The sequence below is a fragment of the Bifidobacterium sp. ESL1118 genome, from assembly GCF_058505595.1.
The window spans coordinates 690,547-748,217 of sequence record NZ_CP196371.1; the positions used below are offsets into that span (position 1 = coordinate 690,547).

A 57,671-nucleotide genomic window follows, 5' to 3' on the forward strand; every position below is an offset into this window, starting at 1 on the left:
AGGTGCCGCTGCTGACGTTGCCCAAGACGCAGTTCCTGCTGATGAGCGCCACACTGGGCAATGTGGATGCCATCGCAGACAAGCTTGAAGATATGACCGGCACAGATGTGGATGTCATCGACGACGCACCGAGGCCGGTTCCGTTGAGCTGGAAATATACGGACAAGCAGCTTGCGGGAACTGTGGAGCTGCTCTTTGATCAGGGGGATACGCCGATTTATGTGGTGCACTTCTCCCAGGATGCCGCACTCGAAACGGCCCAGGCGCTCGCCAGCTCGGGGGTCTCCAGCAAAGAGCAACGCAAGGCCATCACAGAGGCAATGAAAGGTACGAGGTTCACCACAGCGTTCGGCAAGATACTGCGGCGCCTGCTCTCCAATGGCGTTGGCATTCATCACGCCGGCATGTTGCCACGCTACCGCAGGCTTGTGGAGCAACTGGCTCAGCAGGGGCTCCTGCCGGTGATCTGTGGAACGGATACACTCGGCGTGGGCATCAACGTGCCGATTCACACTGTGTTACTGACCGCTTTGACTAAATTCGACGGTGTGAAGATGCGCAAGCTGCGTGCCCGTGAGTTCCATCAGATCGCAGGGCGTGCCGGCCGCATGGGTTTCGACACCGAAGGGCTTGTGGTCGCGGAGGCACCGGAGTATGAGATAGAGAATGCAGCGGCCATCGCCAAGGCCAATGGAGACCCTAAGAAGCTGAAGAAAATCAAGCGCAAAAAGCCACAGGAAGGCTTCGTCTCCTGGGGGAAGCCGACATTCGAACAGCTTATCGACGACGAGCCGGAAACCCTTCAGCCGCATATGGAAGTCACTCATGCCATGGTCTTGAATGAGGTGGCGCAAGGAGGGGATGCCAAGGCCCGTCTCGACAAGCTCATTGATGACTCCTCGCAGACCCCCACGCAGAAGGAACGGTTGCACGAGCGTGCCAGCGAGCTGTTCCAAACCATGCTCGATTCCAACTTCATCGAGGCTGAGGGCAATGGGCGTGGTGGTCGGGACTACTTCCTTTCTGTGGAGGTGCCCGACAATTTTGCACTCGACCAGCCGCTTTCACCCTTCCTGCTTGCGGCGCTCGAACTGCTTGACCCCGAGTCGGAAACCTATGCGCTGGATGTCATCTCCATGGTGGAGGCCACGCTCGATGACCCCAGGCAGGTCTTGAAGGCGCAGCAACGGCAGGCCAGGGACAAGGCGATGGCCGAGATGAAGGCAGATGGCCTCGATTACGACGAGCGCATGGATAAGCTTGCCGAGGTCACGTGGCCCAAGCCGTTGGAAGAGTTGCTTGATGCCGCTTTTGAGCAATACTGCAAGGATGTGCCTTGGGCCGGCGATTTTGAGCTCAGCCCCAAATCCGTGGTTCGAGACATGGTGGAGACTGCCAGCGATTTCAACGGCTACATCTCGCGCTACGGCATTGCGCGTTCGGAGGGGACGCTGCTGCGCTATCTTTCCGATGCGTACCGGGCGTTGGCGCGAACGGTGCCGGTGGAGAAGCGCAATGACCAGCTGGAGGACATCGTCTCCTGGCTGCGCGTGGTGGTGCGCTCCGTGGATTCAAGCCTGGTGGACGAGTGGGAAGGCACGGGCGATGCCGCTGCCGATGCTGGCGCTGCCACGCTCGCTGCGCCTCATGTGGATCAGGTGGTGGAGGACAGACGTGGGCTTATTGTGCTCATTCGAAATGCCATGTTCCGGCGTGTGCAACTTATGGATCTTGACCGCCCTGAAGACCTAGGCGCGCTTGATAAGGACTGTGGCATGGGCCCGCGTCAGTGGGACAATGCGCTCGATGCCTATTATAAGAGCCATGAATATGTCGGCATCGACCAAAAGGCCCGCAGCTCGGACCTGTTCATGCTCGACGATTCGCTGGAGCGCAAGGAACACACTTGGAAGGTTCGTCAGATCATCGACGATTCGGATGGTGACCACGACTGGGCGATTGCAGGCACTGTTGATCTTGATGCCACCCAGGAAGGCGGCGAGGTGGTCTTTGTGGACTACCGCGTGGGTCCGCAGGAGGAGTTCGTCTGATGGGAAGGGCCGGCGGAGTGAGTCACATTCCGCGACTGGATTGTGCGCTTCTGGCGGTGGATGCCGCGTAAGTGGGTATGTTTCGGTCAGAAACCATGCGCTATGTGGCTGAATCGTACCCGTTTGGTGGGGGATGCCGCGTAAGTGGGTATGTTTCGGGCAAGAGCTGTTTGGGTTAGGTGGCCGATGACCGAAGTGTGCCCGATTGAGCGTGAATCTCACGCTCTGGGTACGATTCAGTCGGTAAGCAAGCGTTTTGAGTCTGGATTGTACCCGTTTAGAGGTGGATTTTGCGTAGTGGGTACAGTTCGGTCAAGGAGTTTGCGGCAGAGTAGAATAAAAGTATGACTGATGACCTTTTCAGCGCCTCAGACGTGCCTGATGATGTGACCCGCCCCTTGGCGGTTCGCATGAGGCCCCGAAGCCTTGACGAGGTGGTGGGCCAGAACCAGGTGCTTGGAGCGGGTTCCCCTCTGCGCCGTTTGGCCAATCCTGCTTCGAAGGGTTCACTTACTGCACCAAGCTCCATCATTCTTTTCGGCCCTCCGGGAGTTGGCAAGACCACGCTCGCCTACATTGTCGCAGGGCAGTCGGGGCGTGATTTTGAAGAGCTTTCCGCGGTCACTTCCGGAGTCAAGGATGTGCGTGATGTCCTTTCTCGTGCTCACGAACGGCTCGTGACCCAAGGCCGGGAGACAGTGCTGTTCATCGATGAGGTGCATCGCTTTTCCAAGTCCCAGCAGGATGCGTTGCTGCCGAGTGTGGAGAATAGGGATGTCACGTTCATCGGCGCCACCACTGAGAATCCCAGTTTCTCAATCATCAAGCCGTTGCTCAGCCGTTCTGTGGTGGTCAAGCTTGAAAGTCTGGAGTCTGATTCGTTGCACACGCTTATTGAACGTGCCGTTTCAAGTCAGCATGGGCTTAAGGGAGAAGTGAGAATCTCGGAGGATGCCATCAATGAAATCGTTCGCATGGGTGGTGGCGATGGCCGTAAGACGTTGACCGTGCTTGAGGCTGCAGCAGGCGCAGTCACCGGTGACAAGGCGCGTAAGAAGGGATCGCGCAAGCCGATTATCACTCCTGATGTGGTTTCCAAGGTGATGGACTCCGCCACGGTGCGCTATGACAAGGATGGCGACGACCATTACGACGTGATCAGTGCGTTCATCAAGTCGATGCGGGGCTCCGACCCCGATGCTACAGAGCATTATCTGGCGCGGATGATCCGGGCTGGGGAGGACCCACGTTTCATCGCCAGACGCATAATGATCGCCGCTGCCGAAGAGGTGGGTATGGCTGCGCCGGAGGTGTTGCAGGTGGCGGTTGCTGCAGCACAGGCTGTGGCGCTGGTCGGTATGCCGGAGGGGCGCATCATCCTTTCCGAGGCGGCCCTGGCGGTGGCCACCGCGCCCAAGTCCAACGCCAGCTACAACGCCATCAATGACGCTTTGGCTGACGTGGACAAGGGCCTTATAGGCGAGGTGCCCCGGCATCTACGCAATGCTCCAACCAAGTTGATGAAAGAGTGGGGCAATCATGACGGTTACATCTACGCCCATGACGCACCCAATGCCGTTGCCACTCAGCAGTATATGCCTGATGAATTGGTGGGTCGCGAATATTATCACCCCAATGATCGTGGCTATGAACGTCAGGTGGGAGAGCGGCTGAAGCGTGTACGTGCCATTGTGCACGCCAATGAACAGCCGAAACAGGCGAATAACGGGCAACGTAACGCAAATGAAAAGTAAAGAGGTCTTCGAACATATGGACAAGCGGCAAAAGGGTTGTGGTAATAATGATGCTGCTCAGTTCAAGCCAGAACGGTGGATATGCGGTGGAATAGGCTATGGACAGGTTGCGATGAACAAGGATTTCGAGGGAGCGTACGTATGAGAAGCAGCACGGCAAAGACGAATGATGACAAATTGATCTTAGACTGCCTGCCGATGGATGAGACGGATAAGGCACGTCTGCGTGAGGCAGCGGGGGATGTGCAGATTGTTTTTAACGATAAGTCTGAGCTTTTCGGCAGTATGCATAAGAGCATGGAAGTTCCTGAGGAATGCAAGCAGAAAGTCACTGCGGTGATCGGCAACATCGCTCCTGAAACCGTCGCAACATTGCCGCGGTTGGAATGGCTGCAAACCGTCAGCGCCGGCGTCGACAAGTACGTGGCCCCAGGCGTACTCGGCCCAAAGGTCACGCTCACCAACGCCACCGGAGCTTACGGGCAGGCTGTGGGTGAGCATATGTTCGCCATGATGTGGGCGTTGATGAACAACCTCCCGCTGTACGCGCGTCAACAGTATGAGGCGAATTGGAAGGAAGGCGGAACAGTGCTTAGCCCGCGCGGCAGGAGGGCTCTCGTGCTTGGCACTGGTGACATAGGCTCATATTTTGCCTCGCTGGCCAAGACTGTGGGCATGGGCACTGACGGTGTACGCAGGAATGCGAGCCAGCCTGCGGAACACATTGACACCATGCATGGTTTTGATGAACTGGATGAGCTGCTTCCTCAGGCCGATGTCATCGCCATCTCGTTGCCTTCATCTGCAGCCACTCATCACATCATCAATTCACAGCGGCTCGCTCTGATGAAGTCCACTGCCATTCTTCTCAACGCTGGACGTGGGGATGTAGTGGACTGCGATGCGCTCGCGAAGGCGTTGGAGGATGGAGTGATTCGTGGCGCTGGTCTCGACGTTACGGATCCCGAGCCTCTGCCAACATCCAGCACGCTGTGGAGCAGTCCACGTTGTCTCATCACACCTCACGTGGCAGGGGGAGCGCATTTGGCATCCACCACCGAACGCATCATTGACATTGCCGTGGAAAACACCCGTCATTATGTTGCAGGCGAGCCTATGCGCAATGTCAAGCGTCACTAACTCACCTCGCTAGGCCATTTTGCCGGCCGATGTGGAAGGCGGTGGGCGATATGTGACGATAAGTGCCGTTTGGCGGCAGTTTATGTCTGGTCGCTGGCGGAGTCTGACATATTATGCCGAAGAACGGCACAATATGTCAGCAAAGGAATGATAGCTGACAGTGAGTGCCGAAAAACGTCACTATTTGGCAGCGGCATGGTTAAGGCTGGCAGATAGCGGTACAGCTATAACGCTATCTGCCAGCCTTAACCATGTAACTTTCAGGCATACACTTTCTCAAGCTTGGCATCCATGTCTGCGAAATGCTCCACGCTGGGGTGGAACACAGGGTGACCGGCCGCGCTGATGAACAGAGGATGGCTCAAGGTGCTCAGGTTCTTCACAGGGTCATCCTCCAAGACCAGCAAATCCGCGGACTTGCCCACCTCGACTGAACCTGTGACGTCCGAGACGTTGAGGATTTCGGCGGTTACCTGCGTGCCGGCATGGAATGCCTCGGCAGGGGTGAACCCGGCGAAACGCACCAGAAGGTGCATCTCCAGCCAAGTGGCGTACTGCGGTACGAACGGCATGGCGGTATCGGTGCCTACACCGACCTTGATGCCGGCTTCGTGGGCTCCGCGTGCACCTTCGACCATACCCTTGACCACACTGTGCGAATTTTCCATCTGGATGTCGGTCAGTCCCAAATCGCTCTGCGGCAGTAGCTCCATGGGCAGGCCCGCCGAAAGTGTGGGCTCCAGTGCGGACCAGCCACGCAGTGAATTCGGATTGTGGAGATACAGGTCGGTGAGTTCGTCGTCCAGTGCGCAGCCGTGCTCAATGGTGTCCACGCCCGCCTTGAGTGCGCGGTACACGCCTTCACGACTCTGGGCGTGCGCTGCCACGATGAGGTTGCTGGCGTGGGCAGCCTCACAGATCACCTGCATCTGCTCGATGGTCATCTGTGGTTTGCCGGCCTCTCCGAGCACCTGTGAGTCGGTCACGCCGCCGGTGGCTGCGATCTTGATGGCACCCACACCATGGTCGAGGTTCTGCTCTACAGCCGCCTGGGACTCCTCGGGCGTGGAGCTTTCGATGGCGATGAGCGGCGCACCGTGTCCGCCGGGAATGGCCATAAGCGGTCCAGCGGGCAGTATGCGCGGGGCCACGAGTTTTCCCGCGTTCACTTGGTCCCGCATCTTGACGAGTTCGTAGCCGATGTCTCCCACGGACCGGAAGGTGGTGACGCCGGAATTCAGCAATGTCATGACGTTTTTCTTGCTATTGGCGTAGGCATAGGCTCGGCCGGGTGCGGTGTGCAGCATCTTGACGAGTTTGGCCTGACCCTCGGGGGTGGCGTTGTCGCTGCCCATTGGTTTGCCGTCGCTGAAGGTGTGGACGTGGCCATTGAGCAGACCAGGGGAGACGAACTTGCCGCTGGCGTCTAGCTTATGATAATGAGCAGGCACTTCGGCTTCGTCGCTTGGAGTGACGCCGGTGATGGTACCGGTCTCATCGACCGTGACGGTCATGTCGTTCATGGTGTGGCCGTCCTCATCGCCTGTGGCGATGGTGGCGTGCTCGATGGCGAATGGCTCGATGGTGTTTTTATGGAGAAGACTCATAGGGTAAACCTCCGGCTTTGGATTGCGGAACTCAATTATCTATATTCTAGTTCATGAGTGCGGTTTATGCGAGGTATGCAACGCCGATTGGACATGATTTCAAGACGTGCCGATGTCGTTTTGGCCCCAGACCTACATCCGCGTATGACACGAGGGGTCTGCAGTCGGCATTGTTCAGATCCAGATGACGCTGGCTCCGCGGCCCAAAAGGAACAACGCCACCAGGTACAGCGCGCAGACGGCGATGAATGCATAGTCGCGGCCCCCCACCTTCATCACGCGCCAGTGGGTGCGGGCGATGTCGGCCTCGTAGCAGCGGGCGTCGAGGGCCAACGCGAGGTTGTCGGAGTGGCGCAGGGCACCGGTGAAGACCGGCACGATGATGGCGGCCATGGCTTTGACGCGCTTGGCTGGGGTGCCCGTCTCGATGCTGCCGCCGCGGGCCGACTGGGCATCAACGATGTCGTGTGCCTCCGCCGCCAAGGTAGGTAGGAAGCGCAAAGCCAGGCTCATCACCAGTGCAATTTCCTGGGAGTGCAGCCCGAAGTGGTGCAGCGGCGAGAGCAGCGAGCCGAAGCCGTCCGTGAGCTTGGTGGGTGTGGTGGTGCGCAGCATGATGACGCCGAGCAGGAGCACCAGTGCCAAACGCACGGAGTAGAGCACCGCGTCGTACAGGCCGTTGTCGGTGATGGTGACCGGGCCAAGTCGTGCGATGACGGTGCCGGACTGGATGAAGAGCATGTTGAGCACGCCGAGCACAATGAACATGGCGATGAAGGCCTTCAAAGACCCCAAAAGCCGCACGGGGTTGATGCGCGAGGCCAGCGCCACGCCCGCGGTCATAATGGCAGCCAGCAGCAGCTGCCACGGAGTGGAGACGGTGAACCCGGTGAAGAGCAGCACCAGGAAGGCCACGATCTTGACACGGGGGTCGAGCCGTTCGATGATGGAGAAGCCGTTGTCTTTTTCGGTGGTTTGTGCCTCGTCAATCGGCTGTGTGGCCGAAGTCTTGGAATGCTTGCTTTCGCCGTTTCCATCAAGCCTGATGATGCGTGCGCCGACCAGCTTTGCCTGGGCTGGATCGTGGGTGACCAGCACGATGGTGGTGCCACGCCGGTGCAGTGTCTCGATCAATGCATTGATGCGCCCGGCCGCTTTGAGGTCGAGCCCGGCGTTCGGCTCATCCATGATGAGCACCGGTGGATTGACCGCAATGATTCCTGCGATGGCCGCCAAGCGTTGCTGCCCGCCAGAGAGCGAAAACGGGGAGCGGTCGGCCAGCGAGTCGATGCCGAGCAGTTCCAGTGCCTGCATCGCCGCGGCGATGGCCTTATCGTCGCCCAGTCCTTGGTTCTTTGGTCCGTAGGCCACGTCCTCAAGTACGGTGTCGGCGAAGAGCTGGCGTTCTGGTTGCTGCATGACGAGGCCGACCGTGCCGCGCAGCCTGCGCTTGCCCTTACGATCGAGATGTCCCAAGTCGAGCCCGTCGATGGTGATCGAGCCCTCGCTTGGCTTGCTCAGCGCCGTGAGCAGACGGGTCAGCGTGGTCTTGCCGCTTCCGTTGCGCCCCATGATGGCCACTGTCTCACCGCGGCTCACACTCATCGAGAAATCGTGGAGTATGTCCGTGGGGTTTTTGGCGTAGCGCATCGACACATGGCTGACGTTGATGATGGGGGAGGTGCTGGAAGATCTGCTTGAAAGGTCACTGGTGTCTTCGGCGGTTGCGCTGCCAGTCTCTTGGGTCTTGGCAAATGAGACCGTTTTGAAAGATGTGTCAGTTTTGGTTGAGGCGACGGCATCGGCATTGGACTGTGCCGCCCTGCCCGCCTGCGTTGCCTCGTCTGCGCTGGCCGCAAGGTTAAGCACTGGTGTCTGGGCCAAATCCTGGTTGTCCTGGGCAGTCCGCTCGGCAGAGGCCTCTCGCTCGCGTCCGGCGATTGCCTCTTGCGCACTCACGGTGTGAATGCTGCCATGGTCCAGCACCAGCACGCGGTCGGCTCTACGCAGCTCCTCCGTCTTGTGTGTGATGTGGAGGATGGCGGTGCCGCGCCGCTGCAGACCATCGAGGATGCGCAGCACATCGGCCTGGGCCTGTTCGTCGAGCATGGCCGTGGGCTCGTCAAGCACGATGAGCTTGGGGTCCATCGCCAGTGTGCCGGCCAACGCGATGCGTTGCTGCTGGCCGCCGGAAAGCCTCGTGGGATCGGCCTGCATGAACGAACCCATTTCGACGGCGTCGAGGGCCGCATGCACACGCTTGCCGATTTCTGCGTGGTTCAACCCAAGGTTCTCCGGCCCGAAAGCGGTATCATCCTCGGTGACGGTGGTGATGAGCTGGTCGGCAGGGTTCTGGAAGACGATGCCGATGCCGCGCCGTGCCTTGCGGTATCGGTCGGCGTGCGGTGAGCCATCTTCGAACACTGTCTGCCCCAGCAAGGTTATGGTGCCGGAGTCGGGGGCCGAAAGGCCGGCGACCAGCCTGGCGAGCGTGGATTTACCTGCGCCGTTCGGGCCGATCAGGCAGATGCGCTCGCCTTCGTGGATGTCGAGGTCGATGCCGTCCAGCACCCACGTCTCGCCGCTGTCATGGCTAAAGCGCACATTGCGTAGGCTGGCGAGGATGTTTCCTCGTTTCGATGTGTCGCTCAAACGGCCTCCTTAGCGGTTGAGGAAGTTGGAGATCGGCTTGTAGATGAGGAACGTCACCACGCCGTTGATGGCGAACTTGATGAGGTTGAACGGCAGCAGCGCCACCGGGATGAGCTTCACCACACCGGAGACCGGCATGCCGGTGTAAATGGGTGTGATGAGCAGGTTGAGCACGATGGCCGCCACGACGGCCAGTACGGCGCCAATGACGATGGCCACGGCCGCGGTCTTACGGGTGCGGTGGTGCTTGTAGATGAGTGCCGAGGGCACGGAGAACGACAAAGCCACGAGAATGTTGACCAGCGCACCCCAAGGGTTGCCGAAGAGGTGAGGGATGAATCCGAGGATGCTCACGATGGCCGCTGCCGCAGGTCCGAAGGCGAAGCCCGCCACCATGTCGACAATGCCCGCCGGGTCGTATTTGAGCCAGTCGTTACCGGGGATGATCGCGACTGAAAGGAAGCTGACGGCCATGGCCAGTGCCACGAAGAGGGCATAAATGGCGATGCGCTGGGTGGACCAGCGACCAGAGTCGCCCACGCCAGTGGAGTGCGAGGATTGCGTCTTGTCGCGCCGGGGCTGCGTTGGTGCCGACGAATTGGCTGAATTCTTAGAATGACCCGAATTTTGGGTATGTGAAATTTCGCTCATGAGAGCCTCGTTTCTTTCATCCGGACTATACCGTTGGCCCCGGTTTCCCACCGGATCAGCCACTTGCGTGGCGCGCGGGCTTACGAATGCTGCTGTTATGAAGTCAGCGGCTTCGTTCACCGCCAGTAAGGGATTACACCTTCCCTGAAACTTGCATATCAACCTATACACTATCGCCAGGTCATTGGGAAGCAGGGTGTGCCGAAAGCTGATGGAAGCCAATGAGTTTGGCTATCCGGTGAGTTACAATGACGACGTTTATCTTTGGTATCAATAGGATATCTTTCTAGAACAGACCACAAGAAGGGCGACGATGATTGAGACAGCACAGGCTTTCGGCATCGACATTGGGGGTTCCGGCATCAAGGCGGCGCCAGTAGATTTGGAGAAGGGCGAGTTTGCGGAACCGCGCTTCAAAATATTGACTCCCGAGAATTCCACCCCTGAAGCTGTGGCGGAAGTGGTTCGTCAGCAGGTGGAACACTTTGATGTGCCTGAAGGCGCTCCGATTGGCATTGCGTTCCCTGCTCCCGTCAAGCCTGGTAAGAAAATCGAATTCATGGCGAACCTCGATCAGTCCTGGGTTGGTATGGACCCCACCGAGGTTTTTTCCGAGGCGTGTGGCCGTCCAGTGACGGTGGTCAACGACGCGGATGCGGCCGGCTTGGCCGAGCAGCAATTCGGAGCTGCCAAAGGTCAGAACGGTCTGGTCATCGCCACGACTCTCGGTACCGGAATCGGCACTGCACTCATCTACAATGGCGTGCTCATTCCCAACACCGAGCTTGGGCATATCGAGCTGCGCAAGGGCAAGGGAGACGCAGAAAAGTATGCATCCTCCGGTGTGCGCGACAAGCAGAGTCTTGGATATAAGAAGTGGGCCAAACGCTTGACGAAATACTACAGCCTCATGGAGCTGTATTTCAGCCCCGACCTCTTTGTGGTCGGCGGCGGTGTGAGCCGGATGAGCGATAAGTTCCTTCCGTTCATTGACATCAAGACACCTTTGGTTCCGGCATCGTTGCGCAATGAGGCTGGCATCATCGGAGCCGCCTACTATGCCACGGCGAAGCTGGTCTGAGGAAGTTAGACTCAGGCTGTGTCAGTTCATTTTTCCACTCGAACCTCCGCCGATGGGCTCAATCCCATCGCTCAAGCGGAGGCTCGTTGCGTATCAGCAGGTGTCAATCTCGGCAAGCTGAACGACTCCAACCCTACGGCGCAAGGCCTTGGACCGGCGCTGGTGCCCGGCACATACGACGCACAACCACGCGGTCCGCTGGAGTATCGTGCTCAGCTTGCGAATTTCCTGTCAGCTCGCAGCATCAGTGAGTCGGGCAGCGGTTCAAAGGTTGATCCGGAGAATCTGTATTTGCTCAGTTCGACCTCGGAAGCTTATTCATGGCTGTTCAAACTACTGTGTGATGCCGGTGATGCCGTGCTCGCGCCCAAACCGGGATACCCGCTTATCGAGTCCATAGGCCGTCTGGAGAACGTGGAGACACTGGAGTATCAGCTCGATTTCGATGGTTCCTGGTTTATTCCAGTGGCGAGCATCGAGGAAATGCTGAACAGCGAGCGTGGTGCGCGTGTCAGAGCGCTGGTGGCCATCAACCCCAACAACCCCACGGGGTCGTACGTGAAGCCTCAGGAGCGTGAATCGTTGGTGCGTCTTTGCAAGCAGCACAACATCGCCATCATCGCCGATGAGGTCTTCTTTGACTACAGTCTGGAGCCATTTGAGGGAAACCGCAGATTTGCCGGGGAAAATAGGGTGCTCACGTTCGCCTTGGATGGGTTCTCGAAGTTGCTTGCCGCCCCTCACGCCAAAGTCGGTTGGATCCAGGTTTCCGGGCCTGAGGACGACGTGTCCGAGGCGAAGCGGCGTTTGGATGTAATTGCAGACGATTACCTGCCCATGAGCAACATCATCCTTGATGCCCTGCCTGGCCTATTGGGCTGCGCCACCGATCAGCTTGCCAAGGTGAGGCAGCGCACCCGTGGCAACCTTGCACGGTTACGCGAGCTTCTCGATCCTGCACACGGCTCTGGTCTGGTCTCATTGCTGCGGCCTGAAGGCGGATGGAACGTGCTGCTCCATTTTCCGTCTTCCGTCGATGAGAACGCGCTGGTGCTTCATCTCATCGAACACGACCATTTGACGGGCCAGCCCGGCTATTATTTCGACATGACCAGCAATGGATTTTTGGCGCTTTCGCTGCTGCCGGAGCCACAGGTGTTTGAGCACAATGTGAAAGCCGTGATTCGAGCCGTGGACGATATGGTTGCCGAAGGCTGAACGGTTGCACGGCAGCACGGCTCCCTACAGCAGCGTGAACCAGGACTGCACGCTGTGGTACAGCATCTGGTTGTTGCGTTGCAAGGCATCGTCCCTACCAGCCACAAAGGCTGAGAGCAGCGTGATGACGATGCTGAAGATGAGCAGCAGCGCGAAGATCAGGCGCACGGTTTCGACCCGCACTGCGAACCATCGATGCGGTTTGAGTGCGCGTTCGCTTCGCCATTGCGCAGTAGCGTCCTCACCGAGAAAAGCGAGCATGGGCTCCATGGCGGCCAATGCAAACAGCCACCCGGCATCGGTCATGTACCTCCACGCCAGACCGCCACGGGTCGTGTCCACCAACAGCATGACGAATCCCAAAATCAGGCAACCGACGAGTGTGGCAAAGCATGGTGCATCCTTCATGCGCTTTCGCATGCAAGGCAGGACAAGGCTCACCAGCAGCAAGGGGCATAGGCAGAAGATTCCGCCTACCATGAGCTCGGTGTAGCTCCAGTGCGGTAGTGGAGTGGGGTTGAGGGTCAGGAACGGGAATTGTGTGGTGAAGCGAATAGGCAGGAACAGATAGTATCCTAAGGTCGCAGGCCAGTTGCCTATTGGGTTATGCATGGTGTGCATATCGGACACCGTGATCTGATATTGGTCGCCGAAATTGAATGGGGAGCCAAACCGTGCCACGTTGTACAAACACAATGGCAGAACTACAATCACAGCCGGCAGGATTATGGATGCGAGGGCAGTGGCTCCCCCGTGAGTGTAATGAATGGTTGTTCTGTTGTCACCGTTTGATATGGTGTTGCTCCAAACCTTCAACTTTACCCTGCATTGTTTTCCAAGTGCACGGATTTGTGGCCAGAACAAGGGCATCCCAAGTAATGCCACCAATGCGAACGGAGGCCGGCAGCCAAGATTGGCGGCGATGCACAGGGAGCCGGCTGCCAGGTCGGGCCAGAACAGCGGTGGAGCCGAACCTATGCGGACGTTGTGTCTCTTCGCTTTCCCGGTGGCCCCAAACCAGAACCATAGGCCCATCGAGCTGAGTAGCAGTGATGCGGCGAACGGTACAGAGTAGAAGTTCATCCGGAATCCCAAGTACCCAATGTTCGAGCCAAGGTGCAGTAGGGCAACGGCCATTGACGTTGCTGCGATGGAGGCGTGGGGAGCTATGTGCTTGACGGCTCTTACCACCAGCAGTGTCGAGAATATGAGGAAACATCCCAAAAGGAATGCCACAGCGGCAGCCGAGGGCAGCATCATGCCCCCAGGCACCAGAACACGTGTGACGACTCGGAAAGGTGCATATAATAACGCAGCTGGGATGACGCCGAAATAGGAATACCAGTGACCTTTGAAAAAGGCATAATCCCAATAAATCGGTGTTTCCCCCTGACTCATCAAACGTTCTCGTGTGGCTGGGTCGTAAGGATTGGCTGCCTTCGCCAGGCCATCAGGCACGTCGAGGTCAAGCCAGGTGTGTCCTTGGAGGAGCGAATCCGCCAAATGACCGTATTGGTCGAAATCATAGGTGTAGTTTCCGATGTCGTGGAACCGTAGCCTAGGGGTGATCAGTATGGATTTGATGATGGTGTACGATGCAATTGCGATAATCAGCATTGCATAGCACAAAAATACCGAGCGTTGGCGAAGGCTCCCGGTGTTCAGCTTGATGTTCCAAAGCCGGGAATGCGGTCTCCATGCTTCCACAAGCAGGGCGAAGGCAACCATGAGAGCCACCCGGCTCCAAACGAGTTCGAAGGGCACCTTGATGTTGCTTCGTACGGCGATGCAATTGACGATGCTGCCTTTCGCCTCCGAAATCCAGATTCTCACAGCAGTGCCGCGCCTCGCGCGGATATAGAGCGAACGTGGCACGTCGGCCGACACGGAAACTGTTCTTGAAACCCCGCCATCGACATCGGCACGAATGTGAAACGAGTTCATGACTGTGGATTTGCCGCTGCGGTGAGCGCTGCCCCGGATGTTGGGGTTGGTGTCGATGCGCAAGAACGGGGAACTGCCGTCAGCTTGGACATCTATATATGCTTTGGAGGGATCGGTGACCGACAGCAAGCCGTCCGTCTGACGTTTGAGCCCCGCGCCCATCGGATTGAAATACGACGATGTATCGGTGCTTCCCGAGAACGATTCCCAAAACGGCATGTTGAACACGATGCATTCCAAGGACGCGATCAACGCAATCCAGAACGCACAGTGTTGCAAGGCTGTGCGTACTGTTGGCTGAAGATTCGTTCGGAAGGTCACGCCATTATTCTATAAGAGGCAATGTCGTAATGAATTGAAAGAATGTCGGGTATGGCTAGATTCATGTCGAAGCGGCGAAAACTCACTCAAGACCAGCGGAATTCAACGTTCCGCGGCAAGACGTTGCCGGCTTGGGCCAGCAGTGCTCGACTGGATGCGGCGGGGCCTCAATTCCAGGAATTCGTGAACCATGCCACGGTGCTCTCCCCGCTGGTCAAGCGCCATGTGTTCTCGGGCTTTCCCGCCGAAATGGGAAGCCTGCGACTCGGATGGGCCCAATTGCCCTCGCTGCATGGCAACGGCTTTGCGATAGGGCTGTTCCTGGATTCTTCAAGGTTTTATCAACTGGCGTTGGCCGATTGGCGAGGTCGTGTCTTTTTAGGGGGCATGCCGTCGATGGACGTACAAGGCATGACACCGGTGATGATGTTGAATGCTGAAGGCAAAGTCACCTTGCAGGATTATTCAAGAATCGTGGATGGCGATGATCTCAGGCTGTTTCGTCTTCGTCATTCGCAAAGGACCGAAGTGGTGCAGGGGGCAGTTGTCGGCCACAGCTCCGAGGGGGCGTTGGTCTGGCTGGCGTCGTGGCTGAAATTCAAGGACAGATACTCTCTGGAGCAGATGCGGGTCGATTTGCCGCGCTCCATGCGGGTGGATCTTGAATATCGCGATGCCTTGGCCACGGCATTCTTTTCCACATGTCTGATTCCTGGTTTTGAAGGCGTCACGTCTGGGTTTGGGGCTGGAGGAATCTTCCACAGATTAGGCACCCAGGCTCCTATTGCGGCCATTCGGCGTAGTGTGCAGGACGGATTGGACGCCAAGGCCAATGCATTGAGGGTTTCCGGGCTTGAGGAATATTTTGCCGATCTTATGCGCCAGACCGGTGTTCTTTCGGTGTCTCCAGGGCTCGAGGCCGTGCACGGTGCGGAACCGTTGCATTTGTATACGTCCAGCTATTCCGGCAATTATTTCTTCACTTGGGATGATTCGCTCAGCGTTTCCGCGGCGTTGGAGGCGCTCCGCATTGAAGGCAACCTCAACCGTTTTGCCGCTGTGAGCTCTTGGCTTGAACGAAATGGCAAGGTTGGACGGCTCCCCATTGAAGATACGGTCACCTGTTCGCAGGCAGCCCGTATTGATGCCGCCCTGATTGAGAATCCTGCATTGGCGGCGTTTAAGGGTGAAGGTGAAAGCGCTTCCAATCTTCAAGAGCCAAGCAGCGTATCGATTGAGCGATTGATGCGTGTTGCCGGCCATGAACGTGAAACCTCACGGGCTCAGATTCACTATGATTCCGGTAACGGCACGGGAGAGTGGCAATATCGCCAGACGCTTTCCAGACTGTTGCGCCAGGTTCGCCTGCCGTTCCGCTCCGACACCGAGTTCCGTTCCAACCTTGCCAGCGGGGATGTTGCGATTTCCTTCACTACCGCCGGTGCGGGTATGATGCCGGCGCAGCGGTATGACGCTGTGACTCATTCATGGGTTGAACAAGACAAGGTGAGCCGTGCCTCCATGGGCGTTCGCTATGATTTGAGAGTGGGGCTGATGTTGGCGGCTCTGTGCTTTGGTGCGGACGAGAACGTGAATCGTGTCTCGCTGCGCATCGAGACGTTGGGCCTTGAACATGCCGTGGCTGAACAGGACAATGCGGTGGCGAAGTTCATGACTCAGGCGATACGGGCCTTCGAGCAGCTGAACAATGTTGGTGGCACTGTCAGGAAAAGCAAAGCCGATCCCAAGGATGGCGACATTCATGGCGATCCGACGCAGTTGACATCCACCGGCGAGATGCGTTCGGAACATGTGGAGCGTCCTTCTGAGCCGTCTCCTTCAGAGGGTGGGGACCGTGCCGGTTCCGATGATTCCAGTGAGTCCGAAAACGCTGGGGAACACAGTCGGGCCGACCGCCAGGGCGATGGCAGCCTTGAGGAACGATTCGATGACCTGATGAAGAATGCCAACATTGATGAGACGACATTCCGCTTCGAGCCAGGTACGCCAGACAGTCATACTGCCCCCGGCGATGAATCTCGCTTCAAACAGACCTCGGCGACTCACGACGGAGCCGACGACGATTCGGATTCCCGACGCTTTTCCGCTGAAGAGCAGTATGCGGATACTCGTGAAGGCCAAGATGGATCAGGGCCGAAGAACCCTGGTTCCGATGAATTCGCTGAATCTGAGGCCAGCGAAGGTACCGGTGTCGATGCTGATGCGTTGGATGCCGGGCAAAACGAGGATTCTGGTCCCTCGGCGCAGACATTGGTCGGTGTCACATTCGAGCGCGATGCGTTTATCAGTCGTTTGCGCGAATTCGGTTTGAACGACCCTATCGCAACATATCAGTTGTTCGGCGGCATTCTGCATATTGATGAATTGGAGGGATTGAAACCCGTTTCCGTAGGATTCACCTTGCATGACAAGCAGTTTTCGCCATCCACCTCGCAATCGGAGCCTGAACTTGACGATATGGAGATCGGCAAGCCGGCCTCGCAGATACTGGGAACCGACAATGTCAGCGGACTCTCCATCCAACGTGCGGACCTTCTGCAAAGGGTTGAGTCCGATTTTCATCGTTTGGCGCAGGATCAGAGCATGCCCAGTGTCGCCAAGGCGCAGAATGCAATGCGCATTGTCGATCAGGTGGGCGATCCAGAGCTGCGCGATCTGGCTCCCAGCGTCAGCAGTGCCTTGATCGACGGTGTGGATACTCCGGATCTGCACTTCACCATTGCACAGCAGCTTGACGAACAGCGCAACCGTTCCCGCCAGCTTCTATTCTCAGGGGCCGTTGACGAGGCTATAGATACGTTGGAAAAGGCTGTGGCAAGTCTGGATACCAAGTATGCATCCATTCCCGGAGTTCCGAGGTATTTCAACTCATACGCGGAACGTGTCATCTACAATCAGCTGTTCGCTACCTCTGACGAATGCACCGTGCTCATTCCCGACAACCTGTTTTACGCCCACCTGGAGCTCGCCGACCTTCTGGCACAGGTACGAGGTGCCAAGGCGGCTCTGCCTCACTTGAACCAAATGGTGGCCTATGCCCCCGCTTATCCGCTTTCGCATATGCGGCTTGCGGTGCAGCTGGCCCGTGAGGAAGATTGGAATTCCGCCAGGGCCGCCTGCCTGAATGCGCTTCGCGTGAGCCTGGACGGAGACGATGCGGCGTATGCCTACTATCGGCTGGCGTATGCCGAGTGGATGAACGACAGGTTCGATGTGGCGGCCGCCTGCTACATCATGAGTGAGCACGTCAGCAGTTCGGGCATAGCTTCGCTCGATGCCGAGCTGCATGAGCTCATGGCCAGGGCGCATTCACAGTGCATTCCTGTGCCCACCTCTGTTGAGGAGGCTCAGAAGGTGCTCACTACGCATGATATGCCGGTGTGGCCCACCGCCGAGGTGACTTCCATCATCAGCCAGGCCACCCAGGTGTGTGTCGATAATGGATTGTTCGTGCCGGCCCGCACACTTGCTGTGGCCATGACTCGTATGACCGATACCGGTGAGATGGGCATGGACATGGCGCAGGCGCAATTCCTGCGCTCGTTAGGTGCGTGATGCGACACTTTTTGTAGTGGAAACGATGTGATGCGGTAAGTAATGCCTTATTTTGGCATGATATGTCGTACTTTCGGACGTATGCGACATATTGTGCCATTAAGCGGCATTATTTACCGCACAAATGACGGATGACTACAACTTATGCCGTATTATGGCACTATTTACCGTGTATTCGGATAAGTGTGGCGTATTGTGCTGGAAAGTGGCATATTGTGTCGTGTTTTTAGACGTGTATGACATATTGTGCCGGGAAACGTCATGATGTGTTGTGTATTTCCGCGAAGCCGACGGATTATGCCAGAAAATGGCATGATTTACCATGCAACTGGTTACTAACGACATGTTGTGCCAAGACGCGGCGTCATTCGCCGCGCAGCAGTCGCCGAATATCTAAGGGTCTGGTGTCGGCGTGCGCGTTGCGAATGCCGTTAGAATTGTGTTGTAACGATATACGGTATTGAGGTTTGGCGAAGGCTTGGTGAGTGCTATGAGTGAAATGACGGGTAAAGATTCCGATGCGAAGCATTCCAGTAAAGCCGTCGATGGCGACCAGCTGGGGTGGGACTTCGACTCGGGTAGTTCGGACGTGACTCCCGATTCCGGCATTGCCTCTCTGGCTCCGGGCGGTGCGCAGTGGGTAGCCTTGCTGCAGCCGACCGATGCCGATGCCATGCGGTTGGATTCACTGGATGTGAGCGCCATGCAGGCCGATGTGGCAGCCCGGCTGTGGGCCAGGCTTGCCTCTTGGGTCGAGGGAGACCAAGTGGCCTATTACATTCACGATGCTCCGGTCTCCTCGGACGCGGCCTACGATGCCCGTCTGCGCTGTCTGCAGCGGCTTGAGGCCGCCTTCCCCGCCCTCGACACCCCACAGTCGCCCACGCACAGGGTGGGAGGCACGTTCTCCAATGATTTCGAATCCGTGCGCCACCCTTCGCAGATGATGAGCCTTGACGACGTGTTCTCCATTGACGAGCTGCGCGAGTGGTACGACGGCGTGCGAAGAGACCTCGAATGGCCGGAAAACAAGCCACTGCCCATGACCTGTGAGGTGAAGATCGACGGTCTGGCCTTGAACCTCATCTACCGTGACGGCGTGCTGGAGCAGGGGCTTACGCGAGGTGACGGTGTGACGGGCGAAAACATCACGCCCAACGTGCGCACCATCGCTTCAATCCCGCAGAACCTGGGCGGCAGCGCCAAGGACATCCCGCGTTTTGTGGAGATCCGCGGCGAGGTGTTCATGCGTTGGGACGATTTCAAGGCGCTCAACGAGGTCAACGAGAATGCGGGGAAGGCTCCGTTCGCCAACCCTCGTAACGCAGCTGCGGGCTCGCTGCGCCAGAAGGACCCGCGCATCACCGCCACAAGGCATTTGAGCTTCTATGCTCATGGGCTCGGCCGTCTGGAGTGGAAGCCAGGCTCCGCCAATGCAGGGCATGACGAGGTGAACGACCAGTCCGAGGCGTATAAGCTGTACCAGACCTGGGGTGTGTCGGTTTCTCCGCACAACCGCGAGATTACGAAATTCTCCGAGATCCTCGACATGATTGACTATTATGAAGCGCATCGTGGCGATATCGAGCACGCCTTGGACGGTATTGTGGTGAAGGTGGATGACTTGGCGCTCCAAAAACGGCTTGGGGCCACTTCTCGCGCCCCGCGCTGGGCGATTGCCTATAAATATCCACCGGAGGAGGTCAACACCAAGCTGCGCGATATCGTGGTGCAAGTGGGGCGCACCGGGCGTGTGACTCCGGTGGCGGTGCTGGACCCGGTGTACGTGGCTGGTTCAACCGTGGCCTCAGCCACGCTGCATAACCCCTCTGAAGTGAAGCACAAGGGCGTGCTCATCGGCGACATTGTGGTGCTGCGCAAGGCGGGAGATGTGATTCCTGAGATTGTAGGGCCGGTGTTGGAGCGGCGCAAAGGCCACGAGGATGAACTGCATGAGTTCGTCATGCCTGAGTATTGCCCTTCATGCGGCACCAAGCTGGCACCGGCCAAGGAGGGGGATAAGGACATTCGCTGCCCCAACGTGGAGTCGTGCCCGGCGCAGTTCACTCAACGTGTCCTCAATCTGGCCTCCCGCAAGGCGTTCGACATCGAGCATCTGGGGGAGCAGAGCGCCATAGCGCTGACCAACCCCGAGGAGAACCGACCTGATTCGGTGGCCACCTATGCGCCGAACCTGCAGGAGATTGTGGTAGCTCCGGGGGAGGGGCCCAAACCATATCAGCCTGTGCCGGGCCTTGAGCTGCCAAAGAGACAGAAACCGGTGTTGACCAGCGAGGGTGATCTGTTCTCACTGACGGTGTCGGATTTACGGGATGTGATGGTTTGGCGCGAAGTGCCGATCATCGAGAAAAGCGTGACAAAGGACGAAGATGGTCGCAGGCACACCCGCCGTCGCAATCTTGGCGGCTCGGGGCTTTGGCGGCAGGTTCCCGCTTTCTGGACGGCGCAGATCGAGGCTAGGAAAGACAAGGGTACCGGTAAATACGATATTCCCGAAGACGCGGTTGTGGTGTGGCCAAAGGATTATGTTTCTCAAGGTTCGCGCCCTCGTACACTGGCTGCAGGTCAGGAGGGTAACAACAGCGTCGGTGTGGAAACGGGATTGAATACGGATGCGCTGGCCGCAGTGGCATCTGGCGCTGATGGGTCTCAAGGTTTGGTGCAGAGTGTCAGTGCTGAGTCTGTCAAGCCTCGCTACATCAGGCCTCAGGAGAATGCCAACAAGATGATTGAAGAGATTGACAAAGCCAAAGGTGCCGACCTTTGGCGAGTGCTGGTGGCACTCTCTATTCGTCGATTGGGGCCACCGACCGCAAGGCTCATTGCCACGCGTTTGGGGTCGCTGGATGCCATAGCTCATGCCAGTGTAGAAGAGCTTTCCTCAATCGATGGCATAGGTGATGAGATAGCCCAAAGTGTGGTGAACTGGTTCGCCGCCGCGCGCAAGCCAGGCGATTGGCGGGGCAGGATTCTTGAGGCTTGGACGGCGGCTGGTGTGGGCGCAGGCCAAGCCGAGGTGAGTACATTGCCGCAGACGCTCGCCGGGAAAACCATTGTGGTGACGGGCTCGTTGGACGGTTTCAGCCGAGATTCCGCCAAGGAGGCCATCGTGGAACGTGGTGGCAAGGCGGCAGGGTCGGTAAGTAAGAAGACCGACTATGTGGTCGTTGGAGCGAATCCCGGCAGTAAAGCCGCCAAGGCTGAGGAATTGAGCATACCACAACTTGACGAGTCCCAGTTCCGTCAGCTGTTGGAAACCGGTTCCGTGGATGCATCTGCCTAGCGAAAACCAATGCCTGAATCGGCGCAGCTCTTGGTTGTTGTTATTCTGCGACGCACGTTAGGTGTGGTGCATCTGGTAACAACAGAAATTGCTGTGATTGTGTTATTCCATGACGCACGAGTGACGTGCTGCGGCGCAAAATGACAGCAAGTCTTGCGTACTTGTCTGTATTTGCCTCTGGCGGGTTTTGCGAATTTACGTTAGGGTGAAACGGAAAGGGGCGTCAATGGGAGAGGCAGCGAGCGACAGTGCTCAGGATATAGCCGCAATCAGGGGGAATCTGTATGAGAGGCTGAGTCATGTCATCGACCCTGAGATCGGGCGGTCCGTTACCGATCTGGGCATGATTGTGGCCATCGATGTCAAGCCATATAAAGGGGCCACACGCACCGGGAATGGCGTTTCGGATGTGGTTTCGGACAAACGTTTTGACGTGGTGGTTCATGTGGAGCTTACGGTGCCCGGCTGCCCACTTTCGCAGTCCATCGCTTCCCAGATCACAGGTGCCGTGGCCTCCTACCCTGGCCTTGAGCTGGTGCCTCATATCGAAGTCGGATCGATGGGTAAGGACAAGCTCAACAATCTGGTCTCCACACTCAAGGCCGAACGACGCCAGAACCCCTTCAACAAACCTGATGTCAAAACACGGATTTTCGCCGTGGCCTCAGGCAAAGGGGGAGTGGGCAAGTCCTCCGTCACCGCCAACCTTGCGGCCACATTCGCAGCGCTCGGCTACGACACGGCGGCCATTGACGCGGACATCTATGGTTTTTCGCTGCCGAAGCTGTTCGGCGTGCATAGCCAGCCCACCGACCTTAATGGCATGCTCATGCCGGTGACGGCTTGGGGCGTCAAGCTCATCTCCATCGGCATGTTCGCTGGGGCAGACAGGGCGATTCTTTGGCGTGGCCCCAGGCTCCAGCGCTCGCTTGAGCAGTTCCTTTCGGATGTGTGGTGGGGTGAGCCGGACGTGTTGCTGTTGGATCTGGCCCCCGGCACCGGTGATATGGCCATCTCCGTGGCTCAGGCCCTGCCCAACGCCGAGCTCATTGTCGTCACCACTCCACAACCCAGCGCATCCGATGTGGCGGTGCGCAGTGGTTTGGTGGCGCTTCAGGTTCCAATGAAGGTGCGCGGAGTGGTGGAGAATATGAGCTACTTCGACCATGCCGGTGAGCGGCTGCGGTTGTTCGGCGAGGGTGGGGGAAGGCGTGTCAGCAGCCAGCTCACGGACGCACTTGGCTATGACGTACCGTTGCTGGCCACCCTGCCGCTTGAAACCGACATCCGCGTGGTGGGGGAGAGTGGTCGGCCCGCGGTGCTGGAGGAAAGCGGCGCGCTCGCAACCACCGAATTGGCAGATTCGTTCAAGGATCTGGCGAATCAACTCATGGGTGCCAAAGAACAGCATTGAAGATGAATATTTCAATATGAGTGGTATACTTTCAGCAAAAGGTACGTATATATTTGACATTCCCGGATGATTCGATCCAAAGTTTGTATACGTAAGTCTCATCTGCGGAGTGCAACATACGATTCATATGATGTAGGACTAGTGAGGCCGCATTATGAAAAGATCCGTTTCATGCTCGTGTGTGGTGTCTTGGGCCTTGGCCTTGACCATCGATGTGATGGCTGCCGTATATTGGCCGAATTTAAGTAATAGGATTCCGATTCATTTCGGCTTCTCAGGTGCGGTCGATAGATGGGGCTCGCGAAGCAACGCGCTGTACCTCCCTGTTGGCATATCGGTGGCTGTGGCGGTGTTGTCTGTCATTTCCATATTGATTTCAGCTTCGGATTCCGGCGGCATGGCCTCCGACCTGATCGATGTGTTCCAGCCCATTCTTGTAGGTGTCCTTGGATTTGCGGCAACTGTGCTGCTTGGTGGACCGTATCCTCGCCGGGCCATGCCCGACCCGAGAGACGTGTTCATATTTGCCATTTCCTTGACGGCAATCCTTTCGGGTGTCGTTTCGTGGCGCTCGCAACGAACGCTCGTGGTGGATGATCGCAATGGAAGTTGTATATTGGACTTGTCGCATAGACCCGTGAATCGTGTCTGGTCCGTGGGGCTGATTGTTGCTGGCATCGTAGGAGTGGTGCTTCTTGGAATAGGGGTTCTTGCGGTGCGTCCCGCAGTTGCTCAGGCCACTTGGATTGTGGTTCCGGTGGCGATGGTGTGCTCCGCGGTATGTGCCAGTGTGATGTCCAATACGGTTCTTTTGCGGGCAGCTCGGTCGCAGTGAAGTCCCTCTTGCTGCTTCGTGTTGAGATGATGATTCGTGCATTTGTGTGAAGCCTAGGTTGAGCGCACACGGTACAATCGCGTTGAACATCTTGCAGGCGGCCAAAGGAAACGATATGTCAAGTGATGATGCGGCTCCACAAATAGGCGATGATGCACCGCAGCAACAATCCTCAGAAGGCTTAGACAACGAAGCGAACGATATGCGGGTGCTCACCGGCGACCAGCTGGCCAATGTGAAGGCGCTGTCGAAAGACAATGTCTACGCAAGGCAGTCGAAGTGGAAGACCTTCCGCGAGCTGCCGGCAGGTCAAAGGTGGGCGTTCTTTGCCCAGCATTTTCTGCTGGCAACCGTTGCCGTCGTCGCAGTGGTCGCGCTCGTCGTTTCATTGATCGTAACCTATGCCACTAAGCCTCCCAAGCCGTACATGTCGGTGGAGGCGCTGGGGATGAACTCCTACGGTAAGCAGTTGGGAAGCGTCAACCAAGGATTTCTCAAGCATGAGGGCATCAACGATAGCAGGTTGCTGCAGCTCAATAACGACATGAGCATCAACGCCAGGGCATACGAAGATGATTCCCCCAAAGTATTGGTGCGGATTTCCTCGGGAGACATCAACGCCATCGTCTCCTCTCGAAAGCAGTTTCCCTTGCTGCACAAGCGTGGGTACGCCTCCAATCTCAACGACGGTCTTACATCGGCTCAGATGAGCCGTTTGGCGGCTGCCGGTGCGCTGGTGGATGCCAAAGGCAAACCAACGGAAAGCAGGGTGAAGGCTTTAGGACTTGACCTGTCGAAATCCAGCGTTTGGCGCGGCCAAGCCGGGCTGCCGCAGGACTGTGTGCTGGCACTGTCCAATCTGGGCGGTGCAACGAAGTATGTGCGTGACTTCGTCGATTACCTCGACTTTGTCTGATTGCCGCTTGTCCGGAAAGCTATGCCGAAAATAAGCTGATTGCGAGGCAGACAGCATCGCACACTGTAATCTCGTTGCACTATGGGATTCACCTTGAAGCGGCTCGCATTGCCCGTTGGATGAGCTTTTTCAGCTCGGATGCCACCAACACGAACAGTGAGAGCCCGAGGCATTCTAACCAAGCCTGCAAGCTGAGCGGCGTGGTGCCAAAGGCCACGTTGAGGCCGGGCACGTAGATGACTACTACTTGCAGCAGTACCGAGACGCCGATGGCGACCCAGAGCCATTTGTTGGCGAAGAGACCCTTGAACACACTTTGCGTGTGCGAGCGGGAGGCCAGGGCGTTGAACATCTGAGCAAAGACAAGGATGGTGAATCCCATCGTGCGTGCCTCGGTCATCTGGAATTCATGGCTGCCGCCCAGCGAACGGTCGGTGAAAAGGCCACCGGGCAGGTGCAGGTCCATGCCGATCAAGGTGACGGCCGCCATGATGATGCCGATGTAAATGATGTCGCCCCACATGGCCTTGTCGATTACGCTGTCGTCCACCTTGCGCGGAGGCTGGTCCATGAGGTCTTCGGTGGAGGGGTCCACACCCATGGCCAGTGCGGGGGCCGCATCCGTCAGCAGATTGATCCAGAGCAGCTGGGTTGCCAGAAGCGGCACCGTCACGCCGACGGAACCTGGTTGGGTGATGCCGAGGAATCCGGAGAGCACCACGCCGCCGAACACGGTGAACACCTCGCCCATGTTGGAGCTCAACAGATAGCGCAGGAACTTCTTGATGTTCTCGAAGATGGCGCGGCCTTCGCGCACTGCAGCCACGATGGTGGAGAAGTTGTCGTCGGCCAGGATCATCTTGGCCGCCTCCTTCGTTACCTCGGTGCCGGTGATGCCCATCGCCACGCCAATGTCGGCGGATTTGACAGCTGGTGCGTCGTTCACGCCGTCTCCGGTCATGGCCACGATGTTGCCTTGACGTTGCAGTGAGTCGACGATTTTGAGCTTGTGCTCGGGAGCTACGCGGGCGTAAACGCTTACGGATGCTGTGGCCTTGTCAAACGCTTCTTCGTCATCGATGAGTCGGTCGAGATCGTCTCCGGTCATGGTGAGTTTGCCGAGTGCGTCCGGGTCTGTTGGAGCGCCGTTGCCTGTGGTGTTGGTGCCGGGAGCCGCCTCGACGATGCCGAGGTCGGAGGCGATGCGCGAGGCGGTGAGCGGGTGGTCGCCGGTGATCATCACCGTGCGGATACCGGCCCGGTGCGCCTCGGCGATGCTGGGGGCTACTTCCGTCCTTGGTGGGTCGATGATGCCTACCATACCTGCCCAGATGAGGTGGGTTTCGATGGCCTCGCCCTGCTCACTGATTTCTGTGGGTTTGCCGTTGGTGTCAGTCTCGATGCCAGGTACAGCGGCGATGTCTGTGGTTTCAAGGGGGCGGTAGGCCTGACCGAGCGTGCGATAGGCCTGGGAGGAAAGCCGCTCCACTTGATCGAGAATGTGCATGCGGTCGTTGTCGTTCAGGGCTCGCACCTCACCGCCCACAAGGATGCGGTCACAGAAGCCGAGCAAGACGTCAGGCGCCCCCTTGGCGAAGACGGAAAGTTTGCCTTCATGCGCTGTGTCTTGTGCGATGACAGCCATACGTTTGCGTTCGGAAGTGAACGGTATCTCCGCCGTGCGTTCGAACGTGGAGTATGCGGCATCGGCTCCGGACTTGCGGGCCGCCACAATGACGGAGACCTCGGTGGGGTCTCCGATGGCCTCCCATTGCCCGGACTGATCGTCCTGATGCAGTTCACCGTCATTGGCTAGGTACCCGGCGCCAAGCGTGGCTATGGCTTCAGTGCGCAGGGCATTGGGGATTGCGCCTATGGCCGTGACTGTGCCTTTTCTAGCAACGTGCACATTCATGTTGGTTTCGGCATCTGAGCCATGGTCATGGCTCTCGGTTGCCTCCCCTTGAGCGTCAACGATTGCATCGGTTCTGGGAATGTCGGCACTGGTTCCATTTGCCTGCACTGCGATCATCTCACCCTCGGGCCCGTAGCCCGTGCCGCTGAGTTTCACTTCGCCGCTGGCGGTGACCACGCGTTCCACGGTCATCTCGTTGCGGGTCAGGGTTCCCGTTTTGTCGGAGCAGATTACGGAAGCGGAGCCGAGCGTCTCCACGCTGGAGAGCTTTTTGACGATGGCTTTGTGCTGCGCCATGCGTTGCACACCCAAGGCAAGCACCACGGTGAGAATGGCGGTCAATCCTTCGGGCACTGCTGCAACGGCAAGGGAGACTGCAAGCAACAGCGAGCTGATGATATCATCTGCACTGTGGAAACCTTCCATGATCCACAATGCCACAATGACGAGCACGGCTATGACGCATACCGTGATGCCGAGAATCTTAGAGACCTTGGCCATCTCTTTTTGCAGTGGGGTGGCCTCGTCGTCGGTCTGTGAAAGCATATCGGCGATTTTGCCCACCTGTGTGTTCATGCCGGTTCCGGTGACGATGGCGCGTCCGGTGCCTTGTGTCACGGAAGTGCCGTTGAACACCATATTGGTTCGGTCGCCTAGGGCCTTTGCTTGGCTGAGTGTCCCCGCGCTTTTGGCCACCGGCACCGATTCTCCCGTAAGGCTCGCCTCGGCTATGCGCAGCGAGGCGGAGGAAATCAACCTTGCGTCTGCGGAAACTGCATCACCCTCTGCAAGGACAAGCACATCTCCCGGCACGAGTTCAGCTGTATTGATACGCATCACTTGGCCGTCTCTGAGCACCTGGGTCTGTGGTGCGGTCATCTTAGCCAAAGCCGCCACAGCCTGTTCCGCCTTGGCCTCCTGCAGGTAGCCGAGTACGGCGTTCACAATGAGAATGAGCACGATGACTATGGCATCGAACGGCAGTTTCTCGCCGCCTTCGGCCCCATGCCGTGCGTTCGCCCGTTCCACGAACCACGCCACTACGGAGATGGCTGTGGCGGCAAGTAGCAAATAGACCAGTGGGTCTCGGAACTGCTCCAGGAACTTCTTCCATTTAGGCACAGGTTGAGCGGCAGCCAACTCATTGCGGCCAAATTCTTCAAGACGACGATCGGCCTCGCGCGTGCTCAATCCAATCCGTGTATTGACATTCAATCCGTTTGCCACTGTTGCGGCATCGCTCAGTGATGGATCTGCATCCACATCATCATATTCGGGTTTGAGCGGATGATTCTTTGAATCACTCATTAATGTTCCCATCGAAGTGCCGCGGAGTAGTCAATCCCGTTGGTGGGCCAAGCAAATACCCAAGCCTCGAAACTGCGCGGTTATGATACCGATATATCCGGTTGAGTACGTTTATTTTACCGGAAGGCATGGATGGTTCAGCGAGTTTCCGCTCAGAGAAGGGGTAAAATCAAGGATTGAATGTATGCATCGTGTCGCTGTCTGTGGTTTCGTTGGAATTCATAGCAGGGCAATGAGTTGGTCCGTGTGTTCCTGGGTGGTGGCCCAACTGGTGCAGATGCGCATCACTGAGTGTGCGTCGTCGTACTTGGTGGCGAAGTCGAAATTCACGTCTTTCCTGAGCCGGTCGATGGTGGGCTGGTCCATCACCACGAACGTCTGGTTGGAGGTGTTCTCGAAGACGAGCTGGTAGCCCTTGGCCCTGAGCGCGGCCCGGATCTGCGCCGCCTTGTCATTGGCGTTGGCGGCGATGCGGGTGTAGAGGCCATCGGTGAAGAGCGTGTCGAACTGCAGTCCGAGCAGCCAACCCTTGGCGAGTAGGGCGCCGTGCTGTTTGATCTGCGTGAGGAAGTGACTGGGCGTGTTGCCCTTGGTGAAGACGACCGCCTCACCGAACAGGGCGCCCACCTTGGTGCCGCCGATGTAGAACACGTCGGTGATGCGAGCGATGTCTTTAAGGGTCAGGTCATTGCCTTCCGCGGTGAGCGCATAGCCAAGACGCGCTCCGTCGAGGAAGAGCGGGATGCCGTACTTGTGCGCCACGTCGGCGATGGCTTCAAGTTCGGCCTTGGTGTAGAGCGTGCCGTATTCGGTGGACTGTGAGACGTAGACGCAGCCGGGGAAGACCATGTGGTTGTAGTTCCCGTCGGCGTAGAAGTCGGCGCAGAAGGCATCCAGCTCGTCGGCATGCATCTTGCCGTCATGGCTTGGGATGGCTAGTACTTTGTGACCGGAGAATTCGATGGCACCGGCCTCGTGCACGTTGACATGACCACTACTGGCCGCTACCACGCCGGCCCACGCTGGAGTGATGGTGTCGATGACGGTCTGGTTGGTCTGCGTGCCGCCTACGAGGAACCATACGTCGGCGTTCGGCTCTCCGCAAGCCTCACGAATCTTGGCCTTTGCGCTGTCGCAGTAGTGGTCGGAGCCATAGCCTGGCAGCTGCTCCATGTTGGTTTCCTCCAGACGCTTCAAGATCTGCGGGTGTGCGCCTTCGCTGTAATCGTTGACAAAATTTAGCATGTATTGCGCTCCTTACAATGCGATATTCCATAGTCTGACGTCAAGTCGCCAAGATTTTACCATGTTGATGTAGCATTTCTCCACAATTGGTCGAAATCCGTCGAATTCATACTGGATTGGTCAAAGGCAGAAGCAAAAACTCGGCTATTCCATTCTTGCAGGGAGATTTTTGAAGAGCTTGTATCAACCGGAAAACTCGATTGCCTTTTTCCAATAATACTGAGCCTATGAGATAGTGCGGTGAGTTGAGTGGGGGCCACTAACATGAAGGATAGTGGGACTATTGTCATGGATTGGGTACGAAGTTCATCATTCAAGGCAATTGTGAGGCTGAGTCTGCAATACTGAAATGAGAGTGGCCGTTTTCCGACGATTTGAATTTCGGAGTTCCAGAGACGCCTTCAAAATTTCCCTGGACAAAAGAAATACAAGATCAAGGATTAAATGCGGTCGATGTTGGGTTTCGAAGCTGTTTTATGGCATTAGTCGTTGAATTTCTTGCCGGTCAGGCTGCTTTCGTCATTCATGGTGGCGAAGTTCAGTCCAATGAGGACTCCGCCGCCCACCAAGTTGCCCAGCAGCGCGACGATGACGACCAGGATTGCCTTCCACGCATTGACCAGGCCGTGCATACCCAGGATGAGGAACACGGCGGAATCTGCCACTGAATGTTCGAATCCGGAGAAGGTGAAGACGAAGACGGCTACCACCATGATGGTGCACTTGGTGAAGTCGTTGGCCAGCTTTCCGTTGAAGACCATGAGCATGGCGATGTTGATACAGAAATTGCAGAAAATGGCGCGCACGAAGAGATCTGCAATGCCGGATAAGGAATTCAGATAGCCGATCTTGGTGTTCGCCGCCGCAAGCATCATGTTGAGGCCCGGACCGGAAAGGATGGTGGAGCAGCGCATGATGGCTGCCACAAGGAGGGCTCCCAATAGATTGCCGACAAGGCAGAGCCCAAGCATCTTCAACGATTGAACCAGTTTAATACGGTGGTGGTAGGTTCCGATGGAGACGATCATCATGTTGCTGGTCAGCAGCTCGGAGTTGGTGTAGTAGATGAGCACCAGCGCCCAACCGAAGGTGATGCCAGCAACGATTTTACCTGCCATTTCAAGACCCGGATTATTGCCGATGCTCGCGGTGCCCTCGATGACAAAGAACACGGTGATGAACAGTCCGACGAAGATCCCGGCCATCGCCGCCCGCTGCACATAGTGGCCCACCATGCGGCCGGTCATCGTCTCCTTGTTGTCGAGTACGTCGAGCACGGTGCTGATGAAGGCGTGGCCGGGGAAGAGCGGCTTGGTTGTGTCGTCCCAATCAGCCACATGGGTGTTGTCTGTAGTCGTTCCGGTTGTTGTCGATGTAGTCGTTATTTTGTCGTCAAAAGACGAAACGGTAGTTTCTGTTCGCGTAGAGTGTGGGAATTCTTCGTTTGGTTTGGTTGTGAGCATGCTTCTTCTTGTTATCCTTCGTTTTTGGATTAATTCCATTATGATTCAAGTTGGTGACGCAAATTCACGAAGCAAAGCTTTATGTAATGAATCATACATTCATATTATGTATATCCTGCTCGGGTGGCAATGATATGTGGACTCTAAGAATACTGAGTTCCAAAAGAAAACGTGGAATCAAAGGGTTGACCGAGGGATGGTGTTCGATGTGTTCATACGGATCTGTTCTGATTGGTGAGGTGGTTCAACTGTTTGAATACGGCTTGATGTCGTTTTCTTGAATGCGTCAGGCGTAGCAGCGGTGCTTATTTCGGGTACGGTGGCAAAAACAGACGTTGCGTATCCCTGTCATCCTTCATGTATTGCATTTGAGGACTTTGTCTCGGCGAAAGCACGTTTGAACGCAAGAGAGGATAAATCTAAAGTAGTATTTGACATAAAGTACTTTATATTGTAAAGTTAATTCTGTTCGATCAAACATCACTTAATGAGAAGGATCTACAATGTCACATGAAACGATTACGGAAGACGATGGGCCGTCTTTGAACCCGCACGAGGCCGCGCAACTTATCGCTGATCAGGAGAGCCGGGCCCATCGCATTTTTACGCGCCCTGTCGCTGGAATCTATCTGGCGTGGGGACTTGCATATTGCATTGGTTTCGGATCGTTAGCCTTTTCGCTGCGTTCCCATCAAAATATCAGCATATCGCTTAGTGCATCGTGGGTCTTTTCTCTGTGCCTCATAGCGGCTGCCATCGTCAGCATCGTGATCAACATCCGGTTGAATCGAGGCATATCCGGTTCTTCGACGAAGTTCGGCGCCATGTTCGGGTGGGCCTGGATTTTGTCTTTTCTCGCTGGCAGTGTCTTATGCACATTGGTCATCAACACATCAGGCATGAAACAGGTGCCATCCACCATGTTCAGCATTGCGGTTTCCTTGCTGATTGTCGGGGTGCTGTATCTTGCCATGGGCGCGGTCAATATCAATAGAGGGCAGTACATTACGGGTGTGGTCATGCTGGTTTTGGCTGTGTTGACCGTCGCATTCCCTGCGAATGTTGCTCTTCCTGTGCTCACTGCGGTCGGTGGGGGTACGTTCCTGATTATGGCTGCCCTCTGTTATTTCATTGACGGGTCGAATTCGCAAACCAGGCGGATGGACCGAAAGGCGCGTTCCTGATGGCAGACAGGATTGAGCTTGATCCAATCATCCACGCTGCCTCCAGGCTCCGCATCATGACTGTGCTTTCTCGTTTCGACGTGGGGGAGGAGGTCTCGTTTGAGCGTTTGCGCACATTGCTTGATATGACTCCAGGTAACCTCTCGGTGCATTTGAGCAAGCTTGAAGATGCAGGTTACATTGCCACTCGAAAGGCGTTCAAACAGCGTAAGCCCGTCACCTATGCCACGCTGACTCCAGCGGGTTGTGCGGCATATCAGAACTACCGAGTGCAGCTGAGGCGATTACTTGACGAAGGGGAATAAGCTGTCACTGTGAAATAGCTCCTGATTCATTCAGAGGGGACTTTTCTGAGTTTGTCGGTGCATGACGACAATTAAGAATGGCTGAATTCCAACGTTCTTCATCGTGTGCAGCGTAGGTTGTCTCTGAATGTCTCTATAAAAGTTCCCTCTCAATGAGTCGCTCACAAAAAATTCCCCCTCTCAATGCATCGTAGGCACTGAGAGGGGAATTTTTAAGGCTTAGTTGATTTAATCAGATGTTGAAGTAAAGCTGATACTCAAGTGGAGTAGGGGCCAGGCGCTGCATGTCGATCTCCTCGCGCTTCAGGGACACCCAGTCTTCGATGAGGTCCATGGTGAACACATTGCCTGCGGTGAGGAAGTCGTTGTCGGCCTCCAGCGCGTCGAGCGCCTCGCCAAGGGAGGCAGGGACATGCTTCATGCCCTTGAGCTCCTCAGGTGGCAGCTCATAGATGTCCTTGTCGACAGGCTCTGGGGGCTCAGTGTGGTTCATCACACCGTCAAGGCCGGCCATGAGCTGGGCTGAGAAGGCAAGGTATGGGTTGGAGGAAGGATCGGGCACGCGGAACTCGATGCGCTTGGCCGCAGGCGAGGTGCCTGCGAATGGGATGCGGATGGCCGCCGAGCGGTTGCGAGCGGAGTAGACCAGATTGGTTGGGGCTTCGTAGCCGGGAACCAGACGCTTATACGAATTGAGCGATGGGTTGGTGAAGGCGAGCACTGAGGAGGCGTGCTTGATGAGGCCGCCGATGTACCAGCGGGCGATGTCCGAGAGACCGCCGTAGCCGTTCTCATCGTAGAAGAGCGGCTTGCCGTCCTTCCATAGGGACTGATGGCAGTGCATGCCGGTGCCGTTGTCTCCGGCGATGGGCTTGGGCATGAACGTGGCTGCCTTGCCGGCTTGGGCTGCCGTTTCATGCACGATGTACTTGTACTTCATGAGGTCGTCGCCCGCGTGCAGCAACGTGTTGAAGCGGTAGTTGATTTCCTGCTGGCCGGCGCCGCCCACCTCGTGGTGGCTGCGCTCGAGAACCATGCCGGCCTTCTGCAGGTTGTAGACCATGTCGTCGCGTAGATCCTGGTTGTGATCCTGCGGGGCGGGAGGGAAGTAGCCACCCTTGACGGCGTTCTTGAACCCGGCGTTCTGGGAGCCGTCCGGCTCGGTTTCGCGACCGGTGTTCCAAGGAGCCTCCACGGAGTCGACCTCGTAGAACGAGCGGGCCATCGAGTTTTCGAAGCGCACCGAGTCGAAGAGGAAGAACTCGGGCTCCGGGGCGAAGCACGCGGTGTCGGCTACGCCGGTGGTCTTGATATAGGCTTCCGCCTTCTGCGCCACTTGGCGTGGGTCGCGGCCGTAGGGTTCCATGGTCACTGGGGTCACGACGGAGTGGGCCACCACGATGGTCTTATGCTTGCGGAATGGATCAACGTATGCGGTTGCAACGTCAGGCACAAGTTTCATATCGGATTCGTCGATGGATTGGAATCCGCGGATGGAGGAGCCGTCGAAAGGCTCGCCGTCAGTGAAGGCATTGTCCAGGTATTCGTCAACGGGCACGGTGAAGTGTTGCTGCACGCCGATCAGGTCGGTAAACCTCACCGAAATATATTCCGCGCCTTCGGATTGTGCAAAGGCCTCAAGATCTTCCTTGGTTTCAAGTGCAGTCACGTGACCGCTCCTTTCATGAGTTAAACACCAATGATTATAAGTTTAGGGATATGCGTTTCAAAGACATGCGTTTTTGGTTACGAACATGTTTCGTAATTCAAGGTGCGACGAGCCAAGCGCACCGCAGAACCATCGCTTCCCATGGCTTATTCGATGGAATCGTGGCGCGCCAAACTGAATGTGCCGCAGAACCATCGATAAATCGTCTTCAAACGATGGTTCTGCGGCACATTCCATATAAAGAAGTTGATCAGCGTCCTCGCATGGCACGCCGGCTGATGTGCTGTGGTTTCATAGGGTCAATGCCCTTGGGAATGCCAAAGCCCTGCTTCGTCTGCAATGTGCGGAGCCGCCCATTGAGAACATCGAGCTCTTCCTTGGTCAAGATGAATCGACGGCGTGGATGGATCTTCTTCATGATGAAGTTCTTGTGATCCGTGGGTTCGTAGCTTTTTGATTTAAGCACTACATTGCGCAGGTTCTTAAGACGCACCTGACCCTTGCCCGTGCCAACGAAAATCTTGTAGACCGGAATGCTGGACCCTGCGGTAACGCCTTTGATTGAGTGCTCCTGTCGGTCCACTTCGCGCCTGACGGTGGCGCTGTTTCCCTCCACGAGAAGGTAGATGCCGTTATAACCGGTGCCGCGCCAGATTGAATCCTTGGTCTTGCGATCGAACCAAACGGGTTGCTCGGGGAAGTTGTACCCCGCCTTGTTGATGTTGCCCAGAACGCTGACGGCGGCTCCGGGCTTGCCCTCCATATGCGCATAGCCCACTTTGTCTGCGCGGCGGGTCAGCAGCATGGTGAAGAAGAGGACTCCGACCATGGCGGCCAGAACGACCATCATGATCCACATCAGCCATCCCCAACGTATCAGCAATCCAGCTACGATGACGACGACTATCGGCGCGAGGAAAACCAGTGCAAGTAGCCAGGGAAGCTGTTTGTCCTCTGCGTGGGTGTACTTGTAGATTTGAATGATCTGCTTGATGATTTTGGGCTTTTTATCCTTCTTCTCTTTTGGCTTGCTATTGTTGGCCATCTATTCCTCGCTTGGTGTATATCAAAATGAACGCAATACCGACTATCCTACCAGCAGCGCAGACCTCATAGGGTATTGAGCGGCCGTCCATCGGCTTTGAGCAGAGCCTCTCCCAATGCCTCGCCATAGGTGGGGTGAGGATGGATGAGACGGGCGGCGCTCTTCAATGGCACCCTGTTGCCGACGAGCTCCTGCGCCTCTGCAATGAGGTCGGAGGCCTCTGGGGAGACCATGTGTACGCCCAGCACCACTGGGGTTTCGGGCGTATCGTCATAGCTGCCGCTGACGACGGCCATGGAGCCTATGCTGGCGCTCATATGCATCCTCGCGTTGCCCATCATGGGGTACATGGTTTCACGTGGGTTCAGGACATGCTCATTTTCTTTTGCCATCTCCAGCGTGAGACCCACGCTTGCGGCTTCGGGCGTGGAGAACACGACGTTGGGCACTGTGGTGTCGTCGACCGGTTCCGGATTGAGCCCTGTCAAGGACTCCGCGATGACCATGCCCTGTCCAAAGGCCCGGTAGGCCAGTGATGGGCCATGCGTGATGTCTCCCACCGCCCAGACGTGGTCAACGGATGTCCGTCCGTATGCGTCGGTTTCAACGAAGCCGTTCTCATCGGTCCTGACTGCGCATTCGCGCATCCAATCAGCGTCGGTGACGGGGTCACGTCCGATGGCGACCAGAGCGACGTCGGCCCGAGCTTCAAGGGATTCACCTTTCGCGTTGGTGTAGCTGACGCGGATGCCTCCTGAGTTCTCAACGCACGAGGATACCTTGTCTGCACCGGCTGCGACGGCGGCTTTATTGGTTGAGACTCTAGTGACCCTGCTCCCTGTAATAACATTGATGCCGGAACGTTTCAGCGCCCGAGTGAGCATGGTGCCGGTGCGCTTGTGCCAGTTGGACAGCACACGGTCCTTGCGAATGAGCAACGTTACGTCAACTCCTGCCTCATTCCACATGGAGGCAAACTCCACCGCCACGGCACCGGCCCCGATGACTATCGCACGATTGGGAAAGGGTTTGAGCTCCAAGGCCTGCGTGGAGTCGATCAGTGTGCCGCCAAAAGGAATGCCCGGAAGCGGGTGTGGCCTGGAACCGGTGGCGAGCACAACATCGCGAGCGTGAAGTTCAAGTGTTTCCTTACTGCCTGCCTCTTCCACAGTTACGATGTTTCCGCGCTGGAGCGCCCCCGTGCCATGGAACACGGTGACCGAACGAGCCTTCAGCAATGAAGAGAGCCCATCGGTCATGGTCGTTACCGCGTCGTGCTGATAATCCGCAAGTTTGTCGTAATCGATACGATTCATGCTCATATCGATGCCCATTCTGCCGGAAGTGCGGGCTGTGGAGATTGTGCGGGCCGCTGTGATGAGCGCCTTCGAAGGGATGCATCCGCGGTTGAGGCACACGCCTCCCAGGCTGCCGTCTTTCTCCACGACGGCGACATGCAATCCCAGCTGTGCTGCGCGCAAGGCCGTGGCATAGCCTCCTGGCCCGCTGCCGATGATGACGACGTCGAAATGTAGATTGCTGCTTTCCATGGTTTCCATACTCTCCATACTATCGTGTATGGGGAGGCAATGAAGGTACGATATAGGCCACGTGCCTAGTTGAGTGGACATGTGGCCTATACAATGCAAGCCGTTGTAAAACCGACGGACATGTTTCTGGACTAAGGCTTACTTAGGCCAGAAATTTACGTAGTTCATTGGCTTACTTGGGCCATTCACCGCGTTTCTTTGCTCGGGGTTTCGGCACTCGCCAACGGCGGAATTGTATGGCTCTGTTGCAGGCGTAGCTGCAGGCCTTCGAACCCTTCGCCACCGATTTCTCGCCGTACTTTTCGATGAGTTTTTTCTTGAGCTTATGCCACATGACCACCAGGTCGATGATGCCTACGACGATATAGGCATATAGCAGGAACATGACGATGTTGGCCGCCATCGGGCTGAACACCATGATGACCATTTCGGCAATGAGTGCCACGAACATGACTGGGATGAAGAACTCCTCGATGTTCACTCTTGCGTCCACCCAGTCTCGGATGTAGATGCGTGATGGGATGCGTTCCGAACGCGGCATGTTGGCGATGTCTCCGGTGCGCATGGCTTCGTACTGGGCGTCCTCTTTGGCGCGGATGCGCTTTTTGGCGGCTTTGGCATCGGCCTTACGATCCTTGGGCACGAGTGGATGGATGTTTTTGGCCTGTGCATCACGGCGTTTTGGTGTGGGGTGGCCCTTGCCCTCCTCGCCTGGTTGCTCGGTTCTCTGAGCCGACGCCTCACTTTGAGCGCCATCGTTTTTCTTCGCGAAAGGGTTCCATGTCATGGTTTGAGATTACGTGAACGCCTCGACTCATGCGCAGGGGGAATTACAATGAAATGTGTTGTGTTTTATGGCGTTGCCGTGCGAGATGTCGGATGGCAGGAATTTGAATGAAGGTGCAGGATGTCATTGGATGTTGAGGAAATTCGCGGTCGTGTGAACAACGACTTCAGTCGCGTGGTGAATCTGCTGAGCCGCAAGGTGGCGTTGAAGTCGGTTTCTGCAGAGGGAATCACGGGTGAGCACATGCGCCGCTCCGCAAATTTCGTGGCCGATGAGTTGCGCAAGGAGGGCGTGGACGCCAAGGTTGTGCAGTCCAGCAATCCTGATGGCACGCCCGGCGCGTTTGAGGTCATTGGCTCCAAGACAGTCGATCCGAGCGCACCTACGGTGCTACTCTACGCCCACCATGACGTGCAGCCAGTGCCGGACGCTTCGGCTTGGGCCACCGACCCGTTCAAGACAACCGAAATCGGCGGCAGGCTCTATGGACGTGGTTCGGCTGATGACGGGGGTGGTATCGCCATTCATTCCGGGGCATTGCACGCGTTGGGCAGCGACCTTAAGGTCAATGTGAAGGTGTTCATCGAAGGTGAGGAGGAGATGGGATCTCCGAGCTTCATCCCGTTCATCGAGGCCCACCAAGATGAGTTCAAGTCCGACGTGATCATTGTGGCGGATTCGGGCAACTGGGCGGCGGACGTGCCCAGCCTGACCACCAGCTTGCGCGGCAACACCGACTTGGACGTCAAAGTCAAGGTGCTTGAGCACCCGGTGCACTCCGGCCAGTTCGGCGGCCCGATTCTGGATGCCAACACCATCGCGTCCATGCTCATCGCATCGATGTACGGCGAAGACGGCAGTCTGCGCATTGACGGCTTGCTCGGAGGAGACCCTGTGGGCGGCTTGCAGCGCGACCTCGACGAGGCAGGCGTGCGAGCCGATGTGGGAGCTGTGGACTCCTACCGTTTGGCGGGTTCTGGGTCGTTGGCATCAAGGCTGTGGACCAAGCCGAGCATTGCCGTCATCGGCTTCGACGCCCACCCGGTCGAAGGCTCGTTCAACGTCATTGCTCCCGAGACCACGTTCCGTCTCTCCATTCGCACCGCCCCCCAACAGCGTCCTGAGGATGCGGCCAAGGCGGTCACGGACTTTCTCAAAGCGCACGCACCGTTTGGCGCTGAAGTGAGCGTCTCGCAGGTCGATGCCGGCATGGGCTGGAGCATGGACCCGGACGCACCGGCCACCAGGGACGCCGAAGAGGCCATGAAGGAGGCGTTCGGCGTCGATCCGGTCAATAAAGGAGAGGGCGGTTCCATCCCCTTTATCCCAGAACTGCAGCGCATCTTCCCCAAGGCCCAGGTGCTCGTCACCGGTCCAGAGGATCCACAGGCCAACGCCCACAGCCCCAACGAATCCATCAGTCTTTCAAGTCTCAAGAACAACATCGTCACCGAGGCTCTGATCCTCGATAAGCTGGCCTGATAAAGGTCAGGTGGATACTCTACTATATCGAAACTGACACGGGGGCTGTACCCGCGATCGAACAAGACGATTCGCGGATGTGGCTGAGATGGGGGAGACCCCGACCGATTGAACGTGACTCCAGATAATGCTGGCGCACGGACGTCTCTTTTCCCGTGCCTTGTGCGCAAGCTGAAACACAGCCGCACGGAAAGGCACAGATCATGTCAGCATCTGCAATCAAGACCAATACCACAAAACCAAATCTTAGGTGGAGAGTCGTGGATATCGCCGTGGCGGCGGCCATCGGTGTGGTAAGCTCCCTGATTTATTGGGCGGCGGGTCTGCTGTACAATCCCATCGGGGCGCCTTTGGCAGCGCTCGTGCCTGGACTCGACGGCGTGCTCAACGGGCTCTGGCTCTTCGCAGGCCCTCTGGCGCTCATTGTGGTGCGCAAGCCCGGTGCCGGAGTCTTCGCCGAAGTGGTGGCCGGTGTGCTTGAGGCTTTGCTCGGCAATTCGTGGGGCGGCTTGGAGACCGTGGCCATGGCTATTCTGCAGGGTCTCGGCGCTGAGATCGTCTTTGCCTGCGCCATGTACAAAGTCTGGAACCTTGCCCTGACCACGCTTTCCGGTGCTGTGGCTGGTGTGGTTTGCTGGGCTTGGTCATTCATCAAGCATCTGCAGGGCATTGATCTGCTCGGCTCCTATGGCCTGTGGTATTTGGTCTCCACGCTCATCTCTGGAGCGTTGATTGCCGGTGTGCTGATGTGGTTCCTTTACATTGCCTTGGCCAAGACGGGCGCGCTCGATAAGTTTGCCTCGGGCCGTGCAGTGCGCGGCACGGCGGCGTAAGCGACGGCTTGGGCAAAGTTGAATGGTACGTCTATGACGCGCCGAGTGCATGAAGGATAGGCAATGGATAAAGTGCGTGCCAACGGGCAAGGCGGTTCCTCAATACGATTTGAGAATTGGGGGTATCGCCATGCTTCGCGCACGCATTTTGCCATCCAAGGGCTTAACCTCCGAGTCGAGGCCGGGCAGCGGGTCCTGCTGCTCGGCGCATCGGGAATAGGGAAGTCGACCATTCTTGAGGCTGCAGCCGGGCTGCTTGGCGCCGACGACGAAAGTGCTGATGTTCCGGGCAACAGCAGTGACGCTAGCAGCGATGATGTAAACGATACCGACACTAATGATAATAATGTAAACGATACTGACGTAAACGATGCTGATGTGGCTCAAGTTGCGGCGCAAGACAGCGAGGGAGGCGTTTCTCTCGGTCAGATTCTTGTGAACGGTGTACCCGCCAGATCTGCGCGGGGGAAAGTCGGATTAGTTCTTCAGGACCCGGAATCACAGGCGATTTTTGAGCGGGTCGGCGACAACGTGGCCTTCGGCCCTGAGAACATGACGGTGCCGCGAGATGAGATTTGGGGTCGCGTCGATGCCGCCATGGCCGACACCGGCTTGGAAGGCTTGCAATTGCACCGTTCCACCATGCACTTGAGCGGCGGGCAGATGCAACGGCTGGCTCTGGCTGGTGCTCTGGCCATGCAGCCAGGGGTGTTGCTGCTCGACGAGCCTACGGCGAACCTCGACCCTGACGGCGTGCACCAGATTGTTGCTTCTGTCCAGTCATCGCTCGATGCCACAGGTGCCACGATGGTGCTGGTGGAGCATCGCGTCGATCCGTGGATAGACATGATCGATCGTGTGGTGGTGCTGGGAAGGCGAGTCGATGAGTCTCTTGGGAGTGCACAAGCTGAAGCTCAAAGTGTCACTGACATTGGTCATGGCAATGATTTGCGTACCTGCATCGTGGCGGACGGCACGCCTGAGGAGGTCTTTGGCCACTCTGGTCTGGACTTTACCAAGCTGGGCATCTGGGTGCCGAAGCGTTATCGGCGTTCCCGAGACGAAATCCACCGCATTCATGTCGAAGGCGAGCCTAGCGATGAGCCTTCGCACGGCTCCGGTGAGACGGTCCTATCCACTAAGGACCTTGCAATTGGGCGCAATGGCAACGCCATTGCCGAACATATTGATATCGATTTTGCAGCGGGCCAGATCACGGCGATTGTAGGCCAAAACGGTGCGGGCAAATCCACGCTGGCTCTGACCCTTGCCGGCTTGCTTGAGCCGGTTGCTGGGGCTGTTGAAGCTGCACCTGTTTTGGCAGCGGGCACAGACGAGACCTCGCCGTTTGCCTGGAGTTCCACGCAACTTGCCGCTCGCATATCGTACGTATTTCAGAATCCGGAGCATCAGTTCGCCCGTGGCAGCGTGCTTGAGGAAGTGATGCTCGGACCTGTGCGCACCGGTGTGGGTGAGGCGGAGGCGAAAGCAACGGCGGAGCGGTTGTTGCACCGATTCAGGCTTTCGCAGTATGCCAATGCCAATCCGTACACGCTTTCCGGAGGGGAGAAACGTCGGCTAACAGTGGCCTCCGCACTTGCGGCCGCCCCGCGGGTGGTGGTGCTCGATGAGCCCACCTTCGGACAGGATCGCATCACATGGATGGAGATTGCCGAGCTCATCCAATCGTTACGTGCGGACGGCGTAAGCATTATCGTCATCACGCACGACCGTGATTTGGTGACGGCGCTGGGCGCGCGCGTAGTGGAGCTTGAAGCGGATGAGGAACTTGAGATTTCTCAGGGTGATGCAGCAAAAAGCAATGGGACTTCCGGACAGGAAGGTCATTTTGTTGATTCTGTTGGTTCTGATGCCTTAGAGGATGCCATCGTTATGGGTGACACCAATGTTGATGCCAAAGCAGCTGATGCGGGTCGTAATCGAGCTCAGAGCGGTACTGCTCGCTCAAATGAAAACAAGGCTGACGATGCGAAGGCGGTGGAAGTTTCCCGTGTTTCGGCCGATACTGCGGTAAGTGAGGTTGATGCATGGGGTAAGGCAAGTCAGCATGTGAAAGTGAGTCAGGTCAATTCGAGAGATGAGGCTGCCAAAGCGTCGAGTCGTTCGCGGTTCATGGCCTCGCTCAACCCTGCCTACCGTATGATTGGCGGATTCCTTGCCGCTCTGCCTCTCATCATCACGTTGGACTGGGTTTCTGCGACAGTGGCGCTCGCATTGGAGCTTCTGGCATTGATATGCATCGGGTTCAAACCGTGGCAGGTGGTGAAGTCTACGTGGCCCGTGTTTGTGGGCGCTCCCGGATCGGCGCTTGCGGTGTTGCTCTACGGCAAATCTGGTGGGGCTGTGTGGTGGCAGTGGGGCATGATCAAGGTGACTGATCGCTCGGCTATGCTCGCGCTCGCCACAGGGCTTCGTGTGCTCGCCATCGGAATCCCGGCCATCATAGCGGTCATCGGTATCGATGCCACCGACCTGGCTGACTCGTTCAGCCAAGTGTTGCATCTTCCCGACCGCTTCGTATATGGCGGACTTGCCGGCATGCGCATGTTCTCGGTGCTTCGCGATGACTGGGCCGCCCTCACCGCCTCCCGCCGTTCGCGAGGGCTGGGCGATGAGAACAAGGTCAAGGCTTTCTTCCCGCAGGCGTTCGCGCTCTTTGTGCTTTCCATCCGACGTTCCACAACTTTGGCAACAGCGATGGAGGCCCGTGGTTTTGGCGGCACTTCGCCACGCACCCATGCTCGCGTGAGTGCGGTTCACACTAGAGACAGGGTGTTCGTGGCCGTTTGCCTACTCATTCCCATCATCGCGCTTGCCGCTTCCGTCTGGGCTGGTACCTTCGTTTTCTTTGGTGGGTGATTCCCGTTGGTTTGTAACATTCGTCTGTACTTGTTTATCCAGCTGTTGACTGATTGCTTGCTTATCTGATTATCTAATCGTCTGAATCGTACGCGTTTATACTATTGCGATACCTTACTGGGTATGTTTCAGACGGAAATCGCCTCAATCGAGTCTGTATTGTACACGTTTGCGGCAGGGCTTCTTCTGTTCTGGAGGCGGATGCAAATGAGCGGTCGTACGTTTCATCCGCTGGTTTTGCGTGCTAGCATGGAGATTTGTTCGAGTCGAAGCCGCTAAAGGGTAAGTGCCTTTGTGATGCGTTTGAGACTGGCCGGCTCCCGCGTGCCGAGTTCCTGCGCCCACAGTGAGACATAGAACTCCTCGAGCAGCCAACGCGCCCGGCTCACCCGTGTCATGGCCGCATCGCGATTCGGCCCGGCGGGTTCGGACTTGGCGGTTTGTGAGGCGCGGTCCACCAATGTCTTGGCTTCGTCTGCCTGCCAGGCCCAGCGTACGTCGCGGTTCTTGTCGGCCTTCGCCTTCTGCAGTCTGAGCAGGTCGGCATGGAGGTAGCGCTCCACGTTCGGCAGTGCGTCCGGCGGGGTCTTGCCGATGAAACCGGGGTAGACCAGTGTGGCGATGTGCTCGCGCACCGACTGCAGCACGGAGAGCATGGGTAGGTCGGCCTTGCCGCTGGAGGCCTTGTCGACCTCGGCATAGCGCTTCAACACTGCGATGACGTCATGGCTGACCTGGTAGACCGTGTCTTCGAAGAGGTCTTGGCACCCGGCCACAGCCTCAGCAAGTGCCGCGTCGTCCTTGAGTGTGGCCACCTTGGGTAGCAGTCGCTTGACCGCGGCCAACTGGAGATCATCGGTCAACGTTTCAGTGGACTTGTATGGAGCGGCGGCGAGCATCAACGCCTCGCCGCTCAGCCAACGCGAAGAGATGCGTTCGCTTGGCAACTTCAGCGAGTCGAGCGCCGCCTCCCAAAGCATTGTCGAGCGTGATTTGGTGGTGGCTCCGGCCCGGTGCAGCAGGTTGGCTTGAGCCACCACTTTGCCTTGGGATCTGGCCTGGTTCGCCTGCTTGGCGATGACCTTGCGGGCCGAGGCCTCAGCCTCTTGGGCAAAGCGTCGTTGCAGGTCAACCAATGATTTGCCGGTGCCGAGCACGTTCACTTTGGGGCCGTTGCCGTGGTGTGGCCGTCTGCCGTTCCTATGCTTGGCAGCCACAATCGGTTCCTCCACGCTGAACGTCACACGCAGATATGGCTGGAGTTTGTCGAGCTGCTCGGCGTTGAAGACTTCGGGATGGATTTGGGCGTTGAGGCTCTCCACTGCGGCATATGTGAAGACGTGGAGGAAGTCGGGCCAATCGGCCCCTCCTCGTTCCTCGTCCACCGGCGGCAGGTTCGGTTTGCCATCCTCGCCGGAGCCTGGCAGATCGGGGAAGTGGGCGTCGATATAGCCACGAATCGTTCGCGCCGCGTCGGGGGCTGGCACGAACTGCACGCGGATCGACTTCGGCAACGATTTGATGGTGCCGAGAATCAGCTCGTCCAAGAGGCCCGGCACGTTCCATGTGAATTGCGTGGGAGTCAGGCGCGAGAGCGTCTTAATGGGCACATGCACGGTGACGCCGTCTTTGGGGCTGGTCGGGTCGTAGATATAGCTGAGGCGAAGGTCGATGGGCGTGCCATCCGTGCCCAGCGTGTGCCAACGGTCCGGGTAATCCTTAAGACTCACGCTTTCGCTGCTTTTGAGCCGTTCCACCTGGGTGGGGTCGAATTGCAGCTGTTTCAAGTCGCTTCCGGAGGCTTTGAGCCCTTTGACCCATTTGGCCAGGTCGGCCACGGATGTGACATCCTGGGGAATGACGGCATTGTAGAAGTCGAAGAGATCCTCGTCGCTGGCGCTCTCGGAGATCTGGCGTGTTCGGCTGGCGTCGTCGGCGGCGTCCAGCAACACCGATCGGTTGCGTTCCACAAAGTCGTCGTAGCTGAAGCGCTGCTCGATATCTCCTTCCACCAGTCCTTGGCGGATGAGGAAGTCGCGGGCCTCGAATGGGTTGATGCGACCCCACTGCACAGGCCTGTCCTGCACGATGGGCAAGCCGTAGAGCAGCACTTTGGAATTGGCCACCGCACTGCCGTGCGAACCCGACCAATGCGGTTCGGCGTATGTGGTGCGCGTCAGGCCGCTTGCCAGTGGCTCTGCCCACGCGGGATCAATTTGAGCGGAATATCGAGCCCAGAGCCGCGAGGTTTCGGTCAGGTCCGTGCTCATCACCCAAGGCGGTGTGGTCTTGGCGACGGCAGATGCGGGGAAGAGTGCGAACTTGGTGCCGCGCGCCCCTTGGTATTCGTTCTTCGATTTCTTCTTGGCTTGCTTGATGGCTCGCGCCCTCGCAGGCCCCTTGAGTCCGGCAAAATCCGAGGCCTTTGGCTCTCGCACCACCTGCATGCCCATCATCGAGAGCAGGCCGGCGAGCATGGCGGTGTGGATGCCCTGCGCATCCCAGCTGCGGCAAAGACTATGCGCGGCCTGTTGGTTGAGGGGCAATGCGGTGATTTTGGCACTGGGGCGGGAGGAAGGCTCGGATGTGCCCACCTTATAGTGCATCTGGTGGCACATGTCGCGCAATTGATTGACGAGGTCACGCCATTGACGCATGCGGATGAAGCTGAAATATTCGGTTTTGCACACGCGCCGTAGCTCGGAGTTCGAGATTTTGCCTTCCGGGCCGAAAACGGTGTCCCATATATTCAAGGCCGTAAGGAAGTCGCTGGTCTGATCGGCATAGCGGTTATGGATGCGGTCTGCTTCCTCGCGCACTTCTTCCGGTCGCTCGCGTGGGTCCTGAAGGCTCAGGAACGCCACGATGACGAGCACCGCCGCCACAGTGTTGGGCGTGGTGGTGTGGGCGGCCTCGATGATCATGCGTCCGAAGCGAATGTCGATGGGAATGCGCGCCAGCTGGCGGCCCGTGGCGGTCAGCGTGGCCTCGCCATGCTTGCGGCTGATGGCACGCAGCTCCGTGAGCTCGTTGAAGCCGTCGGAGACCGAACGGGTGTCAGGCGGGTCGATGAAGCCGAAGTGGGTCACGTCGTCCGTGTTGTGCGCCACGCCCACCGACAGCATATGCAGTACGACAGCGCCAAGGGATGTGCGAAGAATTTCGGGTTCAGTGAATTCGGGGCGGGACGCAAAGTCCTCGGGGGAGTAGAGGCGGATGGCGATGCCGTCTGCTATACGCCCGCAGCGTCCGCTGCGCTGGTTGGCGCTGGCCTGGCTGATGGCTTCGATTGGCAGGCGCTGCACCTTGGCGGTTTTGGAATACCGCGAAATACGGGCCTCGCCGGGGTCAACCACGTAGCGGATACCGGGAACAGTCAGCGATGTCTCCGCAACGTTGGTGGCGATGACGATGCGCTGGTGGCCGTGAGATTCGAAGACGCGGTGCTGCTCCTTGTTGGAGAGACGTGCGAACAGTGGCACGATCTCAATGGCATCGGGGCGGCGCATGTCGTCCGTGCGTGCGCCGAAATGGCGGCGCAGTGCGACTTCGTAGTCTCGGATGTCACGCTCGCCGGAGGCAAACACCAGAATGTCACGAGGTCCGTGGTCGTGGGTAGAGTGGATCACCAGTTCGGCGCATGCCCGCGCCACCGCCCGTGGCATGTCCTGGGAACCGGTGGAGTCATCCGCACCGGCTATCTCGCCGTTCTCGCCGGGCAACGAGCCGTCTGCAAACCCGGGCACGTGGCGCATCAGGGCCGGCATGCCGCCAAGCGGTTCGTAGACCACCTGCACGGGGTAGGTGCGTCCGGAGACCTCGATGACGGGCACCTTCGTATGCAGTGCATGGGCGAAGTGCTCCTGGAACTTCACAGAGTCGATGGTGGCGGAGGTGATGATGAGCTTCAGGTCACGTCTCTTGGGCAGCAGCGAGGTCAGATAGCCCAATAGAAAGTCGATGTTGAGACTGCGCTCATGGGCCTCGTCGATGATGATGGTGTCGTACCGCGAGAGCTTCGGGTCTCGCTGGATCTGTGCCAAAAGGATGCCGTCGGTGACGATGCGCAGCCTGGTTTGCTTCGAGCTTTCGTCCGTGAATCGTACCTGGTAGCCAATCTCGTCACCGAGCTTTGTTCCGGTCTCCTCACAGAGACGTTCGGCCACGGTTCGGGCGGCAAGACGCCTCGGCTGGGTGTGCACGATCTGCCTGCCATGGGTGCCTCGGCCCATCTCCAGCAGCATCTTGGGGATCTGTGTGGTCTTGCCCGAGCCGGTCTGCCCGGAGATGATCACAACCTGGCTTTCGCGCACGGCTTTGACGATTTCCTCGCGCGCCGCGCTGACCGGCAGTTCATTGGGATAATGGTATTTCATGCGTCTGTATGGTTTGTCTTTGTTGTGTAGTCAGGACTATTCGATTGGTTTTGGTTGGGGTCGTCGGCTTTTGGGAGGTGCATCACTTCGATGACCCGATAGCCTTTGGAGCTGGCGTATTTGCCCACCTGAAAATCGTCGCCAAGTGCCGCGGCCAGCCAAGGTATCAAAGAGTCAGATCCAAGGTTCTTTTGCACCACCAGATATGCCACCCCTCCTACGTTCAGGCGCGGCAGCCAGGTCATGAGCAGGCTGTGTAGCTCCTCCTTGCCCACGCGGATCGGTGGGTTCGACCAGATGAGGTCGAACGTAAGGTCTTCAGGGATTTGATCAGCGGTGGCGGTGTGGATATTGCCTAAGCCAAGGCGCCTGGCGTTGACCGCCGTCAGGTCGAGCGCACGTTGGTTGACGTCCAGTGCCCACACTGCGGCCTTCGGACTCTCCAGACCGAGCGTGATTGCAATGGGTCCCCAACCGCAACCAAGGTCGAGCAGGGTGCCCGTTGACGGGGGAGTCGGTGCGTGCCTGAGCAGCACGGAGGTTCCCAAATCAAGTCGGTGAGCCGAAAAAACGCCGTTGGAAACCTCGACGGCCACCGCATGGCCACGCAGATTGACATTGAGATTGTGACGTATGTCTTCGGAGACAGGGGTCGGGGCGAAATATTGCCCGCCTTGCGCGCCTTGTTGCTCTTGTGCCATGGTTCCCCCTGTTGTCTGCCAAAACCATCATAATGATAGTCAATCCAAATAATACAGCGAGGTGCCTTTGACCCAACAGAAAAACGAACGTGATGCCTCCTTTAGACAAGGCGAGATCGATCAACACGAGTCCACTCCGGACGACGATGTGCTTGCCAATGAAAGCGACGTGCTTCAGGGTGCGGGCGTACAATATGCTTCGGGCTCCCACAATGTGCAGGATGAGAACGAGGAGTGGGAGGAGCGTCAGTCTCGCAATGAGCTTAGGCATGTGGCGGGCTTGGGCGAGCTTCAGGATGTCAGCGAAGTCGAATACCGTCAGGTGCGCCTCGAACGGGTCGTGCTCGTGGGGGTGTGGTCGAATCGGGTAACCACGGCAGGCAAGGCGGAGGAGTCGCTGCGCGAGCTTGCGGCGCTTGCGGCGACGGCTGGTGCACAGGTATGTGATGGTGTCTTGCAGCACCGTTTGAAGCCTGATGCGGCCACATACGTGGGCCGGGGAAAGGCCAAGGAGATAGCAGGCATCGTGGCCCGAGAGGAGGCGGACACCATCATCGTGGACGGTGAGCTTGCCCCCAGCCAACGCCGTGCGCTCGAGGATGCCACGAAAGTCAAGGTGGTGGACCGCACGGCTGTGATTCTCGACATCTTCGCCCAGCATGCCACAAGCCGTGAAGGCAAGGCCCAAGTGGAGTTGGCTCAACTGGAGTATATGCTTCCCCGACTCCGTGGTTGGGGTGCCTCGCTTTCGCGTCAGGCAGGAGGCCAGGCGGCCGGTGTCAATGGCGGCATCGGTTCCAGGGGTCCTGGAGAAACGAAAATCGAGATGGACAGGCGTGTCATCCGGACTCGTATATCTCGTCTCAAGCGTCAGATTGCGGCCATGGCTCCGGCGCGTGAGGTCAAGCGTGGCGCTCGTAGAAGGAACAGCATGCCCACGGTGGCTGTGGTTGGCTACACCAACGCCGGCAAGTCATCGCTGATCAACAGGCTCACCGGTTCCAAGGAGCTGGTGGAGAACGCGCTGTTTGCCACGCTCGATACGGCGGTGCGCGGTGCGAAGGCTGAGGACGGTAGGCTGTACACATATGTGGACACGGTTGGTTTTGTACGTCGTCTGCCCACCCAGTTGGTGGAGGCGTTCAAATCGACACTGGAGGAAGTCGGTGAGGCCGACGTGATTCTTCATGTGGTCGATGCCTCGTATCCCGATCCATTTGCGCAGATCAACGCTGTTGACAAGGTTCTGGCGGACATCCAGGGTGCAGAGGGAATACCGCGTGTGCTGGCGTTCAACAAGGCGGATTTGGTGGCTCCTGAGGTGCTGGAGCGGCTTCAAAGTCTGATGCCGGAGGCTTTTTTGGTCTCTGCAGCAACCGGCGAAGGGCTGCGTGATGTACGCGAATCCGTCGAATCTCTGCTACCCCAGCCAAGTGTCAGCGTTGAGGCCCTGCTGCCGTATACGGCAGGTTCGCTGATTTCCCAAGTGCGGGAATACGGCATCCTGGACCATTGCGAATATTTGGACGATGGGGTGAGGGTCAATGCACGTGTGGACAGCAGGCTTGCGGCCAAACTCATGGATGCCGCTATCGGATAGTGCGGGGTTGGTTCCTCTGTAATGTGATATTCCTTATATTATCAAGCCCGTTAAGTAGCGTGGTGTGGGTGTCGATTCCCTGTTGTTTCTATGCTTAGAGCGAATTTGCGGGAGAAAGATGGGGAAACGGAGAACGCCAGTTTATGACTGATTGTTGCTAATGTGGTTCATGAAAGGTTCATTGATGTGATTCATGTCTTATGACATGAATCACATGTGCAATGCGGCGCCAAGATTTATCTTGACGCCGCATTTGTTTGGATCGAAACAATGGCATTTAGGGATGAGGGATATTCCTGTGCCTGGAAGAGGATAGAGGTTTTAATTATGGCAAATGAAACTATCAAACCTACAAAACTGGCGATTATCGGTGCCGGTGCCGTCGGTTCCACGCTGGCTTTCACGGCTGCCCAGAAGGGCGTGGCGCGTCAGATCGTGCTGGAAGACATCAACAAGGAGCGTGTTGAGGCGGAGGTGCTCGACATGCAGCATGGCTCCAGCTTCTATCCTGCCGTCTCCATTGATGGGTCCGACGATGTGGAGATTTGCCGCGATGCCGACATGGTGGTCATCACTGCCGGTGCACGGCAGAAGCCGGGTCAGAGCAGATTGGATTTGGCCGGGGCCACAATCAGCATCATGAAGTCCATCATTCCTTCGGTCACCAAAGTGGCCCCGAATGCCATCTATATGCTGATTACGAACCCCGTCGACGTGGTCACCTATGTTTCGATGAAGCTTTCAGGTCTGCCGGAGAATCAGATGTTTGGTTCGGGCACCAATCTCGATACGGCTCGTCTGCGGTTCCTGCTTGCTCAGCAGACCGGTGTCAACGTCAAGAACGTCCATGCCTACATCGCCGGTGAGCATGGCGATTCCGAGGTGCCGCTGTGGGCTTCCGCCACCATCGGAGGAGTGACGATGTGCAACTGGAAGGCATTGCCGGGCCATGAGCCTCTTGACGATGCCAAGCGTGAGGAGATTCACCAAGAGGTCAAGAACGCCGCATACAAGATCATCAACGGCAAGGGCGCCACGAACTTTGCCATCGCTATGTCCGGCGTGGACATCATCGAAGCTATCCTCAATGATACGAACAGGGTTCTGCCGGTGTCTTCCTATTTGGACGATTTCCATGGCATTTCCGATGTCTGCATGTCGGTGCCGACGTTGCTGAACCGTTCCGGTGTCAACTCGCACATCAACACGCCGCTTTCCGATCACGAACTTTCTGCGTTGAAGGCTTCTGCTGAAACGTTGAAGGCTTCTGCTGCGAAGTTCGGCTTTTAGGTTGCGCGCTGTTTCGTCATGGGCCGGGAGTGCAGTCTCTGGTCGGGGTGGCATTCCCTGTTGTTGCCTGTGAGGCGGCGATTGGAAACAACCGTGGAACGCACAACCTTGTGCGTTCCACGGTTGTTCAGCTGTTAGAAGGAAGTACCACTGTTGCGGAAGGTTCCATTGGTGTATAGTCGCCATTGGAACGTGGGTCGGCGACATCATGTGAACTGATTCGATTGCATGGTTCCGTATCGTAGGTTGATTGTTATTCGAGGATGGTTATATGACCGACACCCCTGCTGCACAGGTGCAGAACAATGGATCCGATAATTCGCATCAAAGAGTCGCGGCAGATGATGGTTCAGCCGCACGTAGTCATCAGATTCGTTTGAGCATATCGCTTGGTCAGACTGTGTTTGTACTCGTGGCGGAAGTCATTGGTGCGATTCTCACAGGATCCTTGGCTCTCTTGGTTGATAGTGGACACATGCTCACTGATGTTTCTGTGCTTACAGCTTCAACCGTGACGGCCATGCTGCTCAGACGAAAGCCGGACAAAAAGCGGACTTGGGGTTGGGCAAGGCTGGAAGTCATTACAGCGGGTCTTGGCGCTTTCGTGCTGATGATCGTTGGGATCTATGCCTTTGTCGAAGCCATGATGAGGTTGTTCGGGTTTTCGGAATCGGAGGTTCAGGGCGACATCCTCCTGCTCGGATTCGGTATTCTCGGACTTGTCTCCAATGTGGTCTCCGCACTACTGCTCTCTGGCGGCCGCAAAGACAACATGAACATGAAAGCCGCATTTCTTGAGACCGTCAATGACGCTCTTGGATCGGTCGCCGTGGTGGTTTCGGCAATTGTGATGATGACGACGGGATGGACGAAGTTCGATGCCATCGCCGGTGCCGTCATCGCTGTGATGATGATTCCTCGAGCGTTCGTCCTGATGCGTGATGCCCTCAAGGTGTTGCTTGAACAGACACCGGATGATTTGGATCTCGATGAAGTCCGGCACCATTTGGAAACGGTGGATCATGTGGTCAGCGTTCATGATTTGCACGCCAACACCGTGGCCACTGGCGAGCCTACATTCACGGCTCATGTGGTTGTCGATGCTGGCCTTGATGAAGCCCAGGAAGCTGAGATTCTGCACAAGCTTCAGACATGTCTTAATGACCATTTTCCAGTCTCGGTATCCCACACCACATTCCAATTGGAGCCGGTCGGATACAAAACCGCTGTGGGAGAGCGCACGCATCGTTAGCGGCTCTCGAAAGGCAACGGTTGACATGGTGTCGGAGAGATGGTTCGTCTTGCGGCCCTACGTGTATTCAGGCAAGACTCAGATCTTACGCAGTACGGTAACGACTTTTCCCATGATTTTTGCATAGGTTCCGTCGATTGGAGAATAAGCGGGGTTGTGGGGCATGAGCCATACGTGCCCATTATCGTTTCGGAACGTCTTGACGGTTGCCTCATCGTCAAGGAGTGCTGCGACGATGTCCCCGTTGGTAGCTTCCTGCTGCTCACGAACGACCACAAAATCACCATCACAGATGGCGGCATCTACCATTGAATCGCCGTGAACCTCGAGCATGAAGAGATTGCCTTTACCTGTCAGCCGTTCGGGAAGACGCATGACGTCATCTATATGCTGCTCCGCGGTGATCGGGGTTCCAGCAGCGATTCTGCCTACGAGTGGAATGTCGTTGGATTCTGCAATGGCGCTGGCGTTGCCATAGTGGTGTGGGAAGGGCAATATGGTGGCGCTGTGTGCCGGACCGGTAGGAGAGGAGTTTCCTGTGGCCATGGGCGTTGATGTCGATCCCGCGCTCGTCGATGGAGAGTCCTCAATAAGTTCGATGGCCCTTCCTTTGTTTGCACACATTTTGATATAGCCTTTGTCTTCCAAGACCTGAAGTTGGTGCTTCACGGAAGAGGTGCTTTTGAGGCCAACCTCGTCGCCGATTTCTCTAAACGATGGGGCGAATCCACGCTGCTGGACATGACGGCGGATGGCCGTCAGGACTTTGGACTGTCGTTCGGTGAGGAAACCGCTTCTTTTGGCATCTGCGGCCGCACCTGTCATATGCCTTGAAATTTTTGCCTGTGGGTCGTTGCTTCCCGAAACCGTGGTCGTGTGGTTGGCATGTTGCTGGTCAAAGGGTATGGTGCTCACGGTAATCCTTTCGCTGGTAGTTTCAGCTTACCGTAATATTCTGAAAAAATCAAACAGATGTTCGAAACGGACTTGCCAAAATCGAACATGTGTGCGAATATAAGAACATGTATTCGATAGCACATATGTTCGAAAGGTGGTAATGATGACGTACCAAGTAGGGGCGAAGGGATTGACCTCAGTGCAGAGTGGACAATCGAACAGAAGCTGCTCTTCATGGTTTGCAACACTGCCGGCTACGTTCAAGCACGTTGTTGCAATTATGGCAACCCTTATGGCGTTGTTTGTGGGTTCTGCATGCATTTCGGGTGCCTCCGGGCATTCGCAGGCTGTGGCTGAGGAGCCGACGCAGATGGTCAGTTATACTGTTCGTCCTGGAGATACGCTCTGGTCATATGCCTCAACGTTCACACCCAAAGGTGGAGATGTGGCTGAAAATGTAGACAAGCTGATGAAAATCAACGACTTGGATTCGACATGGTTGGAACCCGGTCAGAAGATTCTTGTTCCAAAACTCCAAATAAATGGCAATCACGGGCAACAATAGGAGCAATGTGGAAAGGTACGGCCATTCAAGATGTGTTTAGTCATTAGGGATGAACCTGAATGTTCCCTTCGCAATTGACTTTTATCCGTAGCTATGAGTTATTGTTATCATTATGCATTGTCCATTTTGTCAAAATCCAGAAACCAAAGTAGCCGATACTCGTATTAGCGAGGATGGACACGCTATTAGGCGCAGACGTGAATGTCCCAACTGCGGTCGGCGTTTTACTACGTTGGAGACCACAATGATGTTGGTCACCAAACGTTCTGGCAACGTGGAATCGTTCGACCGCGAGAAGGTTATCAACGGGGTACGAAAAGCCTGTCAGGGCAGGCCAATCAAAGAAGAGGACCTTAAACGGCTGGGCCGAAGGGTCGAGGAAAGCCTAAGGGCCCAGGGACTGGCTCAGGTTGAGTCCAAGGACATAGGAAAGGCCATTTTGAAGCCTTTACGTGAATTGGATGAGGTCGCCTATCTACGGTTTGCCAGTGTGTATGAGAATTTTGAGGGACTGGACGACTTTCAACATGCAATCGATGATTTGCGTAAGGAACAGGCCTGAATAAGGTGACACAATGGCATCGATTCCTGAATGCCATTAAGGTGTTTGTGCCAGGTTCTTTGGTTTGATGCCTAGTCATGCCACAGTGTTGTCTGATCGTCTAGAAATTGCTGTTTGCTTTGTCTTCCTTGGTCTGCAAGACAACCAGGCGTTGGGTGGGCCGCGTCATGGCCACGTAGATGTCCGATGCTGCACTTTGTTGTGAAGGCGCCTCTTCCTGCATCGCTCCTGGCTGGACAAGGATGGCAGCGTCAAATTCCAGACCCTTAACGGTTTGTGCATTGCATATGACGATTCTTCGGTCCAAGATCGCAGATGGTTTCGCCAGACTTGCACGTATGCCATCAAGCATGGCTGTCGGAGCGATGACGGCTATGAGGCCAAGGCTCTCCTGAGCTGAAAGGAATTCATCTGAAAGTGCATGCACCTCATGCACCAGCGCATCCTTGAGTGTTGCGACATCTGCATATTCCAAATGCCGTACGGAGTCAGGCACATCGCGCACGGCCTGAACGGTCGATATATAGAGTCCTTCGGCATGAGCGAATTGTGACGCCAAGTCCGAGACCTGCTTGGGGTTGCGGTAGTTGATGGTTAATTCCTGCAGGTCCCAGCCATCTTCGCCGAACAATGGTGTCATGGTTCGGTCCCATCGACGAGTGCCGCCCAACGCCGTGGTTTGGGCCACGTCTCCCACGATGGTCAATGAGCGGGAAGGGCATCTGCGAAGAATCATCCGCCAGTCCATGGCGGTAAGTTCCTGCGCCTCGTCCACCACGATATGTCCGTATGCCCATTCACGGTCGGATCCGGCTTTCTCGGTGACGGCCTGGCCGTCATCGGCGTTCATGTTGTCGACAAGCATGGAGCTTGTCACTATGCCAGATCCAATGCCTGTCTGAGCAAGTGTGTCTGCGGCGAACTGTTCCTCCTGTTTACGCCGGGCGTTTGCTGCGGCCTCTTGTGCGGCTTGGCGAGGATCGGGCCCCAACAGCTCCATTGCCTCGTCGAGCAAAGGGACGTCGGAAACGGTCAGAGGAGAGCCTTTAGGGCGTGTGAGCAACTGAATTTCATCTTCGGAAAGCCAAGGAGCGAATCTTCTTAACTGCTGAGGCTTCGAGAAGAGCTGATCGATGAGCCATGTTGCCTGCATTGGCAACCAAGCCAGGTTCAACGTTGTTCGTACTGCATCGTCAAGTTTGAGCTGATTGTCTACGTCGACGATTTCATCATGATCCGGCGTGTAGTCGAGATGCTCGATATAGCGAGTTCGCATGGCATGCAAAGCACTGCTCACAAACGTGTTCCTTGCCGTGTTGTGGGGTTGGTGAGTTCGACGGGCGTCAATTCGTGCCTGTTCGATATCTGCCGCCTTCATCTGCACCCTAAAGCCGTTGATCTTGGCGGCAGGAAGGTTTGCCGGGATGCGCTCTCGACCGGCCACGGCGTTTGCTATGGCGTTCGCCATGCGCTTCTGGCCTTTGAGCTTTGCCGCATACGGGTTGTCTCGCACGGAAGTCTCGATTCCGGGCAACAACGTGCCTACCGTCCTTGAGACCACGCCCGTCTCGCCGAGGGAGGGGAGGACCTGATCGATGTATCGCAGAAATGCATTGCTCGGGCCTATGACCAGCACGCCTGAATTATTGAGTTTACGGCGATAGGTATAGAGCAGATACGCTGCCCTGTGCAGGGCGACTGCTGTCTTGCCGGTGCCGGGGCCTCCCTGAACCACCACCACGTGTTCAAGTGGGGCTCTGATGATGCGATCCTGCTCGGCTTGGATGGTGGAGACGATGTCGGTCATCTTGCCGGTTCGTTTCGAATCAAGTGAGGCCATGAGCGCACCCTCGCCGGTTAGGGTGCCCGACTGCTGCGCCTTGCCGACCTCTGAGGAATGAATGTCGAGAACCTCGTCTTCGACGCCGACCACGTCTCTGAAATGCAACGTGATATGGCGCCTCATTGCTGTATCGCCATGGTGTTTGGGTGTGGCTTCATAGAACGGGCGAGCGGCATCGGCTCTCCAGTCGGTCAGCAATGGGTTATGGTTTTCGTCGGAAAGGCCGATTCTGCCGATGTATCGCCGCTGGCCGGAAGTGCTGTCGATTCTGCCGAACACCAGTCTGTCTTCCACGGCCCTCAGCTGGGTGAGTCTGTTCTCATACATTGTTGCAAATGAATCGCGCTCGGTGCGCATTGTGGGTGAGCCGTGGGAACCGGCCGCACGCACGGTGTCGAGTCGGGTACGAGCCTCTTGGCGTTCCTCGTCGAGCCTGTTATAGGCATGCGTCACGGCTAGCTGCTCTTCATGTATCTGTGAAGGATGGTTCGGCATCAGGTTCCTTTGAGCATCAGAATTTCAAGTCAACTCAATATACTCCGTGGCCCTTACATGAATTTTAATGGTCCCCGCTTTTCTTATGAGTCTTGCGTCATTCGTGTGGGTTTGCAGCGAACCGTTCAATGGCGGAGGCAGCGACACGATTGATGTAAAAACAAAGAAACAACATCAATATTTTACATAATGTGGTAAAAAATGGGGAGAAGTGGGGTAAAGTGGAGGATTAGTTGTATGGTGTTTCTTGACATGTGCTGAAAGCTCAGGGTGGGAAAGGAGGCGGCCATGGTCCAGTCAAACCAAACGAATAACACTGGCAATCCCAATGATTTCAATGGTGCCGGCCTTCCGAACGTTCCGTCTGCCTCTGGCTCAGGGGCGCAGCCTGAGCAGAAGAATCAGGAAGAGCTCCCTCTGCTGCTGGGTACATACACCCCGAAGATCGATGCCAAGGGCCGTGTGGCCCTTCCCGCCAAGATGCGAGGTCAACTTGGTGCCGGCCTCGTTGTTGCCAGAGGGCAGGAGCGCTGCGTATACCTCTTGCCGCAAAGTGAGTTTCGTAGGATGGCAGGGCGAATTCAGCATATTTCTGTGGGCAATAAGGCGGCACGCAACTACCTTCGTGTGTTTCTTTCAGGGGCTGTGGATCAGGAGCCGGACAAACAAGGACGAGTGCTCGTTCCTCAAATGCTGCGCGACTATGCTTCACTTGACGACGACATTGTCATTATCGGAGTTGGCACCAGAGCCGAGATTTGGAACAGGCAGGCATGGGAGACCTACCTCAAGGCTCAAGAAGAAGGCTATTCCGATATTGAAGATGACGTACTCGGGCAGATGGACTGGTGAAGCTCAAATGAACATCGACAAGATTCACAACCCCGTGCTCCTCAACGAGTGCGTTTCGCTTGTGGTTCCGGCTTTGAGCAATCCCGGCAGTGTTGTGGTTGACTGCACGCTCGGCCTTGCGGGCCATGCTTCGGCTTTTCTCCAGGCGGCACCAGCTGCCAGGCTCATCGGCATCGACCGCGATGAAGAGGCACTTGGTTTGGCAAGCCAGCGCATGGAAGAACTTGGCCTCTCAGGGCGTTTCACCCCTGTGCACGCAGCGTTCGACGATCTTGATGCCGTGCTGGCTGAACGTCATATGCACGAAGTGAACGCGGTATTCATGGACCTGGGTCTTTCCAGCCTGCAGATAGATGAGACGGATCGCGGCTTCTCATATTCTCATGACGCTCCACTCGACATGCGTATGGATCAGACTCAGCAGTTGACCGCAGCACAGGTTTTGGCTCTGTACAGCGAGACTGAGCTCATCCGTGTCTTTCGCGACTTCGGTCAGGAAAGGTTCGCGCGTCTCATAGCGCACGAAATAGTCACCACTCGCGATAAACACCCTCTGGAGACCTCTAAACAATTGGATGAATTGGTGGATCGTGTGGTGCCACGTGCCCATCGAGCCAAAGGAAACCCGGCAAAACGTGTGTTTCAGGCGTTGCGCATAGAGGTCAACGGCGAACTCGATAAGCTTGCACGGACATTGCCTCAGGCCGCCAACCGTCTTGCTGTGGGGGGCAGGATCGTGGTCGAGTCGTATCACTCCCTGGAGGACAAAACAGTGAAGTCGTTTATGGCTCAAGGGTTGAATGACGATGTACCCCCGGACTTGCCGGTGGTTCCGCAGGACGCCGAGCCGTTCTTTAGAAATTTGACGCACGGGGCGCTCAAGGCGGATCAAGAGGAGACGGATCGCAATCCGCGTTCTGCATCGGTCAGGCTCCGTGGAGTGGAGCTGGTTCGTGAGATTCCCGCTCGTTGGCGATTGAGATTTGATGGTGCATCCAAGCAATTGACGCGGCATGCCTATGGGAAGCATGAGCGTGCAAGCAAGGGGAGGAAATGATGACGGTACGTGGACGGACAGTACGTTCCAGCGCAGTGCCATTGGGACGTG

37 protein-coding genes, 4 pseudogenes and 1 riboswitch (2 of these 42 only partly in view) are annotated in these 57,671 nt (G+C 56.9%); of the genes and pseudogenes, 24 read left to right on the forward strand and 17 right to left on the reverse strand.

The window, feature by feature from the left end; genetic code table 11:
* The 3 genes from ACSYSS_RS02690 to ACSYSS_RS02700 all read left to right on the forward strand — a co-directional run.
* Nucleotides 1–2,051 carry the 3' portion of a DEAD/DEAH box helicase gene (locus tag ACSYSS_RS02690; RefSeq protein WP_491703949.1) on the forward strand. It extends 547 nt beyond the left edge of the window, so the window shows 2,051 of its 2,598 coding nt (coding positions 548–2,598); its start codon lies beyond the left edge, outside the window; it ends in the stop codon at nucleotides 2,049–2,051.
* 344 nt (nucleotides 2,052–2,395) lie between these two features.
* Nucleotides 2,396–3,805: a replication-associated recombination protein A gene (locus ACSYSS_RS02695; RefSeq protein ID WP_491703950.1), complete on the forward strand. Its 1,410-nt coding sequence runs from the start codon at nucleotides 2,396–2,398 to the stop codon at nucleotides 3,803–3,805.
* A gap of 198 nt (nucleotides 3,806–4,003) precedes the next feature.
* On the forward strand, nucleotides 4,004–4,945 hold the full coding sequence (locus ACSYSS_RS02700; protein ID WP_491703951.1) for a D-2-hydroxyacid dehydrogenase: 942 nt from the start codon (nucleotides 4,004–4,006) through the stop codon (nucleotides 4,943–4,945).
* Nucleotides 4,946–5,205: 260 nt separating this feature from the next.
* Here the strand turns inward: ACSYSS_RS02700 and ACSYSS_RS02705 are convergent, their stop codons facing one another.
* The 3 genes from ACSYSS_RS02705 to ACSYSS_RS02715 form a co-directional block, all read right to left on the reverse strand.
* Nucleotides 5,206–6,552 (reverse strand): metal-dependent hydrolase family protein, encoded by a 1,347-nt coding sequence (locus ACSYSS_RS02705; RefSeq protein WP_491703952.1) that lies wholly within the window; start codon nucleotides 6,550–6,552, stop codon nucleotides 5,206–5,208.
* 174 nt (nucleotides 6,553–6,726) lie between these two features.
* Nucleotides 6,727–9,204 (reverse strand): energy-coupling factor transporter ATPase, encoded by a 2,478-nt coding sequence (locus ACSYSS_RS02710; RefSeq protein ID WP_491703953.1) that lies wholly within the window; start codon nucleotides 9,202–9,204, stop codon nucleotides 6,727–6,729.
* Between the two features lie 9 nt (nucleotides 9,205–9,213).
* Complete coding sequence (locus tag ACSYSS_RS02715; protein ID WP_491703954.1) at nucleotides 9,214–9,855, reverse strand: ECF transporter S component; 642 nt, start codon at nucleotides 9,853–9,855, stop codon at nucleotides 9,214–9,216.
* A gap of 4 nt (nucleotides 9,856–9,859) precedes the next feature.
* Nucleotides 9,860–10,011, reverse strand: a riboswitch (FMN riboswitch).
* A gap of 157 nt (nucleotides 10,012–10,168) precedes the next feature.
* Here ACSYSS_RS02715 and ppgK point away from each other — a divergent pair.
* On the forward strand, nucleotides 10,169–10,936 hold the full coding sequence (ppgK, locus tag ACSYSS_RS02720; RefSeq protein ID WP_491703955.1) for a polyphosphate--glucose phosphotransferase: 768 nt from the start codon (nucleotides 10,169–10,171) through the stop codon (nucleotides 10,934–10,936).
* An 18-nt stretch (nucleotides 10,937–10,954) separates the two neighbouring features.
* Nucleotides 10,955–12,154: a pyridoxal phosphate-dependent aminotransferase gene (locus ACSYSS_RS02725; protein WP_491703956.1), complete on the forward strand. Its 1,200-nt coding sequence runs from the start codon at nucleotides 10,955–10,957 to the stop codon at nucleotides 12,152–12,154.
* Between the two features lie 24 nt (nucleotides 12,155–12,178).
* Here the strand turns inward: ACSYSS_RS02725 and ACSYSS_RS02730 are convergent, their stop codons facing one another.
* Nucleotides 12,179–14,317 carry a hypothetical protein gene (locus ACSYSS_RS02730; RefSeq protein ID WP_491703957.1) on the reverse strand — a complete coding sequence of 713 codons (2,139 nt, stop codon included), beginning with the start codon at nucleotides 14,315–14,317 and terminating at the stop codon, nucleotides 12,179–12,181.
* A gap of 153 nt (nucleotides 14,318–14,470) precedes the next feature.
* On the opposite strand from ACSYSS_RS02730, the gene ACSYSS_RS02735 reads away from it, so the two are divergent.
* The 6 genes and pseudogenes from ACSYSS_RS02735 to ACSYSS_RS02760 all read left to right on the forward strand — a co-directional run bounded on the left by ACSYSS_RS02735 (nucleotide 14,471) and on the right by ACSYSS_RS02760 (nucleotide 24,464).
* Nucleotides 14,471–17,995 (forward strand): tetratricopeptide repeat protein, encoded by a 3,525-nt coding sequence (locus tag ACSYSS_RS02735; protein WP_491703958.1) that lies wholly within the window; start codon nucleotides 14,471–14,473, stop codon nucleotides 17,993–17,995.
* Nucleotides 17,996–18,494: 499 nt separating this feature from the next.
* Nucleotides 18,495–20,475 (forward strand): annotated as a pseudogene (gene ligA / locus ACSYSS_RS02740) (NAD-dependent DNA ligase LigA); the annotation flags it as partial.
* 230 nt (nucleotides 20,476–20,705) lie between these two features.
* Nucleotides 20,706–21,299 (forward strand): annotated as a pseudogene (locus ACSYSS_RS02745) (helix-hairpin-helix domain-containing protein); the annotation flags it as partial.
* A 226-nt stretch (nucleotides 21,300–21,525) separates the two neighbouring features.
* Complete coding sequence (locus ACSYSS_RS02750) at nucleotides 21,526–22,713, forward strand: Mrp/NBP35 family ATP-binding protein (protein ID WP_491703959.1); 1,188 nt, start codon at nucleotides 21,526–21,528, stop codon at nucleotides 22,711–22,713.
* Between the two features lie 154 nt (nucleotides 22,714–22,867).
* Nucleotides 22,868–23,548, forward strand: coding sequence for a DUF1648 domain-containing protein (locus ACSYSS_RS02755; protein WP_491703960.1), 681 nt, complete (start codon nucleotides 22,868–22,870; stop codon nucleotides 23,546–23,548).
* Nucleotides 23,549–23,663: 115 nt separating this feature from the next.
* Entirely contained in the window at nucleotides 23,664–24,464 is an 801-nt protein-coding gene (locus tag ACSYSS_RS02760; protein WP_491703961.1) for a hypothetical protein, read from the forward strand.
* A gap of 88 nt (nucleotides 24,465–24,552) precedes the next feature.
* Here ACSYSS_RS02760 and ACSYSS_RS02765 read toward each other — a convergent pair.
* From ACSYSS_RS02765 to ACSYSS_RS02785, 5 genes and pseudogenes are all read right to left on the reverse strand, one after another.
* Nucleotides 24,553–26,286 (reverse strand): annotated as a pseudogene (locus tag ACSYSS_RS02765) (cation-translocating P-type ATPase); the annotation flags it as partial.
* Nucleotides 26,287–26,433: 147 nt separating this feature from the next.
* Nucleotides 26,434–27,699: pseudogene (locus ACSYSS_RS02770) on the reverse strand (HAD-IC family P-type ATPase); the annotation flags it as partial.
* 207 nt (nucleotides 27,700–27,906) lie between these two features.
* Complete coding sequence (locus ACSYSS_RS02775; RefSeq protein ID WP_491703962.1) at nucleotides 27,907–28,932, reverse strand: threonine aldolase family protein; 1,026 nt, start codon at nucleotides 28,930–28,932, stop codon at nucleotides 27,907–27,909.
* Nucleotides 28,933–29,414: 482 nt separating this feature from the next.
* Nucleotides 29,415–30,269 (reverse strand): formate/nitrite transporter family protein, encoded by an 855-nt coding sequence (locus tag ACSYSS_RS02780; protein WP_491703963.1) that lies wholly within the window; start codon nucleotides 30,267–30,269, stop codon nucleotides 29,415–29,417.
* Between the two features lie 817 nt (nucleotides 30,270–31,086).
* The gene (locus ACSYSS_RS02785) at nucleotides 31,087–31,326 is read right to left on the reverse strand and encodes a hypothetical protein (RefSeq protein WP_491703964.1); all 240 of its coding nucleotides are present in this window, start codon (nucleotides 31,324–31,326) and stop codon (nucleotides 31,087–31,089) included.
* On the opposite strand from ACSYSS_RS02785, the gene ACSYSS_RS02790 reads away from it, so the two are divergent.
* Together ACSYSS_RS02790 and ACSYSS_RS02795 are read left to right on the forward strand one after the other, a co-directional pair.
* Entirely contained in the window at nucleotides 31,316–31,579 is a 264-nt protein-coding gene (locus ACSYSS_RS02790) for a hypothetical protein (protein ID WP_491703965.1), read from the forward strand. The two genes, ACSYSS_RS02785 and ACSYSS_RS02790, sit on opposite strands and share 11 nt — an antisense overlap.
* Nucleotides 31,579–31,884, forward strand: a complete 306-nt coding sequence (locus ACSYSS_RS02795; RefSeq protein WP_491703966.1) for a transcriptional regulator — start codon at nucleotides 31,579–31,581, stop codon at nucleotides 31,882–31,884. The genes ACSYSS_RS02790 and ACSYSS_RS02795 overlap by 1 nt, the downstream gene beginning before the upstream one ends.
* Nucleotides 31,885–32,116: 232 nt before the next feature.
* Here ACSYSS_RS02795 and glnA read toward each other — a convergent pair whose 3' ends face one another.
* The 4 genes from glnA to ACSYSS_RS02815 form a co-directional block, all read right to left on the reverse strand.
* The gene (gene glnA, locus ACSYSS_RS02800) at nucleotides 32,117–33,553 is read right to left on the reverse strand and encodes a type I glutamate--ammonia ligase (protein WP_491703967.1); all 1,437 of its coding nucleotides are present in this window, start codon (nucleotides 33,551–33,553) and stop codon (nucleotides 32,117–32,119) included.
* Between the two features lie 250 nt (nucleotides 33,554–33,803).
* Complete coding sequence (locus ACSYSS_RS02805; RefSeq protein ID WP_491703968.1) at nucleotides 33,804–34,598, reverse strand: DUF4191 family protein; 795 nt, start codon at nucleotides 34,596–34,598, stop codon at nucleotides 33,804–33,806.
* Between the two features lie 65 nt (nucleotides 34,599–34,663).
* Entirely contained in the window at nucleotides 34,664–36,157 is a 1,494-nt protein-coding gene (locus ACSYSS_RS02810) for an FAD-dependent oxidoreductase (protein WP_491703969.1), read from the reverse strand.
* 163 nt (nucleotides 36,158–36,320) lie between these two features.
* On the reverse strand, nucleotides 36,321–36,935 hold the full coding sequence (locus ACSYSS_RS02815; protein ID WP_491703970.1) for a DUF3043 domain-containing protein: 615 nt from the start codon (nucleotides 36,933–36,935) through the stop codon (nucleotides 36,321–36,323).
* A 120-nt stretch (nucleotides 36,936–37,055) separates the two neighbouring features.
* Between ACSYSS_RS02815 and ACSYSS_RS02820 the strand changes: the two genes are divergently transcribed.
* The 3 genes from ACSYSS_RS02820 to ACSYSS_RS02830 all read left to right on the forward strand — a co-directional run bounded on the left by ACSYSS_RS02820 (nucleotide 37,056) and on the right by ACSYSS_RS02830 (nucleotide 42,130).
* A complete protein-coding gene (locus tag ACSYSS_RS02820; RefSeq protein WP_491703971.1) occupies nucleotides 37,056–38,417 on the forward strand; it encodes a dipeptidase in 1,362 nt (453 codons plus the stop codon).
* A 203-nt stretch (nucleotides 38,418–38,620) separates the two neighbouring features.
* The gene (locus ACSYSS_RS02825) at nucleotides 38,621–39,250 is read left to right on the forward strand and encodes an ECF transporter S component (protein ID WP_491703972.1); all 630 of its coding nucleotides are present in this window, start codon (nucleotides 38,621–38,623) and stop codon (nucleotides 39,248–39,250) included.
* A gap of 63 nt (nucleotides 39,251–39,313) precedes the next feature.
* A complete protein-coding gene (locus ACSYSS_RS02830; protein ID WP_491703973.1) occupies nucleotides 39,314–42,130 on the forward strand; it encodes an ATP-binding cassette domain-containing protein in 2,817 nt (938 codons plus the stop codon).
* A gap of 275 nt (nucleotides 42,131–42,405) precedes the next feature.
* Here ACSYSS_RS02830 and hrpA read toward each other — a convergent pair whose 3' ends face one another.
* Both hrpA and ACSYSS_RS02840 read right to left on the reverse strand, forming a co-directional pair.
* Nucleotides 42,406–46,506, reverse strand: a complete 4,101-nt coding sequence (gene hrpA / locus ACSYSS_RS02835; RefSeq protein WP_491703974.1) for an ATP-dependent RNA helicase HrpA — start codon at nucleotides 46,504–46,506, stop codon at nucleotides 42,406–42,408.
* Entirely contained in the window at nucleotides 46,503–47,207 is a 705-nt protein-coding gene (locus ACSYSS_RS02840; protein ID WP_491703975.1) for a class I SAM-dependent methyltransferase, read from the reverse strand. Before ACSYSS_RS02840 ends, hrpA begins: the two co-directional genes overlap by 4 nt.
* 115 nt (nucleotides 47,208–47,322) lie before the next feature.
* Between ACSYSS_RS02840 and hflX the strand changes: the two genes are divergently transcribed.
* The 3 genes from hflX to ACSYSS_RS02855 all read left to right on the forward strand — a co-directional run bounded on the left by hflX (nucleotide 47,323) and on the right by ACSYSS_RS02855 (nucleotide 51,349).
* Entirely contained in the window at nucleotides 47,323–48,807 is a 1,485-nt protein-coding gene (gene hflX, locus ACSYSS_RS02845) for a GTPase HflX (protein WP_491704192.1), read from the forward strand.
* 327 nt (nucleotides 48,808–49,134) lie between these two features.
* Nucleotides 49,135–50,097 carry an L-lactate dehydrogenase gene (locus ACSYSS_RS02850; RefSeq protein WP_491703976.1) on the forward strand — a complete coding sequence of 321 codons (963 nt, stop codon included), beginning with the start codon at nucleotides 49,135–49,137 and terminating at the stop codon, nucleotides 50,095–50,097.
* A gap of 271 nt (nucleotides 50,098–50,368) precedes the next feature.
* Nucleotides 50,369–51,349, forward strand: coding sequence for a cation diffusion facilitator family transporter (locus tag ACSYSS_RS02855; RefSeq protein ID WP_491703977.1), 981 nt, complete (start codon nucleotides 50,369–50,371; stop codon nucleotides 51,347–51,349).
* A 78-nt stretch (nucleotides 51,350–51,427) separates the two neighbouring features.
* Here the strand turns inward: ACSYSS_RS02855 and lexA are convergent, their stop codons facing one another.
* Nucleotides 51,428–52,174, reverse strand: coding sequence for a transcriptional repressor LexA (gene lexA / locus ACSYSS_RS02860; RefSeq protein ID WP_491704193.1), 747 nt, complete (start codon nucleotides 52,172–52,174; stop codon nucleotides 51,428–51,430).
* A gap of 364 nt (nucleotides 52,175–52,538) precedes the next feature.
* Here lexA and ACSYSS_RS02865 point away from each other — a divergent pair, with 364 nt between their 5' ends.
* Entirely contained in the window at nucleotides 52,539–52,811 is a 273-nt protein-coding gene (locus tag ACSYSS_RS02865; RefSeq protein WP_491703978.1) for a LysM peptidoglycan-binding domain-containing protein, read from the forward strand.
* A 112-nt stretch (nucleotides 52,812–52,923) separates the two neighbouring features.
* The gene (gene nrdR / locus ACSYSS_RS02870; RefSeq protein ID WP_491703979.1) at nucleotides 52,924–53,373 is read left to right on the forward strand and encodes a transcriptional regulator NrdR; all 450 of its coding nucleotides are present in this window, start codon (nucleotides 52,924–52,926) and stop codon (nucleotides 53,371–53,373) included.
* 100 nt (nucleotides 53,374–53,473) lie between these two features.
* Here nrdR and ACSYSS_RS02875 read toward each other — a convergent pair whose 3' ends face one another.
* Nucleotides 53,474–55,711 (reverse strand): HelD family protein, encoded by a 2,238-nt coding sequence (locus tag ACSYSS_RS02875; protein WP_491703980.1) that lies wholly within the window; start codon nucleotides 55,709–55,711, stop codon nucleotides 53,474–53,476.
* Nucleotides 55,712–55,999: 288 nt separating this feature from the next.
* Between ACSYSS_RS02875 and mraZ the strand changes: the two genes are divergently transcribed.
* The 3 genes in view from mraZ to ftsL are tightly spaced (at most 7 nt apart) and all read left to right on the forward strand, a layout consistent with a single transcriptional unit that may run on beyond the window.
* Nucleotides 56,000–56,563 (forward strand): division/cell wall cluster transcriptional repressor MraZ, encoded by a 564-nt coding sequence (gene mraZ, locus ACSYSS_RS02880; RefSeq protein ID WP_491703981.1) that lies wholly within the window; start codon nucleotides 56,000–56,002, stop codon nucleotides 56,561–56,563.
* A gap of 7 nt (nucleotides 56,564–56,570) precedes the next feature.
* A complete protein-coding gene (rsmH, locus tag ACSYSS_RS02885) occupies nucleotides 56,571–57,620 on the forward strand; it encodes a 16S rRNA (cytosine(1402)-N(4))-methyltransferase RsmH (RefSeq protein ID WP_491703982.1) in 1,050 nt (349 codons plus the stop codon).
* Nucleotides 57,617–57,671, forward strand: the 5' portion of a protein-coding gene (ftsL, locus tag ACSYSS_RS02890) for a cell division protein FtsL (protein ID WP_491703983.1). Its footprint extends 401 nt past the window's final position; 55 of the gene's 456 nt are visible here — the first part of the coding sequence; the start codon lies at nucleotides 57,617–57,619; its stop codon lies beyond the right edge, outside the window. Before rsmH ends, ftsL begins: the two co-directional genes overlap by 4 nt.

Bases quoted from the DNA above. Each gene is read 5' to 3' on its own strand.
- ACSYSS_RS02695 (WP_491703950.1), top strand. From the start codon at position 2,396: ATGACTGATGACCTTTTCAGCGCCTCAGACGTGCCTGATGATGTGACC.
- ACSYSS_RS02700 (WP_491703951.1), top strand. From the start codon at position 4,004: ATGGATGAGACGGATAAGGCACGTCTGCGTGAGGCAGCGGGGGATGTG.
- ACSYSS_RS02705 (WP_491703952.1), bottom strand. From the start codon at position 6,552: ATGAGTCTTCTCCATAAAAACACCATCGAGCCATTCGCCATCGAGCAC.
- ACSYSS_RS02715 (WP_491703954.1), bottom strand. From the start codon at position 9,855: ATGAGCGAAATTTCACATACCCAAAATTCGGGTCATTCTAAGAATTCA.
- ppgK (WP_491703955.1), top strand. From the start codon at position 10,169: ATGATTGAGACAGCACAGGCTTTCGGCATCGACATTGGGGGTTCCGGC.
- ACSYSS_RS02730 (WP_491703957.1), bottom strand. From the start codon at position 14,317: ATGCCGTTTTGGGAATCGTTCTCGGGAAGCACCGATACATCGTCGTAT.
- ACSYSS_RS02735 (WP_491703958.1), top strand. From the start codon at position 14,471: ATGGCTAGATTCATGTCGAAGCGGCGAAAACTCACTCAAGACCAGCGG.
- ACSYSS_RS02750 (WP_491703959.1), top strand. From the start codon at position 21,526: ATGGGAGAGGCAGCGAGCGACAGTGCTCAGGATATAGCCGCAATCAGG.
- ACSYSS_RS02755 (WP_491703960.1), top strand. From the start codon at position 22,868: ATGAAAAGATCCGTTTCATGCTCGTGTGTGGTGTCTTGGGCCTTGGCC.
- ACSYSS_RS02760 (WP_491703961.1), top strand. From the start codon at position 23,664: ATGTCAAGTGATGATGCGGCTCCACAAATAGGCGATGATGCACCGCAG.
- ACSYSS_RS02775 (WP_491703962.1), bottom strand. From the start codon at position 28,932: ATGCTAAATTTTGTCAACGATTACAGCGAAGGCGCACACCCGCAGATC.
- ACSYSS_RS02790 (WP_491703965.1), top strand. From the start codon at position 31,316: ATGTTCAGCATTGCGGTTTCCTTGCTGATTGTCGGGGTGCTGTATCTT.
- ACSYSS_RS02785 (WP_491703964.1), bottom strand. From the start codon at position 31,326: ATGCTGAACATGGTGGATGGCACCTGTTTCATGCCTGATGTGTTGATG.
- ACSYSS_RS02795 (WP_491703966.1), top strand. From the start codon at position 31,579: ATGGCAGACAGGATTGAGCTTGATCCAATCATCCACGCTGCCTCCAGG.
- ACSYSS_RS02805 (WP_491703968.1), bottom strand. From the start codon at position 34,598: ATGGCCAACAATAGCAAGCCAAAAGAGAAGAAGGATAAAAAGCCCAAA.
- ACSYSS_RS02810 (WP_491703969.1), bottom strand. From the start codon at position 36,157: ATGGAAACCATGGAAAGCAGCAATCTACATTTCGACGTCGTCATCATC.
- ACSYSS_RS02815 (WP_491703970.1), bottom strand. From the start codon at position 36,935: ATGACATGGAACCCTTTCGCGAAGAAAAACGATGGCGCTCAAAGTGAG.
- ACSYSS_RS02820 (WP_491703971.1), top strand. From the start codon at position 37,056: ATGTCATTGGATGTTGAGGAAATTCGCGGTCGTGTGAACAACGACTTC.
- ACSYSS_RS02825 (WP_491703972.1), top strand. From the start codon at position 38,621: ATGTCAGCATCTGCAATCAAGACCAATACCACAAAACCAAATCTTAGG.
- ACSYSS_RS02830 (WP_491703973.1), top strand. From the start codon at position 39,314: ATGGATAAAGTGCGTGCCAACGGGCAAGGCGGTTCCTCAATACGATTT.
- hrpA (WP_491703974.1), bottom strand. From the start codon at position 46,506: ATGAAATACCATTATCCCAATGAACTGCCGGTCAGCGCGGCGCGCGAG.
- ACSYSS_RS02840 (WP_491703975.1), bottom strand. From the start codon at position 47,207: ATGGCACAAGAGCAACAAGGCGCGCAAGGCGGGCAATATTTCGCCCCG.
- ACSYSS_RS02850 (WP_491703976.1), top strand. From the start codon at position 49,135: ATGGCAAATGAAACTATCAAACCTACAAAACTGGCGATTATCGGTGCC.
- ACSYSS_RS02855 (WP_491703977.1), top strand. From the start codon at position 50,369: ATGACCGACACCCCTGCTGCACAGGTGCAGAACAATGGATCCGATAAT.
- lexA (WP_491704193.1), bottom strand. From the start codon at position 52,174: ATGACAGGTGCGGCCGCAGATGCCAAAAGAAGCGGTTTCCTCACCGAA.
- ACSYSS_RS02865 (WP_491703978.1), top strand. From the start codon at position 52,539: ATGGCGTTGTTTGTGGGTTCTGCATGCATTTCGGGTGCCTCCGGGCAT.
- nrdR (WP_491703979.1), top strand. From the start codon at position 52,924: ATGCATTGTCCATTTTGTCAAAATCCAGAAACCAAAGTAGCCGATACT.
- ACSYSS_RS02875 (WP_491703980.1), bottom strand. From the start codon at position 55,711: ATGCCGAACCATCCTTCACAGATACATGAAGAGCAGCTAGCCGTGACG.
- mraZ (WP_491703981.1), top strand. From the start codon at position 56,000: ATGGTCCAGTCAAACCAAACGAATAACACTGGCAATCCCAATGATTTC.
- rsmH (WP_491703982.1), top strand. From the start codon at position 56,571: ATGAACATCGACAAGATTCACAACCCCGTGCTCCTCAACGAGTGCGTT.